Origin of the sequence: Mesorhizobium sp. B2-3-6, from assembly GCF_006442305.1 — a bacterium.
GTDB lineage: Bacteria > Pseudomonadota > Alphaproteobacteria > Rhizobiales > Rhizobiaceae > Mesorhizobium.
In genome coordinates this window covers 1-56196 of record NZ_VFVW01000007.1, presented here as the reverse complement: position 1 = coordinate 56196, position 56196 = coordinate 1, and the positions used below count along the sequence as shown (strand labels likewise).

General features: G+C 64.2%; 52 protein-coding genes (1 of these 52 only partly in view). 31 read left to right on the top strand and 21 right to left on the bottom strand.

Annotated features, from left to right (window positions below; genetic code table 11):
• Positions 1-586, top strand: the 3' portion of a protein-coding gene (locus FJ953_RS20355) for an aldo/keto reductase (RefSeq protein ID WP_140624948.1). The gene continues 449 nt to the left of window position 1, outside the view; 586 of the gene's 1035 nt are visible here — the last part of the coding sequence; its start codon lies off the left edge, out of view; its stop codon occupies positions 584-586.
• A 232-nt stretch (positions 587-818) separates the two neighbouring features.
• Here FJ953_RS20355 and FJ953_RS20350 read toward each other — a convergent pair whose 3' ends face one another.
• Entirely contained in the window at positions 819-1091 is a 273-nt protein-coding gene (locus FJ953_RS20350) for an usg protein (RefSeq protein ID WP_140492921.1), read from the bottom strand.
• Positions 1092-1395: 304 nt separating this feature from the next.
• On the opposite strand from FJ953_RS20350, the gene acs reads away from it, so the two are divergent.
• Positions 1396-3351, top strand: coding sequence for an acetate--CoA ligase (acs, locus tag FJ953_RS20345; protein ID WP_140624947.1), 1956 nt, complete (start codon positions 1396-1398; stop codon positions 3349-3351).
• A gap of 8 nt (positions 3352-3359) precedes the next feature.
• Entirely contained in the window at positions 3360-4100 is a 741-nt protein-coding gene (locus tag FJ953_RS20340; protein WP_140624946.1) for an MOSC domain-containing protein, read from the top strand.
• A gap of 1 nt (position 4101) precedes the next feature.
• On the opposite strand, the gene FJ953_RS20335 is transcribed toward FJ953_RS20340, so the two are convergent.
• The 3 genes from FJ953_RS20335 to FJ953_RS20325 form a co-directional block, all read right to left on the bottom strand.
• The gene (locus FJ953_RS20335; protein ID WP_140624945.1) at positions 4102-5364 is read right to left on the bottom strand and encodes a cyclopropane-fatty-acyl-phospholipid synthase family protein; all 1263 of its coding nucleotides are present in this window, start codon (positions 5362-5364) and stop codon (positions 4102-4104) included.
• Between the two features lie 365 nt (positions 5365-5729).
• Positions 5730-7208 (bottom strand): TadE/TadG family type IV pilus assembly protein, encoded by a 1479-nt coding sequence (locus FJ953_RS20330; RefSeq protein WP_140624944.1) that lies wholly within the window; start codon positions 7206-7208, stop codon positions 5730-5732.
• Positions 7209-7498: 290 nt separating this feature from the next.
• The gene (locus tag FJ953_RS20325) at positions 7499-8368 is read right to left on the bottom strand and encodes a transglutaminase family protein (protein ID WP_140524987.1); all 870 of its coding nucleotides are present in this window, start codon (positions 8366-8368) and stop codon (positions 7499-7501) included.
• Between the two features lie 181 nt (positions 8369-8549).
• Between FJ953_RS20325 and FJ953_RS20320 the strand changes: the two genes are divergently transcribed.
• Complete coding sequence (locus FJ953_RS20320; protein ID WP_140624943.1) at positions 8550-9224, top strand: HAD-IA family hydrolase; 675 nt, start codon at positions 8550-8552, stop codon at positions 9222-9224.
• Positions 9225-9284: 60 nt separating this feature from the next.
• Here FJ953_RS20320 and FJ953_RS20315 read toward each other — a convergent pair whose 3' ends face one another.
• The gene (locus FJ953_RS20315) at positions 9285-9503 is read right to left on the bottom strand and encodes a DUF1674 domain-containing protein (RefSeq protein ID WP_140518225.1); all 219 of its coding nucleotides are present in this window, start codon (positions 9501-9503) and stop codon (positions 9285-9287) included.
• Positions 9504-9621: 118 nt separating this feature from the next.
• Between FJ953_RS20315 and htpX the strand changes: the two genes are divergently transcribed.
• From htpX to purH, 4 genes are all read left to right on the top strand, one after another.
• Positions 9622-10635, top strand: a complete 1014-nt coding sequence (htpX, locus tag FJ953_RS20310) for a zinc metalloprotease HtpX (RefSeq protein WP_140518224.1) — start codon at positions 9622-9624, stop codon at positions 10633-10635.
• Positions 10632-12014 carry an RsmB/NOP family class I SAM-dependent RNA methyltransferase gene (locus tag FJ953_RS20305; RefSeq protein ID WP_246674859.1) on the top strand — a complete coding sequence of 461 codons (1383 nt, stop codon included), beginning with the start codon at positions 10632-10634 and terminating at the stop codon, positions 12012-12014. The genes htpX and FJ953_RS20305 overlap by 4 nt, the downstream gene beginning before the upstream one ends.
• Positions 12015-12263: 249 nt before the next feature.
• On the top strand, positions 12264-13988 hold the full coding sequence (locus tag FJ953_RS20300; RefSeq protein ID WP_140624941.1) for a heparinase II/III family protein: 1725 nt from the start codon (positions 12264-12266) through the stop codon (positions 13986-13988).
• Positions 13989-14078: 90 nt separating this feature from the next.
• Entirely contained in the window at positions 14079-15695 is a 1617-nt protein-coding gene (purH, locus tag FJ953_RS20295; RefSeq protein ID WP_140566713.1) for a bifunctional phosphoribosylaminoimidazolecarboxamide formyltransferase/IMP cyclohydrolase, read from the top strand.
• A gap of 139 nt (positions 15696-15834) precedes the next feature.
• Here purH and FJ953_RS20290 read toward each other — a convergent pair whose 3' ends face one another.
• Positions 15835-17211 carry an MFS transporter gene (locus tag FJ953_RS20290; protein WP_140624940.1) on the bottom strand — a complete coding sequence of 459 codons (1377 nt, stop codon included), beginning with the start codon at positions 17209-17211 and terminating at the stop codon, positions 15835-15837.
• 231 nt (positions 17212-17442) lie between these two features.
• On the bottom strand, positions 17443-22275 hold the full coding sequence (locus FJ953_RS20285) for an NAD-glutamate dehydrogenase (RefSeq protein WP_140624939.1): 4833 nt from the start codon (positions 22273-22275) through the stop codon (positions 17443-17445).
• A 135-nt stretch (positions 22276-22410) separates the two neighbouring features.
• Here FJ953_RS20285 and FJ953_RS20280 point away from each other — a divergent pair, with 135 nt between their 5' ends.
• Positions 22411-22974 (top strand): peroxidase-related enzyme, encoded by a 564-nt coding sequence (locus FJ953_RS20280; protein WP_140624938.1) that lies wholly within the window; start codon positions 22411-22413, stop codon positions 22972-22974.
• A 126-nt stretch (positions 22975-23100) separates the two neighbouring features.
• A complete protein-coding gene (locus FJ953_RS20275; protein ID WP_140518064.1) occupies positions 23101-23424 on the top strand; it encodes a YciI family protein in 324 nt (107 codons plus the stop codon).
• 3 nt (positions 23425-23427) lie between these two features.
• Here the strand turns inward: FJ953_RS20275 and FJ953_RS20270 are convergent, their stop codons facing one another.
• Positions 23428-24042, bottom strand: a complete 615-nt coding sequence (locus FJ953_RS20270; protein WP_140625051.1) for a LysE family translocator — start codon at positions 24040-24042, stop codon at positions 23428-23430.
• 399 nt (positions 24043-24441) lie between these two features.
• Between FJ953_RS20270 and FJ953_RS20265 the strand changes: the two genes are divergently transcribed.
• On the top strand, positions 24442-25068 hold the full coding sequence (locus tag FJ953_RS20265; protein ID WP_140624937.1) for a DUF1062 domain-containing protein: 627 nt from the start codon (positions 24442-24444) through the stop codon (positions 25066-25068).
• A 61-nt stretch (positions 25069-25129) separates the two neighbouring features.
• Here the strand turns inward: FJ953_RS20265 and typA are convergent, their stop codons facing one another.
• Positions 25130-26959, bottom strand: coding sequence for a translational GTPase TypA (gene typA / locus FJ953_RS20260; protein WP_140492867.1), 1830 nt, complete (start codon positions 26957-26959; stop codon positions 25130-25132).
• 199 nt (positions 26960-27158) lie between these two features.
• Between typA and FJ953_RS20255 the strand changes: the two genes are divergently transcribed.
• Positions 27159-27440: a hypothetical protein gene (locus FJ953_RS20255; RefSeq protein WP_140624936.1), complete on the top strand. Its 282-nt coding sequence runs from the start codon at positions 27159-27161 to the stop codon at positions 27438-27440.
• Between the two features lie 87 nt (positions 27441-27527).
• Here FJ953_RS20255 and FJ953_RS20250 read toward each other — a convergent pair whose 3' ends face one another.
• On the bottom strand, positions 27528-28811 hold the full coding sequence (locus tag FJ953_RS20250; protein ID WP_181171624.1) for an MFS transporter: 1284 nt from the start codon (positions 28809-28811) through the stop codon (positions 27528-27530).
• Between the two features lie 74 nt (positions 28812-28885).
• Between FJ953_RS20250 and FJ953_RS20245 the strand changes: the two genes are divergently transcribed.
• Positions 28886-29503 (top strand): TetR/AcrR family transcriptional regulator, encoded by a 618-nt coding sequence (locus tag FJ953_RS20245; RefSeq protein WP_140624934.1) that lies wholly within the window; start codon positions 28886-28888, stop codon positions 29501-29503.
• A 44-nt stretch (positions 29504-29547) separates the two neighbouring features.
• Entirely contained in the window at positions 29548-30141 is a 594-nt protein-coding gene (locus FJ953_RS20240; RefSeq protein ID WP_140624933.1) for a hypothetical protein, read from the top strand.
• Positions 30142-30256: 115 nt separating this feature from the next.
• On the opposite strand, the gene FJ953_RS20235 is transcribed toward FJ953_RS20240, so the two are convergent.
• Positions 30257-30424, bottom strand: coding sequence for a hypothetical protein (locus FJ953_RS20235; protein ID WP_140492852.1), 168 nt, complete (start codon positions 30422-30424; stop codon positions 30257-30259).
• A 308-nt stretch (positions 30425-30732) separates the two neighbouring features.
• On the opposite strand from FJ953_RS20235, the gene FJ953_RS20230 reads away from it, so the two are divergent.
• On the top strand, positions 30733-31650 hold the full coding sequence (locus tag FJ953_RS20230; protein WP_140518068.1) for an SMP-30/gluconolactonase/LRE family protein: 918 nt from the start codon (positions 30733-30735) through the stop codon (positions 31648-31650).
• Between the two features lie 23 nt (positions 31651-31673).
• Positions 31674-31880, top strand: coding sequence for a 4-oxalocrotonate tautomerase family protein (locus FJ953_RS20225; RefSeq protein WP_013892236.1), 207 nt, complete (start codon positions 31674-31676; stop codon positions 31878-31880).
• Between the two features lie 3 nt (positions 31881-31883).
• Here the strand turns inward: FJ953_RS20225 and FJ953_RS20220 are convergent, their stop codons facing one another.
• The 8 genes from FJ953_RS20220 to FJ953_RS20185 form a co-directional block, all read right to left on the bottom strand.
• Complete coding sequence (locus FJ953_RS20220; protein WP_281405130.1) at positions 31884-32393, bottom strand: NADPH-dependent FMN reductase; 510 nt, start codon at positions 32391-32393, stop codon at positions 31884-31886.
• A 43-nt stretch (positions 32394-32436) separates the two neighbouring features.
• Positions 32437-33057, bottom strand: a complete 621-nt coding sequence (locus FJ953_RS20215; protein ID WP_140518070.1) for a pyridoxamine 5'-phosphate oxidase family protein — start codon at positions 33055-33057, stop codon at positions 32437-32439.
• 24 nt (positions 33058-33081) lie between these two features.
• Positions 33082-33756 carry a septation protein A gene (locus FJ953_RS20210; RefSeq protein WP_140524974.1) on the bottom strand — a complete coding sequence of 225 codons (675 nt, stop codon included), beginning with the start codon at positions 33754-33756 and terminating at the stop codon, positions 33082-33084.
• A gap of 51 nt (positions 33757-33807) precedes the next feature.
• Positions 33808-35640, bottom strand: a complete 1833-nt coding sequence (gene ftsY, locus FJ953_RS20205; protein WP_140566685.1) for a signal recognition particle-docking protein FtsY — start codon at positions 35638-35640, stop codon at positions 33808-33810.
• Between the two features lie 12 nt (positions 35641-35652).
• Positions 35653-36978 (bottom strand): tRNA (N(6)-L-threonylcarbamoyladenosine(37)-C(2))-methylthiotransferase MtaB, encoded by a 1326-nt coding sequence (gene mtaB, locus FJ953_RS20200; protein WP_140524972.1) that lies wholly within the window; start codon positions 36976-36978, stop codon positions 35653-35655.
• On the bottom strand, positions 36978-37862 hold the full coding sequence (dapF, locus tag FJ953_RS20195; RefSeq protein ID WP_140624932.1) for a diaminopimelate epimerase: 885 nt from the start codon (positions 37860-37862) through the stop codon (positions 36978-36980). Before dapF ends, mtaB begins: the two co-directional genes overlap by 1 nt.
• Positions 37863-37934: 72 nt before the next feature.
• A complete protein-coding gene (locus tag FJ953_RS20190) occupies positions 37935-38096 on the bottom strand; it encodes a DUF1328 family protein (RefSeq protein WP_140492827.1) in 162 nt (53 codons plus the stop codon).
• 86 nt (positions 38097-38182) lie between these two features.
• The gene (locus FJ953_RS20185; protein ID WP_140624931.1) at positions 38183-39193 is read right to left on the bottom strand and encodes an MBL fold metallo-hydrolase; all 1011 of its coding nucleotides are present in this window, start codon (positions 39191-39193) and stop codon (positions 38183-38185) included.
• A 129-nt stretch (positions 39194-39322) separates the two neighbouring features.
• Between FJ953_RS20185 and FJ953_RS20180 the strand changes: the two genes are divergently transcribed.
• From FJ953_RS20180 to zapE, 3 genes are all read left to right on the top strand, one after another.
• Entirely contained in the window at positions 39323-39766 is a 444-nt protein-coding gene (locus FJ953_RS20180) for a hypothetical protein (protein WP_140518076.1), read from the top strand.
• 136 nt (positions 39767-39902) lie between these two features.
• Positions 39903-40442 (top strand): protease inhibitor Inh/omp19 family protein, encoded by a 540-nt coding sequence (locus FJ953_RS20175; protein WP_140492818.1) that lies wholly within the window; start codon positions 39903-39905, stop codon positions 40440-40442.
• Between the two features lie 27 nt (positions 40443-40469).
• On the top strand, positions 40470-41729 hold the full coding sequence (gene zapE, locus FJ953_RS20170; RefSeq protein ID WP_140624930.1) for a cell division protein ZapE: 1260 nt from the start codon (positions 40470-40472) through the stop codon (positions 41727-41729).
• A 21-nt stretch (positions 41730-41750) separates the two neighbouring features.
• On the opposite strand, the gene FJ953_RS20165 is transcribed toward zapE, so the two are convergent.
• Positions 41751-42179 carry a GNAT family N-acetyltransferase gene (locus tag FJ953_RS20165; RefSeq protein ID WP_140492811.1) on the bottom strand — a complete coding sequence of 143 codons (429 nt, stop codon included), beginning with the start codon at positions 42177-42179 and terminating at the stop codon, positions 41751-41753.
• A 236-nt stretch (positions 42180-42415) separates the two neighbouring features.
• On the opposite strand from FJ953_RS20165, the gene mdh reads away from it, so the two are divergent.
• The 12 genes from mdh to lpdA all read left to right on the top strand — a co-directional run bounded on the left by mdh (position 42416) and on the right by lpdA (position 54330).
• Positions 42416-43384 (top strand): malate dehydrogenase, encoded by a 969-nt coding sequence (gene mdh, locus FJ953_RS20160; RefSeq protein ID WP_140492808.1) that lies wholly within the window; start codon positions 42416-42418, stop codon positions 43382-43384.
• A 30-nt stretch (positions 43385-43414) separates the two neighbouring features.
• The gene (sucC, locus tag FJ953_RS20155) at positions 43415-44608 is read left to right on the top strand and encodes an ADP-forming succinate--CoA ligase subunit beta (protein ID WP_140492804.1); all 1194 of its coding nucleotides are present in this window, start codon (positions 43415-43417) and stop codon (positions 44606-44608) included.
• A 4-nt stretch (positions 44609-44612) separates the two neighbouring features.
• Positions 44613-44984 (top strand): cupin domain-containing protein, encoded by a 372-nt coding sequence (locus FJ953_RS20150; RefSeq protein ID WP_140624929.1) that lies wholly within the window; start codon positions 44613-44615, stop codon positions 44982-44984.
• A gap of 3 nt (positions 44985-44987) precedes the next feature.
• Complete coding sequence (locus FJ953_RS20145; protein ID WP_140624928.1) at positions 44988-45485, top strand: DUF1579 family protein; 498 nt, start codon at positions 44988-44990, stop codon at positions 45483-45485.
• An 83-nt stretch (positions 45486-45568) separates the two neighbouring features.
• Positions 45569-45874 carry a hypothetical protein gene (locus tag FJ953_RS20140; protein ID WP_140492797.1) on the top strand — a complete coding sequence of 102 codons (306 nt, stop codon included), beginning with the start codon at positions 45569-45571 and terminating at the stop codon, positions 45872-45874.
• The gene (locus FJ953_RS20135) at positions 45801-46217 is read left to right on the top strand and encodes a PIN domain-containing protein (protein ID WP_033838548.1); all 417 of its coding nucleotides are present in this window, start codon (positions 45801-45803) and stop codon (positions 46215-46217) included. The genes FJ953_RS20140 and FJ953_RS20135 overlap by 74 nt, the downstream gene beginning before the upstream one ends.
• Positions 46218-46243: 26 nt before the next feature.
• Positions 46244-47146: a succinate--CoA ligase subunit alpha gene (gene sucD / locus FJ953_RS20130; protein WP_140624927.1), complete on the top strand. Its 903-nt coding sequence runs from the start codon at positions 46244-46246 to the stop codon at positions 47144-47146.
• A 138-nt stretch (positions 47147-47284) separates the two neighbouring features.
• Entirely contained in the window at positions 47285-50269 is a 2985-nt protein-coding gene (locus FJ953_RS20125; protein WP_140624926.1) for a 2-oxoglutarate dehydrogenase E1 component, read from the top strand.
• A gap of 47 nt (positions 50270-50316) precedes the next feature.
• Positions 50317-51603: a 2-oxoglutarate dehydrogenase complex dihydrolipoyllysine-residue succinyltransferase gene (gene odhB / locus FJ953_RS20120; RefSeq protein WP_140624925.1), complete on the top strand. Its 1287-nt coding sequence runs from the start codon at positions 50317-50319 to the stop codon at positions 51601-51603.
• An 86-nt stretch (positions 51604-51689) separates the two neighbouring features.
• Entirely contained in the window at positions 51690-52148 is a 459-nt protein-coding gene (locus FJ953_RS20115) for a hypothetical protein (RefSeq protein WP_181171679.1), read from the top strand.
• Positions 52145-52900: an SDR family oxidoreductase gene (locus FJ953_RS20110; RefSeq protein WP_140554849.1), complete on the top strand. Its 756-nt coding sequence runs from the start codon at positions 52145-52147 to the stop codon at positions 52898-52900. Before FJ953_RS20115 ends, FJ953_RS20110 begins: the two co-directional genes overlap by 4 nt.
• Before the next feature lie 26 nt (positions 52901-52926).
• Positions 52927-54330, top strand: a complete 1404-nt coding sequence (lpdA, locus tag FJ953_RS20105; RefSeq protein WP_140554848.1) for a dihydrolipoyl dehydrogenase — start codon at positions 52927-52929, stop codon at positions 54328-54330.
• Positions 54331-54887: 557 nt separating this feature from the next.
• On the opposite strand, the gene FJ953_RS20095 is transcribed toward lpdA, so the two are convergent.
• Positions 54888-55955 (bottom strand): TraB/GumN family protein, encoded by a 1068-nt coding sequence (locus FJ953_RS20095; protein ID WP_140492766.1) that lies wholly within the window; start codon positions 55953-55955, stop codon positions 54888-54890.
• Between the last annotated feature and the right edge of the window lie 241 nt (positions 55956-56196).

Genomic DNA, 56196 nt, shown 5'->3' with positions numbered 1-56196 from the left:
CAAATTGCGCTATGTCGGCGTCTCCAATTTCTCCGGCTGGCAGGTGATGAAGTCGCTCGGGCTGGCCGACAGGCACGGCTATCCGCGCTATGTCGCGCATCAGGTCTACTATTCGCTGGTCGGCCGCGACTATGAATGGGAGTTGATGCCGCTCGGCCTCGACCAGGGCGTCGGCGCGCTGGTCTGGAGTCCGCTCGGCTGGGGCCGCCTGACCGGCAAGATCCGTCGCGGCCAGCCCGTGCCGGAAAAGAGCCGGCTGCACGACACCGCGAGCTTCGGACCGCCGGTCGAGGACGAGCATCTCTACCGGGTCATGGAGGCCCTCGATGCGGTGGCGCAGGAGACCGGCAGGACCGTGCCGCAGATCGCCATCAACTGGCTGTTGCAGCGCCCGACCGTGTCGTCCGTCATCATCGGCGCCCGCAACGAGGAGCAGTTGCGCCAGAACCTCGGCGCCGTCGGCTGGACGTTGACGCCGGAGCAGATCGGGAAGCTCGATGCGGCAAGCGAGGTCACCGCGCCCTACCCTTATTTTCCCTACCGCCGCCAGGAGGGCTTTGCCCGGCTGAGCCCGCCGGCGGTTTGAGCGTGTCCGACCGCTAGAGCCGAAGGTTAGCGGGGCAGCGCCCGCCTCTGTCCTGCCGGACATCTCCCCCACGGGGGGAGATTGGATGTCACCTCGGCTTTCGCCAATTTCCAACGTGAAGGGATGGCGCTGTTAGCAAAGCTGCCGATCTCCCCCCTCGTGGGGGAGATGTCCGGCAGGACAGAGGCGGGCGCCGTAGAGTGCCGACCTTACGGCCTCGAAGCAGCGGCCCCTAATGCAGCACGAATTCGCCGTCGACCTTGCGCCACTCGTTGGGCGCGATGAGCTTCTGGTGCGTGTAGCTGACCGAATGCAGCGGCCCCTCGAGCTTGGTCTTCCAGAACTCGATGAAGCGGATCAGCACCGGAAACTTCGGCGCGATGTCGTAGTCCTGCCATATGAAGCTCTGCAACAGATGCGGATGGTCTGGGAAATGATAAAGGATATTGGCCGTAGTCAGGCCATAGCCCCGCAGCATCAGGTCCATTTCAAGCTGGTCGCGCATTTTTGCTCCCCGGGTTGATTCTCCTTCCTCCCAACAATGGATTGTGTGCGCGGTTGCTTAACCGTCTATTGATTTTTTCTTGATCGAAACCGGCTTTAGCACGCGAAAACATGAAGTTAGCAGCGGTCCGGTGCAAGTGCTGACAGCAGCCGCGGACCCATGTGCGGCATCCCGCCGCGCAAACCCAACGTCTAATGTTGCCGTCATCGCGGAACTGTTAATAATGCGCGCGAATTCGCGGCCGCGTCGCCGCGATCCCGCTGGCGGTTCAAGCCGGCGTTAGTTTCGGGAGGAAAAGCAGGAAATGTCCGAGGTTCATGTCCACCGCGTTCAGCCGGCCTGGAAGAAGAATGCGCTGATCGACAACGACACCTATCTCAAATGGTACGCCGACAGCGTGAAGAATCCGGACAGGTTCTGGGGCAAGCACGGCAAGCGCATCGACTGGTTCAAACCCTTCTCCAAGGTCAGCAACGCCTCCTTCGACGGCAAGGTCTCAATCAAATGGTTCGAGGACGGCCAGACCAACGTCTCCTACAACTGCATCGACCGCCACCTGAAGAAGCGCGGCAACCAGACCGCCATCATCTGGGAAGGCGACAACCCCTACGACGACCGCAAGATCACCTACAATGAGCTCTATGCGCATGTCTGCCGCTTCGCCAACGTGCTGAAGAAGCACGGCGTCAAGAAGGGCGACCGCGTCACCCTCTATATGCCCATGATCCCGGAAGCGGCCTATGCGATGCTCGCCTGCACGCGTATCGGCGCCATCCACTCGGTCGTCTTCGGCGGCTTTTCGCCCGACGCGCTCGCCGGCCGCATCGACGATTGCAAGTCAACCATCGTCATCACCGCTGACGAGGGCCTGCGCGGCGGCAAGCCGATCCCGTTGAAGGAGAACACCGACAAGGCAATCGAGATCGCGGCAAAAGCCGGTACCAGGGTCGAAAAGGTAGTGGTGGTCCGCCGCACCGGCGGCAAGATCGGCTGGGCGCCGGGCCGCGACGTCTGGTACCACGAAGAGGCCGCGACCGTTAAGGCTGAGTGCAAGCCGGAGAAGATGAAGGCGGAGGATCCGCTGTTCATCCTCTATACATCGGGTTCGACCGGCAAGCCGAAAGGCGTGCTGCACACCACGGCGGGTTATCTCGTCTACGTCTCGATGACGCACCAATATGTCTTCGACTATCATGATGGCGACATCTACTGGTGCACCGCCGATGTCGGCTGGGTCACCGGCCACAGCTACATCGTCTACGGGCCGCTCGCCAACGGCGCCACCACGCTGATGTTCGAGGGCGTGCCCAACTACCCCTCGCAGTCGCGCTTCTGGGAAGTCATCGATAAGCACCAGGTCAACATCTTCTACACCGCGCCGACGGCGCTGCGCGCCCTGATGGGCGCCGGCGACAATCATGTGAAAAAGGCGTCGCGCAAATCGCTGCGCGTGCTGGGCTCGGTCGGCGAACCGATCAATCCGGAGGCATGGGAGTGGTATTTCAACGTCGTCGGCAACGCCAAGGTGCCGATCGTCGACACCTGGTGGCAGACCGAGACCGGCGGCATCATGATCACGCCGCTGCCGGGCGCCACCGACCTCAAGGCCGGCTCGGCCACGCGGCCCTTCTTCGGTGTCAAGCCGCAACTGGTCGACGGCGAGGGCCAGGTGCTTGAAGGAGCCGCCGACGGCAATCTGTGCATCACCGAGTCCTGGCCCGGCCAGATGCGCACCGTCTATGGCGATCACGACCGCTTCGTGCAGACCTATTTTTCGACCTACAAGGGCAAGTACTTCACCGGCGACGGCTGCCGCCGCGATGCCGACGGCTATTACTGGATCACCGGCCGCGTCGACGACGTCATCAACGTCTCCGGCCACCGCATGGGCACGGCCGAGGTCGAATCCGCATTGGTCAGCCACGACAAGGTTTCGGAAGCCGCCGTCGTCGGTTATCCCCACGACATCAAAGGCCAGGGCATCTACTGCTACGTCACGCTGATGGCCGGCGAGACGCCGAGCGAGGACTTGCGCAAGGAGCTCCTCGCCCATGTCCGCAAGGAGATCGGCGCCATTGCCACGCCCGACAAGATCCAGTTCGCACCCGGCCTGCCCAAGACCCGCTCGGGCAAGATCATGCGGCGCATCCTGCGCAAGATTGCCGAGGACGATTTCGGCGCCCTTGGCGATACCTCGACGCTCGCCGATCCGGCCGTCGTCGACGACCTCGTCGCCAACCGCCAGAACAAGAAAGGCTGACACCGGCCATGGCCGCGATAGGCAGCGTTGCCGAACTCTGGCGCTATCCGGCGAGTTCGCTCGCCGGCGAACGCCTGGAGACGATCGCGGTCGGCACCGAGAGCATCGAGGGCGACCGCATGTTCGGCCTGGTCGATGCCTCCGACAATGAGATCGCCCGTCCCGATCGCGAGCCGAAGTGGCACAAGGTGCCGCGCATCCGCACCCGGCTGACTGGCGACCGCAGGCTCGAGATCGCGATTCCCGGCGCAGATTGGCTGGCGGCGCCCGGCGCCGAAAGCGACCGTGCCGTTTCCGACTATCTAGGCTTTCCGGCCTCGATCCGTCCGTTCGGCCTGGAGAACGCCCCGCCGGCCTATGCCGGCCCGTTGACCGAGGCGCGCTACCGCAAGGCGCCGATCCATCTGTTGACCACCGCCTCCCTGGCGCGCCTGAAGGCGCTGCATCCGCAAGGCACTCCCGACCCGCGCCGCTTTCGTCCCAACATCGTCATCGACATGGCGTCGGTCGAAGGCACTTTCCCCGAAACCGAATGGATCGGCAGGAAGCTCGCCGTCGGCGACCTGCTGTTGACCATTTCCGAGCCGTGCCGCCGCTGCGGCTTCACCATCATCGCCCAGGACGGTTTCGACGACGACCCGGCGATCCTGCGCAATCTGGTGCGTCATAACGCGCACAATCTCGGCGTCTACTGCACCGTCGACCGCGCGGCCAGCGTCAAGGTCGGCGACGGGATGCGATTCGCCTGAATTACCGGTAAAGGTCCGCCCGCGTCGGCGGCAAGCCGCTCGGGCCCCGCGTCCGCTTGGTGGCGACCGTCTGGAAAATCTGCGCCGAGGCACGATCGAAGGCGATCGAACAGCCGGTCAGGTAAAGCAGCCACAGCCGCGCCTTGGCTTCTCCCACTTCGGCGATGGCCTCGTCGAAGCGCGCATGCAGGCGCTCTGCCCACAGCCGGCAGGTGCGGGCGTAGTGCTCGCGCAGATTCTCGACGTCGTGGACGAGGAAGCCGTGTGCTTCCAGATTGCCGCACGTCATGCCGATCGTGTCGATCTCGCCACCCGGGAAGATGTATTTGATCAGCGCCTTGTATTCCGAGCCCTTGCGCAAGGTCTTCTTCATGCTGCCCTTGCTGCGCCTGGTGATGGCATGATGCAGATAGATGCCGCCCGGCTTGAGCAGGCGATGGACGGTCGAGAAGTAGGCGGCGTGATTGGCCAGCCCCAGATGCTCGAACATGCCTATCGAGGATATCTTGTCGAAGCTTCCGGTGAGCTCGGCATAGGATTTTATCTCGATTGTGATCCGGTCCTCCAGCCCCTCGGCCCGAATGCGTTCGCGGGCGAGTCCGGTCTGGGCCTCCGACAACGAGACGCCATGGCCGACGACGCCATGGTGCTTCGCCGCATGGATCAGCATCGCGCCCCAGCCGCAGCCGATATCGAGCAGGCGGTCGCCAGGCTTCAGCCGGAGCTTGCGGCAGATATGCTCGAGCTTGTCGGCCTGGGCCTGGTCGATGTCATTGGCGAAATCCTTGAAATACCCGCAGCTGTAGACCATGCGCTCGTCGAGGAAGAGCCGGTAGAAGGCGTTCGATATGTCGTAATGATGCTGGATCGCCTGCTTGTTGGAGCCGCTGACAAAGGGATTTTGCCCGGCGAGGTCGGCGCGTTGCGTCATCTGCCTTCGCGAGAACAGCACGGCCGGCAGGTCGCGCATGATCGCGAGCTTCGGCAGCGCCTTGAACCGCAGCTTGCCTCGTGAAGGCAGCGCGTAGAGGTCAAACAGCGACCCCTCCTCCACGTCGACCGCCTTGGAAATCCACATCTCGACCAGCGTCGAGAAATTTGGCCGGCGGGCCAGTTGCCAGACGATGTCCTGGTCGTTGATGGCAAGCACCGGGCCGCCGGCCGGACCGATGCGCTCGCCGGTCCAAAGCCTGACGGCAAAGCCCGGCTTCAACGCCTCGACGACCGTGCGAACGATGCGTGCTGCTCTTTCGGTAGCGTCCATGCCGTCCCCCCTGCATTCGGTAGGCCGATCTTGTCCGCTTGAACCCCTGGCCGCAACCCGATTGCACGAAAGGACGCGGCCAAGCCGGAAAAACGTCTTTTTCCATCCGGCGTCTTGTCTTTTGCTGCAACGCACCCCATCATCAGTGCGTGTTCAACAAACTGAAAGGAGGTGATCCGATGTCGAGTGATTTCGTTTTCCAGAACGTGGCCTCAGCGGATTGCACTTTCGGGAAGCAGTCTTCCCGTTAAGGCGCGAGATGCGCGGCGGGCGACCCCTCGGGTTGCCGCCAGGAGCCGCGCCATGGACGGAAACACGGAAGGCCGCCGGCTTCGAAAGAAGCGGCGGCCTTTTCCTTGTACGGCTTACTGCGTCAGCGCGACCTTTTCGGTGTTGCGGATGATTTCCTGAAAGGCGGCGTCCAATTCCACCCCGGTCGACACCTCGAAATAGTGTTTTTGAGCGGTGGAGGCATCTTTCGACGAACAGTCCTTCAGCACCGCCTTTGCCTGATCCCGCTCGGTTGCCGACATGTCCTTGTTGTTCAGGTCGAAGCCGATGGTGAAAATTTCGATGCCGTCATTTTTCATGTTGCCGCACAGCGTTTCGGCGTTGCCGCGCGCAAGATTGCCCTGGCTGTTGTAGCGGCCCCCGGCACCGGCGAAGGCGGTATTGAACTGGCCATCGGTCATCAGGATCGCGACCTTGGCGATCTTCTTCGCGTTGACGTCCGAGGCGCCGTTGCCGAGGCCGGCATTCTTGATCGCTGCGCGCCATTGCGGCGACAGCATATAGTAGGTCCACTGAATGGCGATCGCGCCGGCGGTATAACCGTCAGCCTGAAAGTCGTCGATCGAACCAAGCAATGCGCCGGAATCGGCGGTCAGCGGAATCACTTCCGCATCGGGGCACTTGTTCATTCCGCCGCCATCGAGATGATCATCCCGGTTGACCAGGGCGTAGTACTTCTTACCGTTCTTGTCCGTGCGAACAGCATCTGGGCCGTCGGCGCTCAAATCCGCGTCGCCATTTTTGTCCTTGCGCTCCGTGGCGCAATTATCGGGGCGTGGCATCGCCGCGCCGACAATGGAAATGTAGTCGCTGAAGGACGGCAGCAAATTTTTGCCCGTCTCGGCGACAAGAAGCGAACTGCCGGCCACGGGTGGCAGCTCAGAGCTCGCCGGCTTCTCGGCATAGACGTTTTCGGCCAGCTTGCCGGCATTCACGCCGGATGCGTAAGGCACAATCGCGACGCGGATGCGGGGGTTCTTCGGATCCTGGTTCCGGAGCATCGTCCGGACGGCGTTTTTCGCTGCTGCTTTCAGATCGCCGATCTTGTCGACCTTGCCCCGCTTCGCCATCGAGCCCGTGATGTCGAGCATCATAGCCACCTCGATCTGCTTGTCCGAGTAGAGCGCCGTCGTCGAGGCGGGAACGCGCTGCATGTCGCGCGTGCCGAACAGCGGGAAATAGAAGGCGACGTCGACATGGGCGTCCGCCTGCACCGTCCTGGCGGTCCTGTCGACCGTCAGCCTGTCGAGCATGATCTGGTTGGCCTGCAGGATGCCGGCCGTACTGTTGGCGTCGAGGAAGGCCTGCACCGATTTGTTGGTGTCGGCCTCCTTGATCACGCCGGTCGTCAGGTCCCGCGCCGTCGACGTCACCGCGGCGTCGACCACGCTCTGCAGGCTCGATTTGGCGTTGTAGAGCTGGGTGATGTTGACGGCGAAGCCGACGCCCAGCGCCAAGACCGAGGCGGCGAATCCGAACAGGATGGCGAAATTCCCACCGCGATGCCTGGCAAAGTCGCCGGCCGCGTCCACAAGACCCCCGAAAATCCGCATCGTTCTCTCTCCGCTCGCCCCGGCCTCGTCGCCGGGCAAACGGATCGATGCAGGATTCCGGCCGGGCGCGGCCAGCGGCCGCGCACCAGGAACTAGATTATTGTTTTTGCTTCGCTTTCAAGAATGGAAAGGTGAATGACCGGTAAACGCCGATGCTGCGTTCGCGCGGCATTACCAAGCGCTTACCACGATCTTGCACGTCGCGGCACAGGGCGCGCGGCCGTGTCCCGCCACGGCACAGCGGCACCTGTGCCAGAGCGAGGCAGTATGGGGATACATGGAAACCCGGCTCAGGCCAGCATCTGCGCGGTGACCGTCCTGTCGATGGCGTGGTAGGGCGGGTTGAACAGATTGTTCTCCTGTTCGTAGGTCCATACCTTGAACAGGCTGAGCCGGTGCGGGCCGAAACTGTGCAGCAACGGCACGTCGGTGGCATCGCGTCCGCGCGCGATGACGATGCGGCCGATCCTCGGAACATTGTGGCGGGGGTCGAACGTGTACCACTTGCCGTCGAGAAACACTTCCATCCAGGCCGAGAAATCCATCGGCGCCGGATCGGCCGGCACGCCGATGTCGCCGAGATAGCCATTCACATAGCGTGCCGGAATGTTCATGCAGCGGCAGAGCGTGATCGCCAGATGGGCGAAGTCTCGGCAGACGCCGACCTGCTCCTCATGCGCCTGCGCCGCGGTGCGGGTCGAGCGGGCATAGCCATAGCCGAAGGACAGCCGGTTGTGGACGTAATCGACGATCGCCTGCACCCTCGCCCAGCCGGACGGCAAACGGCCGAAAAGCTCCCAGGCGAGCTGGCTCAGGTGATCGGTCTCGCAATAGCGGCTGCCCAGCAGATAAAACAGCACCTCGTCGGGCAGCTCGGCCACCGGCACCTCGCGTGCCAGCGTGTTGACCTCGTCCGTCTCGCCGCTGTCCTCGACCACGGCATCGTAGAGGATGCGAAAAGTGCCGGCGGGTGCGGTAAAGCGGCGGCACGAATTGCCATGCAAATCGCTGTAGAGCCTGGTCGGAACCGCGGGCGACGTCAGCATGCGCGTCTGCCGTTTGATGTCGGCCTGCCTGTCCCTGTGGATCTCGAGCATTGAAATCACCGGCGTGGCTCCAGCGCATTCAATGGCCATTTCGTAGCCGAGCCGAATCAGCATCGCGTCCCCCTTCGATGGTCGTGGAAAAGCAGCGAAGTTGAAACGCCGGAGGCGGATCGCGGTTCCCTGACTTGCGGAAAAGGGGACTGACCGAAAAGGTGGCCGCGCGGCTTCCAATGCCGGCGCCGGGACGTTACCATCGGCCCTCCCTCGAAAGACCTCCCCGAAATCAAGGAAAATCATGTACGCAGGCAGAAAATTCGCCGCCTTCCTCTTCGACATGGACGGCACGCTCATCAATTCCATTGCCTCGGCCGAACGGGTGTGGAGCGACTGGGCGCGGCGGCAAGGGCTCGACGTCGCCGCCTTCCTGCCGACGATCCATGGCGTGCGGGCGATCGAGACGATCGCCGGTCTGGCGCTCCCGGGCGTCGATCCGGCGCATGAGGCCGACCTCTTGCTCAAGGCCGAAGCCGCCGATCTGGAGGGCATTGTTCAGATCGCCAGCGCCGCCGCGTTTCTCAACGCGCTCCCGCCGGGGCGCTGGGCGATCGTAACCTCGGCACCGCGCGAACTGGCGCTCTTGCGCATGAAGGCCGCCGGCATCCCCGTCCCTGCCGTCCTGGTCGCGGCGGAAGATGTTTCACGCGGCAAGCCGGCGCCCGACTGCTTTCAGCTCGGCGCGACGCGGCTCGGTGTCGATGCGCGCGATTGCCTCGTGTTCGAGGATGCCCCGGCGGGCATCACGGCGGCCGAGGCGGCGGGCGCAGCGGTCATGGTCATAAACGCCACCCACCGGCATCCCCTGGCGACGCGGCATGCCGCGATCGCTGGCTACGACGCCATCGGCGTCACCGTCGACGAGCGCGGCTGGATCGCGCTCCAGCCGCAGCGAGCGGCGGCAGCGGCCTTCTAGGCTCTGGCGACAATCAAACACCCGATTGCCGGCAAATGAGCTGTTTGCTGGGCCGGCATATTAGAAATCGCTGGTCAGGCCCTTGATCTCCCAGTCGCCGTAGCGGCCGGGCTCCTTGCCGCCGCGGCCGCCGACTTCCTTCGGCACCGCGGCTTCCTTGCGGCGGTAGTCCTCGCGCCGCGCCGCGGCCTCTTCAAGCGCGCGGCGGGCGGCGGGCGTCAGCGTCTTCAGCCGCGCTTCGTCATCAGTGGCAGGTGTTTTACTGGTCTCGTCGTTCATGCGATATTCCGGCGGATTGAAACAGGCCGATTGAAACGGGTACCGGCGTTTCCCATCATATAGCGATGAGCCCACGAGGATCGACCCCCTTACATCACGACCAGGACGGGAGCAGACGATGAACACACTTCGCACCGCCATGCTTCTTGCCGCGATGACCGCGCTGTTCATGGGCGTCGGCTTCCTGATCGGCGGCACGGGCGGCATGATGATCGCCTTCCTGATCGCCGCCGCCACCAATCTGTTCAGCTATTGGAACGCCGACAAGATGGTGCTGTCGATGAACCGCGCCGTCGAGGTCGACGAGAAGAACGCGCCCGAATATTACGCCATCGTGCAGGCACTGGCCGAGCAGGCAGGCCTGCCGATGCCCAGGACCTACCTGATCGACAATCCGCAGCCCAACGCCTTCGCCACCGGCCGCAACCCGCAGAACGCGGCTGTCGCCGCTTCCACCGGCCTTTTGCAACGGCTGACGCATGAGGAAGTGGCCGCGGTGATGGCGCACGAGCTCGCCCACGTCCAGCACCGCGACACCTTGACCATGACGATCGTCGCGACCTTCGCCGGCGCCATCTCGATGCTTGGCAATTTCGCCTTCTTCCTCGGCGGCAACCGCGACAACAACAGCCCGTTCGGTTTTGTCGGCGTGCTGGCGGCGATGATCGTGGCGCCCTTTGCGGCGATGATCGTGCAGATGGCGGTCAGCCGCACCCGCGAATACGAGGCCGACCGGCGTGGCGCCGAAATCTGTGGACACCCGCTATGGTTGGCCTCGGCGCTTGACAAGATCGCCCGCGGCGCCGAACGCATACCTAATCCGGATGCCGAGCGTAACCCGGCGATGGCTCATCTCTTCATCATCAACCCGCTGCACGGCGAGCGCATGGACAGTCTGTTCTCCACCCACCCGAGCACCGAGAACCGCATCGCCGCGCTGCAAGCGATGGCGCAGCGCATGGACGGTGGTGTATCGCGGTCCCCGCAGCGCCAGGCGCCAGTGCCGCCGCAGGCCGACGAGCCGCAATCGGCAGGACCGTGGGGCAAGCCGGCCGCGCCGGAACCGCCGGCAGAGCCCAAATCCAATCCATGGGGTCGCAATCCGACCGGGCCCAAGGGCCCGTGGTCGTGAGCGTGGCGGGCAGAGCACCTCGACGCACAGGTGGTCAGGAAGACAAAAAGGACGGCGAGTTCGTTGCCGGCCTTGCCGCCCGCAAGGCGGCGGCGCGCCTGCTGGCCGCTGTCATCGATGCGAGGACGCCGCTCGACGGCCTGACCGACCATGAAAACGGCCATCCGCAATACAAGGCGCTAGACCTGCGCGATCGCGGTCTTGTGCGCGCCATTCTGGTCACCGCGCTGCGCTATCGCATGACCATTGCCGGGCTGCTGGCGCGGCGTCTGGAAAAACCGCTGCCGGCCAATGCCACCGCGCTGTCGCATATTTTGCATGTGGCGGCCGCGCAGATCCTGTTCCTCGACATTCCAGACAGCGCCGCGGTCGACCTCGCCGTCACCCATGCCAAGTCCGATCCCCGCACATTGCGCTTTGCCGGCCTGGTCAACGGTGTGCTGCGCACGCTCGCGCGGATCAAGGAGGCTGAACTTCCAGAGGCCCTTGCTACCACCGACGAAGCGCCGAAATGGTTTTCCGACCGTTTGAAGGCCGCCTATGGCGTGGACGAGGCCGGACGGATACTCGCCGCCCACCGCCAGGAGGCCCCGGTCGATTTCTCGATCAAGGCCGATCCGGAGCACTGGGCCGAAAGGCTCGGCGGCATTGCCCTGCCGACCGGCACGATTCGGGTGGAGAAGCTTGCCGGCCCGGTCACCGAACTGCCTGGCTTCGCCGAAGGCGCCTGGTGGGTCCAGGATGCCGCAGCCGGCCTGCCTGCCCGGTTGCTCGGTGATGTCGGCGGGCTTCGCGTCGCCGATCTCTGCGCCGCGCCCGGCGGCAAGACCGCCCAATTGATCGTGGCCGGCGCACGCGTCACCGCGATCGACACCTCGAAGAACCGGCTGGCGCGGCTGGCGCAGAATCTCGAACGCCTCCGCCTGTCGGCGGACGTCGTGCAGGCCGATCTCCTCCAGTACGAGCCGGACGAGCTGTTCGACGCCGTCCTCCTCGACGCGCCCTGCTCCTCGACCGGCACGGTGCGGCGGCATCCCGACGTGCCATGGACCAAGACTGTGGCTGATGTCGAGAAGCTCGCCGATCTCCAGCGCCGGCTGCTCGCGCGCGCCGTCACCCTGGTTAAGCCGGGCGGAAGGATCGTCTTTTCGAACTGTTCGCTCGACCCACTCGAAGGCGAGGAGCTTTATCGTGGCTTCCTCGCCGCGACGCCTGGCGTCGTTGCCGACCCGCTTCGCGCCGGCGAGATCATCGGCATCGATCCCTTCCTGACGCAGGAAGGCACGCTGCGCACCACACCTGCCGACCTCGATCTCGGCTCGCCGCAACGTTCCGGTCTCGACGGCTTTTTCGCCGCGCGCATGCGTCGCGCCAGCTAAGGCAAGTCCACGAAAGCTGCGTGACGATTCTCCGTCCGGAATTACGTGGAACAAGGATCTGGAGCGGAGTATGGATGCCCATCGGGCGCTGAACCGCTCAGGGGTTTAAGCATAGGAAGTTGCTGACTTTTTTGGGGAGCCTCCGCGGCAAAGCCAGGCGCAGCGTCACCGCTCGCGGGAATTCGCCTTCGCATGAATCGTTGAATCAGATAAGCTTGCCCTTGGGATAGAGGACGATCAGGAGGGGTTTTGGCACTTGCTGCCGGCAACACGACGCGTCTGTGGGCGCTTGTCGCGAAGGAGTTTTGGCGCAAAACGCGCCGGCGCCTGCGTGCCGGACCGGTTTATCGCTGGCGCTATTCCGGCCGCACGCCCGAACGGGTGCTGATCGCGCCGCCGGACCTGCGGCTGGCCGACCCGCAGATCGCGCTTGAGATCTACTATGGCCGCTATCCCTTGTCGGGACATATGGTCGAGACCGGCGGCAAGTCGCCCTTCCAGATCAGCGTTCCCAATTACGGCTGGCAGAAGACGCTGCATGGCTTTCGCTGGCTGCGTCACATGCGCGCCGCCGGCACCGAGCTTGCCGCCGCCAATGCGCGTGCGCTGGTGTCCGACTGGATCGCCACGCATGGAAACAACATTTCCGGCATTGCCTGGGAGCCCGGCACGGCTGCCAAGCGCATTATCGCCTGGCTGCAGCATTCCTCGATCGTGCTGCAAGGCGCTGAATTCCCGTTCTACCGCGCCTTCCTGAAATCGCTGGCCGTCCAGATCCGCTACCTCAGGTCGATGGCGCGCGAAATGCCTGACGGCAAGGACAGGCTGCGCGCCCGCATCGCCCTCGCCTTCGCCGCCCTGTCGCTGCCGGCGCCCGCATCGGCGCTGCGCGGCGCCACCCGCAACCTCGCCGAGGAACTCGACCGCCAGATCCTTCCCGATGGCGGCCACATCTCGCGCAACCCGATGGCGGTGCTGGAAATCCTCGCCGATCTTTTGCCGCTGCGGCAGACCTACGCCAACCAGGCGGAAGCGCCGCCACAGGCACTGATCGGCGCCATCGACAGGATGCTGCCGGCGCTGCGCTTCTTCCGCCACCAGGACGGCAGCCTCGCCCGCTTCAACGGCATGGGCGCCACCATCCATGACCGCATCGCCAGCATCCTGCGCCACGACGACACCGCCGGCTCGCCGCTGCTGCATGCACCGCATTCGGGCTATGAGCGGCTGTCCATGGGTGGCGTCACCGTCATCGCCGACACCGGCCCGCCGCCGCCCGTCCACGTCTCCAATGCCGCCCATGCCAGCTGCCTTGCGTTCGAGCTGTCGTCGAGCCGCCAGCATTACATCGTCAATGCCGGCATCGACACCTATGGCGCTGCCGAATTCCGGCCCCTGGCCCGCGCCACCGCCGCGCATTCGACCGCCACCATCAACGACACCTCGTCGGCGCGGTTCAGCCATTCGCTGCGCATCAACGATCTTCTGGGGTCGCCTTTGATCGGCGGCCCGCAGCATGTGCAGTGCAAGCGTATCGACCAGAAGGGCGTTCAAGGCTTCATCGCCCGCCATGACGGCTATATCCAGCGCTTCGGTTTCCTGCACGAGCGCGAGCTGAAACTGTCCTCGAACGGCAATGTGCTGACCGGCAGGGACCGCTTCCAGCGTCCTGGAGGTGCGGCGATCCGCAACAATGGCCGCGATTTCATCACCGTGCGCTTCCACGTCCATCCCGACATCAACCTTTTGCAGGACGAGCATGACCGCCTGGTGCTGACCGCCGAGCAGGCCGACAGCTGGGTGTTCACCTGCACCGAGATGGTGCCGGAGGTCGAGGAATCGATCTACTTCGCCGGTCTCGGCGGCCCGCGCCGAAGCCGGCAGATCGTGCTTGCCTTCAAGCCGTCCGACATCGCCGAAGTCCACTGGCAGCTCACCCGCACCTCTATCGCCGGCTATTCCGAAAACAACTGACCGCGCCTGCGCTGACCGAGCTTGCGCCTTGATTTCCTGATCTCATATGATACGGCGCGGGCCTGCCCCTCCAGCCGTGAAAGCACGCCCATGGCCGTCGCCGCCAAGAACATTCCCGCTCCCGACCTCGTTCCCGTGCGTCGCGCGCTGCTCTCCGTCTTCGACAAGACCGGCCTCATCGATCTCGCCAGGGCGCTCGCCGCTTCCGGCGTCGAGCTGGTGTCGACCGGCGGCACGGCAAAAGCGATCGCCGATGCGGGCCTGGCGGTCCGCGACGTCTCCGAGCTCACCGGCTTTCCCGAGATCATGGATGGCCGCGTCAAGACCCTGCACCCGTCGGTGCATGGCGCCCTGCTCGGCGTTCGCGATGATCCCGATCACGCCGCGGCGATGCACAAATATGGCATCGAGCCGATCGACCTGGTCGTCTGCAATCTCTATCCGTTCGAGGAAGTCCGCCGCTCCGGCGCCGACTACGCGGCGATCGTCGAGAACATCGACATTGGCGGCCCGGCGATGATCCGCGCCTCGGCCAAGAACCACGCCTATGTCGCCATCGTCACCGATCCCGGCGACTATGCCTCCGTGCTCAATGCGCTGGAGATGAATATCGGCTCGCTTTCGCTGGATTTCCGCAAGAAGCTCGCGGCCAAGGCTTTTGCCCGCACCGCCAGCTACGACGCGGTAATCTCGGGCTGGTTCGCCGAGGCGCTGGAGATCGAGCACCCGACCTGGCGCGCCTTCGGCGGCAGGCTGGAGACCGTGATGCGCTATGGCGAGAACCCGCACCAGGGCGCCGGCTTCTATGTCAATGGCGACAAGCGGCCGGGCGTGGCCACCGCGCGCCAGCTCCAGGGCAAGCAGCTTTCCTACAACAACATCAACGATACCGACGCCGCCTTCGAGCTGGCCGGCGAGTTCGACCCGGCGCGCTCGGCCGCCGTCGCCATCATCAAGCATGCCAACCCGTGCGGCGTCGCCGAGGGTTCGACGCTGAAGGCGGCCTACGCCAGGGCGCTGGCCTGCGACCCGGTCTCGGCCTATGGCGGCATTGTCGCTGTCAATCGCATCCTTGACGCCGAGGCGGCCGAAGAGATCGTGAAGACCTTCACCGAGGTCATTATCGCGCCCGGCGCCACCGACGAGGCGGCAGCGATCGTGGCCGCGAAGAAGAACCTGCGCCTGCTGGTCGCGGGCGGCCTGCCGGATCCGCGCGCGATCGGCACAACCGTCAAATCCGTCGCCGGCGGCCTGCTGGTGCAGGGCAGGGACAACGCCGTCGTCGACGACCTCGAACTGAAGGTGGTGACGAAACGGGCGCCGACGCCGGCCGAACTGGCCGACCTGAAATTCGCCTTCCGCGTCGCCAAGCACGTCAAATCGAACGCCATCGTCTACGCAAGGGACAGCGCCACGGTAGGCATCGGCGCCGGGCAGATGAGCCGCGTCGATTCCTCGCGCATCGCTGCCCGCAAGGCACTCGACGCTGCGGAAGCGGCGGGCTGGGCCGAGCCGCTGACCAAGGGCTCTGTCGTCGCCTCCGACGCCTTCTTCCCCTTCGCCGACGGCCTGCTGTCGGCCATCGAGGCTGGCGCCACGGCGGTGATCCAGCCCGGCGGCTCGATGCGCGACGACGATGTGGTTGCCGCCGCCGACGAGCATGGCATCGCCATGGTGTTCACGGGCGTGAGACACTTCAGACATTGAGCGCCTCACCCTCCCCCTTGTGGGAAGGGTCGGCGAGCGATGTTTGCGAAGCAAAGCTCGTGAGACGGGGTGGGGGCAGCGCCGTCCCCCACCCCGCTCCGCTTCGCGGATCGACCCTCCCCACAAGGGGGAGGGTAAATCACTCCGCCGCCCGGTCCGCCGGATACGGCGTCCTGATCAGGATCGCCATGCCTATGGCCAGGAACAGGATGATAACCGCCATGCCGAGCCGCGCCGAATCGCTCACCGCCGTGATGGTCGCCACCAGGAACGGGGCCAGGAAACTGGTCGCGCGCCCGGCCAGCGCATAGATGCCGAAATAGCGGCCGGATTCCGACGCCGTAACGCTGCGCGCCATATAGGACCGCGATGACGCCTGCACCGGCCCGAAGGCGAGTCCGATCAGCAATCCATAGAGGATGTAGGCGTTTTCCGCGGCGGTGCCGAACAGGCCCCCGGAATCGGTGGTCGAGAGCTGGATAAGCCCGAGCAGCGTGAAGCCGGGGCCGGTCGAGACGACGCCGATGGTGGCGACCGAAAGCATGACCAGCGCGATCATCACTACCGCCTTGGAGCCGAGCGCGGTGTCGAGCCGCGCAGCGATCCAGCAGCCGAAGATGGCGACGACGTTGAGGATGATGCCGAACATGCCGATCTCGGTGATCGACCACTGGAACATGCCGGCCGCGAAGGTGCCGCCGAGCGCCAGCAGCGCATTGACGCCGTCCTGATAGATCATGCGGGCGACGAGGAAGCGGAAGATGCCGCCGCGCCTGCGCACCTCGACCAAGGTCGACTTCAGCTCCGACAGGCCTTCGCGCACCGCAGGCTTGATCGGGATGCCTTTGATGGCATCGGGAGTGAAGAGGAACATCGGCAGGATGAACAGGAAATACCAGCCGGCCGACAGCGGCCCGGTGGCGCGGGCATCCTCGCCGAGCTTCGGGTCCAGCCCGAACAGCGGGTCGAGGCCGATGATGGTCTTGCCGGTCTCCTGCGATCCGGCCAGGAACAGCACGACGAAGATCAGCGCGATCATACCGCCGAGATAGCCAAGCCCCCAGGCCATGTTGGAGATGCGGCCGATCTCGCTCTTCGGCACCAGGCGCGGCATCATGGAATCGTTGAAGACGGTGGAGAATTCAGCCGCCACCGAGGCCAGCGAGAACAATGCCACGATCAGGAACAGGTTCGAGCCGGGCGCGGCGAGCCACAGCAGCGCCAGGCTGGCGATCTTGATCGCCGCGAAGAAGGCGATCCACGGCTTGCGCGGCCCGGTCTGGTCGGCGATCGAACCGAGGATCGGCGACAGCACGGCGATGACCAGTCCGGCCGCGGCGATGCCGTAGCCCCAGACGGCCTGGCCGGTGGTCGGATCGCTGGCCATGCGCGAAACGAAATAGGGGCCGAAGATGAAGGTGGTGACGACCGTGAAGAAGGGCTGCGCCGCCCAGTCGAACAACATCCACCCCCAGATGCCGCGCCCGGACGCCCGCTGCACTGCTACTTCGGCCATGTCCCCTCCGGTCGCCTTCGTTTCGTTGGCGGTTCACCCATGTCTGCATGTTTTCCGCGGGTCATGCAAACGAACACGCGCCGCGCCGCCGTTCTTTGGCCTACCCGCCTTCATTCAGATCAACGGAGCAAGGGCGCCACCCCTATGCCCCTTGTGCGACGGTCGGACCGAAGGTCCGGGTGAGGGCCGGCGCCGCCTCCCCGCCTAGGCGAGGGTAAGTCAGGCGATGGCTCACATCCCCGTCAGATCGCTCATCAGGCCCGATGCCACCGACAGCCGCGACACGGTGATGTCGCCGCCCTCGGTCAGCGCCTGCAGCCGTTCGCGGGTGCGGCCGATCCTCTCCCCGCCGGCCTCCAGCCACGCCGCCACCGGGTCGGCTGCCCCGGCGTGGTTCACGAGTGCCGCCACCGCGATGCCGCGCCGCGCGGTCCCGATCGTGTCGGTGGCGCGCGACAGGGCGAGCTGGTCGTAATAGTCCGCCGGTGTGATGGAGCGGGCCGCCTCCTCGACGCGCGGAATACGGAAGGCGTCGCTGACCGCGAAGAAGGCCTTCGCCGCGGCGACGATGTCGGCGCCTGCCGTTCGCGCCGTCAGCGCGATGTCGGGGATCAGCTCCGCCACATCGGCCAGCGCCAGTTGCGCTGCCAGCCTGTCCGGCGCCCCGGCCTTGACCAGTCCATGCCGCTTCTCGTCGATCCGTTCGCGCGAATAATCGGGGAGCAGCGAAACGAGTTTCGGCTCCAGCGCCTTGCGAGCCTCCTGCAATTCGGCGATGCGCTGGGCAAGCGGCGCCGTGCCGGCGTCGTTCTTCAAGTACCAGCCGCTGGTCACGTAGATCAGCCGGCTGACCGCCTGGTAGAGATCGAGCTGCATCTGGCCGTCGATCTGATTGTCGAGTGCGTCGATCTCGCGGTAAAGCGCCGGCAAGGCAAAGCCGTCGCGCACCACGGCGAAGGTGCGCACCACGTCGGCGGCGGTGCGCCCCGTTGCTTCCCGCAACCGGTTGACGAAGGAGGGACCGCCGCGGTTGACCAGCTCATTGGCGACGACGCGGGCGATGATCTCGCGGCGCAGGCGATGGCCGTGGATCTCAGCGGCATATTTCTTCGCCATCCGGTCGGGGAAATAACCCATCAGGTCGCGGTCGAAATGCGGCTCGTCAGGCACGTCGCTTGCGACGATGTCGGAAAACAGCACGATCTTGGCATAGGCGAGCAGCACGCCGAGCTCGGCCCTGGTCAGCGGCTCGCCGCGCGCCTCGCGCTCGGCAAGGGCCGCCGGCGAAGGCAACGTCTCGACCGTGCGGTCGAGCAGGCCGCGCGCTTCCAGCGCCGACATGAAGCGGGCCTGGTGGGCGATGTCGGCGAGGCCGCGCTTGCGGGCGATGGAGAGCGCCAGCGTCTGCTGGTAGTTGTTGGACAGGACCAGCTCGCCGACCTCGCCGGTCATCTCGGCGAGAAGCTTGTCGCGCGCAGGCCGGGTCAACGACCCTTTGCGCATGGCGGACGCCAGCGCGATCTTGATATTGACCTCGACGTCGGAACAGTTGACCCCGCCCGAATTGTCGATGGCGTCGGAATTGCAACGCCCGCCATTCATGCCGAATTCGATGCGCGCGCGCTGCGTCACCCCGAGATTGGCGCCCTCGCCGATCACCTTGGCGCGCACGTCGAGCGCGGTGATGCGGACGGCGTCGTTGGCGCGATCACCGACCTCGGCGTTGGTCTCGGTCGAGGCCCGCAAATACGTGCCGATGCCGCCGAACCACAAGAGGTCGACGGGCGCCTTGAGGATGGCGCTCATGATCTCGACCGGCGTGGCGGTCGTCTTGTTGAGGCCGATCGCAGCAGCAGCAGCGGCCGGCAAGGTGATCGATTTCTGGCCGCGTGAGACGATGACGCCGCCCTCGGAGAGCTTGCTCTTGTCGTAGTCCTGCCAGCTCGAACGGGGAAGAGCGAACATGCGCTGGCGCTCGGCCATCGATGCCGCCATGTCGGGATCGGGATCGATGAAGATGTCGCGGTGGTCGAAGGCTGCGATCAGCCTTGTCTTCGGTGACAACAGCATGCCGTTGCCGAACACGTCGCCCGACATGTCACCCACCCCGACGACGGAGAAGGGCGTGGTCTGGATGTCGCGGTTCATCTCGCGGAAATGCCGCTTGACCGCCTCCCACGCGCCCTTGGCGGTGATGCCCATCTTCTTGTGGTCGTACCCGGCCGAACCGCCGCTGGCGAAGGCATCGTCAAGCCAGAAGCCATGGCTTTCACTGATGGCGTTGGCGGTGTCCGAGAAAGTTGCCGTGCCCTTGTCGGCGGCAACGACGAAATAGGGATCGTCCTGGTCGCGCCTGACAACGCCGGCCGGCGGGATGACGCCGTCGAGGCCGATATTGTCGGTGATCGACAAAAGGCTGGAAACGAAGTTCTTGTAGGCCGATGTGCCGGCTTCGAAGATGGCGTCGCGGCCGGCGCTCATCGGCAGCTTCTTCGGATAGAACCCGCCCTTGGCGCCGACCGGCACGATGACCGCGTTCTTGACCTGCTGTGCCTTGACCAGGCCGAGCACCTCGGTGCGGTAATCCTGGGCGCGGTCCGACCAGCGCAGGCCGCCGCGCGCCACCGGACCGAAGCGCAGATGCACGCCCTCGACCTCAGAGCCGTAGACGAAGATTTCCCGCCACGGTCGCGGCTCGGGCAATCCGTCGACCGAACGCGAATCGAGTTTGATCGCCAGCGACTGGCCCTTGGCTTTCGTATCGGCAACGAAATGATTGGTGCGCAGCGAGGCTTCGATGAGATTGAGGTAGCGGCGGATGATGGCGTCGTCGTCGATGTTGGGAACGTCTTCCAGCGCGTCCCTGATCTTGGCCTTGAGATGCTTTGCCGCCACCACGCCTTCCGTCTCGGCTGTCGGGCCGAGCCGGGCGATGAACAGCGCGTGCAGGCCGCGTGCGATCTCGGGATAGCGGTTGAGGGCCGCGGCGATGAAATCCTGGCTCTGCGGAATTCCGGCCTGCTGCAAATACCGCCCATAGGCGCGCAGGATGGTGATTTCGCCCGACCACAGGCCGGCGGTCTGGGCAAGGCCGTTGTAGCCGTCATTGTCGACGTCGCCGCGCCACACCGACAGGAACGCGTCCTCGAACAGCGCGCCGCCATTGCTGAGGTCGATCGGCTTTCCGTAGCTGTTCTCCAGCTCCATGTCGTGGATGAAGACGGTGCCGGGCTGATCACTATTGATCATGCCGGGCTGATCCCTATTGCCGGCCTTGTCGTCGCCGACCTCGAAGGTGCGCTCGCTGATGACGCGGAAGCCGATGTTTTCCAGCACCGGCACGCGCCGCGACAGCGCCACCGGGCTGCCATGGTGATAGATTTTCAGCGCCGCCTGGTGCGGCTTCTGCTCGGCATGGCGATAGTAATCGATGGCGATCGGATTGCTGGCGCTGATCCTGGCGATACGCCCGGCATCGATTAGCGCCACACCGGCGCTGAAGGAGTCCCGGTAGCTTTCCGGAAATCGTGCCGCGATCCTCTTCAGCGCCGGGTCGCTGCCGCTGGTTTCCGCCGCCTCGGAAAGGGCGTCCTCCCAGGTGCGCACGATGTCGCGGATCGCCGCCTCGATCGTTGCCTGTTCGACCTTCGGCGTCTTGCCGCCGGAGCGGCCGATGATGAAATGCACGCGCGCCAGCCCGCCTTCCGGGAAGGCCGGGTAGTAGGCCGACAGTCGGCCTTCGAACACCGTCTTGAGGTAGGTGCCGACCTTCTCGCGCACGACGCTGTCGTAACGGTCGCGCGGCACGAAGACGAGGATGGAGACGAAGCGGTCGAACTGGTCGGCACGCACCAGTGCCCGCACGCGCGGCCTCTCGACGAGGCCCAGAATGGCCGCGGCATGCCTCCTCAGGATCGGCACCGGCACCTGGAACAGCTCGTCGCGCGGATAGCTCTCCAGCACGTTGATCAGCGCCTTGCCGGAATGGTCGTGCCGGTCGAAACCGGATTTGGCTATGACGGTTTCGGCCTTCGACCTGAGATAGGGGATCTTCATCACCGAGCGCGTGTAGGCGGTCGACGTGAACAGGCCGACAATGCGCAATTCGCCCGCCAGCGCGCCCTTGGCGGTGTAGGTCTTGATGCCGATATAGTCGAGATAGATGCGCCGGTGCACGGAGGACTTTGCATTGGCCTTGGTGACGATCAGCGGCTCCGGCCCATGCAGGAAGGCTCGGATCTCCGGCGTTGTCGTCACCGCTTCGGTGCCGCGCCGCAGCACCAGCACGTCCAGATCGGACAATATGCCCAGGCCAGGCTTGTCGGCACGCTCCAGCGTGCCGCTTTCCTCGCCGCCGATATATGTGAATTCGCGCATGCCGAGGAAAGTGAAATTGTCGTCGCGCAGCCACTCCAGGAAGGCGATCGCCTCGGCCACGCTCTTCTTATCCAGCGGCACCGCCGAATAGCGGAATTCCGAGATCGCCTGGTCGAGACGGGCCAGCATCGGCTTCCAGTCGCTGACGGCGGAATGGACCTGGCCGAGGATCTTGCGCAGCCGCTCTGCCAAGCCGTTCGCCTGCTCCGGGGTCAGCCGGGGAATATGGACGTGAATGACGCTCAGCCGGTCGTGGCTGCCGTCGTCCCTGGCGAAATTGCCGTCGCCGAGAATTTCCTCGACGCCGTCCTTGCCATGGCGGACGGTGATGACGGGGTGGGTGACCAGGGTCGGCTCGCCGGCACTCTCGGTGATCTCGCCGAGTATGGAATCGAACAGGAAAGGCATATTGTCGTTGACGACGGTGACGATCGTGACGGGTCGGCCCTCGCGAACGACGCCGGAATCGGTATCGACGGCGACGGCGCACGCGCCCTTCTTGTGACCGGCGACCGCGCGGCCGGCGAGATCCGCGGCGCGTTCGAGGTCCGCCACCTCATAGGCGGCAATGTCTTCCGCCGGCGCGCGGGCGAGCAGGTAGTCGGCAAGCCTGGCCGGCCTTTCCTGCGTCTTCGGCATCGCCGTGGCTTTCTTCTTCGACCTGCTCGCCGATTTCACGCTGGCCATGACGCTTCTTTCCTCCCGTCGTATGCTTTTGCGGACTATGTAGCAGATGACCGCTATTTGGCGACAAAGGTTTGACGGCGTGCCAAGAATTATCGCAATTCGGCGGCAGCCGGCGACAAACGAGGAGGAATGCCCATGACCGACAAGATCACCGCGCTCGATCTCGCCGCTGCTGAGCTGAGCGATGCGACCAGGACCTATTTCACCAAATGCGAGGAGAAGCTCGGCCTGGTCCCCAACGTGTTGCGCGCCCATGCCTTCGACGACAAGAAGCTGCGTGCCTTCACCGACATGTACAATGATCTGATGCTGGGTGATTCAGGCCTGTCGAAGCTGGAGCGCGAGATGATCGCGGTCGCTGTCTCATCCATCAACCATTGCTACTACTGCCTGACGGCGCATGGCGCCGCCGTGCGGCAGCTGTCGGGCGACCCTTCGCTCGGCGAGATGATGGTAATGAATTTCCGCGCCGCCGATCTTTCATCGAAGCAGGTCGCGATGCTGGAATTCGCGGTCAAGCTGACAGAGGAGCCGGCCAAGATCGTCGAAGCCGACCGCGCGGCCCTGCGTATGGCCGGCTTCACCGATCGCGACATCTGGGACATCGCCTCCACGGCCGCCTTCTTCAACATGTCGAACCGGGTGGCGGCGGCAATCGATATGCGCCCGAACTCCGAGTACCACGCCATGGCAAGGTGACGAGCAGGCTACCTGCTCATATATTAGCCACCTCTCATTCTCATTGCTTGTTTGCCGGTTTGGTCCGATGATCGCCGGGCGGCATGACCGCATGCCGGTTCGATGCCGCCGACAAGGGAGGAGAACATGGCGAAATTTCTCTATGTCTATCACGGCTCCGGCAAGATGCCGACCGAGGAGGCCGAACGCAAAGCCGCGATGGATGCCTGGAACGGCTGGTACGGCAAGCTCGGCTCGGCCGTGGTTGACGGCGGCAATCCGGTCGGCATGTCGAAGACGGTGCTGCCCGACGGCAAGGTCGAGAACAATGGCGGCAGCAACCCGACCGCCGGCTACACGATCGTGGAAGCCAGGGATATCGACGATGCCGTCGCCAAGGCCAGGGATTGCCCGATCCTGATGAACCCGGCCTTCAGCGTCGAGATCGCGCCGATCATCGAAATGATGTGACGGTCACGAGCGCGCCGCGATCGCCGCGGCTGCACCGGCCATGGTGGTGGCGCTGACGCGGTTGGCAATTCTCATGGCGCGCTTGCTCTTCAGGAGCTTGCGCGCCTGGGCGGCGGCCAGCACCCAGGCAAGGTCGATCACGATAAGCACCACCGCCATGGTCGCCGTCAGTTCGATCCAGCCAACCACCGTCACCGAAGCAAGGTCGATGATGGTCGGCAGCAGGGCCAGGTAGAACATCATGATCTTGGGGTTGCCGAGCGTCACGGACATGCCGGCGAAGAACAGTTTGCCGGGCGAGTCCTCGCGCGGCATCTCGCCTTCTTTCGCTTCGACAGGCGCGGTCCACATCTTCCAGGCGAGGTACGCGAGATAGGCGACGCCGACCCATTTGACGATGACGAAAGCGAAATGGAAAGTCTGCGCCACCACCGCCAGCCCGAACACGGCCAGCGACAGCCAGATGCCCTCGCCGATCCACATGGCGAGCAGGAACGGGAACACGTCGCGAAACCCCTTGGCGATGACGCGGGCGACGAGTGCCGCGATCGAAGGGCCCGGCGAACCGGCGGCCACGAAGAGCGCGGCGGCGAAGATCAGGAGCGAGGTGAGGTGCATGGCGAGGATCTCGGCTTGAAAACCTTCAATGCCAGACATTAGCAATGCCAGACATTAGCGCAAGCGATCGAGCTTCGGTAGCATCAACATGCTTGCCGGCCCGGCATCTCGCGGCTAGATAGATCGCCCCGAAACAATTTCGAGCTTCACTTTGCCTACGTAACCGCCGGTCTCGTCAACTCCCCCGACACAATGCATGGCGCCGCCACAACGGTGCCTTTTTCCATTTCATGTGTTCCTCTGGGCGGCGGTTCGAGACCGGTTTGGCACTGCTGAACCGCTGTCGCATGCGCCGCGACGCCTGATCCCAAGAACCGCAGCCTACCGCCACGCCGCGCCCGCCTGGGCATCTCGACATTGCCGACCTGATGAACTTCCCGACGGGAAGGGCATATCGGCATGTCTTCTATTCTGCGCATCCGCTGGACGGTCGCGCCTCAAACCGCACCACGTCCCCTGATCACCTGCAATCGCTGCGGCGGCGTCAAAGCCTATCGCAGCAGCGGAAAGTTCCGCGTCAACGCCAACGGGAAGCGCATTGACGCCTGGCTGATCTATCGTTGTATCAACTGCGACAATTCCTGGAATTTCGGCATTTTTGAGCGCCGCAACCGCCGCGACATCGAGCCGGCGCTGCTGCGGGCGCTGGAGAGCAACGATGCAGCACTTGCCCGGCGCCATGCATTCGATGTGACCGCACTGCGCGGCCAGGTGGGGCGTGTCGAGGAGTTTCCCGACGTCGACGTGCACAAGACGGCGCTTGGCGGGACAAGCGAAGCTGCAAGCGTGCTGGAGCTCCGGCTCGGGCTCGAAATGCCGATATCGCTGCGGCTCGATCGTTTGCTCGCCAACGAACTCGGCATCTCACGGTCGCGACTTCAAGCCCTGGAGGAGAAAGGCCTGTTGGTTGTCGATTGCGACGGGGCCAAGGCTTTGCGCAAGCCGGCACGCGACGGGACGACGGTCCGCGTCGATCTGGCCGGCGAACCCGACCGGCAGGCCATCATATCTGCCGCCAGGGGATGAACGGCAGAGGGGCGAAGCACCTGGTGCTCCGCCCCTCCCGGATACGATCAGAAAGCAGAAATTACGCGGCGCCGACGGCCTTGGACGATTTCTCGAAGCGCTTGCGCTCGTTGGGATCCAGATAAAGCTTGCGCAGGCGGATGGTCTTCGGTGTCACCTCGACCAGCTCGTCGTCCTGGATCCAGGCCAGCGCGCGCTCCAACGTCATGCGGATCGGCGGTGTCAGCTTGACCGCCTCGTCCTTGCCGGCGGCGCGGATGTTGGTCAGCTTCTTGCCCTTCAGCACGTTCACTTCCAGGTCGTTGTCGCGGGAGTGGATGCCGATGATCATGCCCTGATAGACCTTGACGCCCGGATCGATGACCATCGGGCCACGATCCTCCAGGTTCCACATGGCGTAGGCGACGGACTCGCCCTGCTCGTTGGAGATCAGCACGCCGTTGGTGCGACCGGGCAGTTCGCCCTTGTAGGGCTCATAGGCATGGAACAGCCGGTTCATCACGGCGGTGCCGCGCGTGTCGGTCAAGAGTTCCGACTGGTAGCCGATCAGGCCGCGCGTCGGCGCGTGGAAGACGAGGCGCTGGCGGTTGCCGCCGGAGGGGCGCAATTCGACCATCTCGGCCTTGCGCTCGGACATTTTCTGCACGACGACGCCGGCATGCTCCTCGTCGACGTCGATGACGACTTCCTCGACCGGCTCCAGCAATTCGCCGTTCTCGCCCTTCTGCATGACCACGCGCGGCCGCGACACGGCGATTTCAAAGCCCTCGCGGCGCATGGTCTCGATCAGCACGGCAAGCTGCAATTCGCCACGGCCCGACACGAAGAAGGAATCCTTGTCAGGCGATTCCTCGATCTTGAGCGCGACATTGCCCTCGGCTTCGCGCAGCAGGCGGTCGCGGATGACGCGGCTGGTCACCTTGTCGCCTTCCGTGCCGGCCAGCGGCGAATCGTTGACGAGGAAAGACATGGTCACGGTCGGCGGATCGATCGGCTGCGCGTGCAGCGGCTCGCTCACGCTTAGGTCGCAGAACGTGTCGGCGACGGTGCCTTTGGACAGGCCGGCAATGGCCACGATGTCGCCCGCCTGCGCTTCCTCGATCGGCTGGCGCTCGAGGCCGCGGAAGGCCAGTATCTTGGAAATGCGGCCGGTTTCGATCTGGGTGCCGTCATGATGCAGCACCTTGACCGCCTGGTTGGCCTTCAGCGTGCCGCTCTCGATGCGGCCGGTGATGATACGGCCGAGGAACGGATTGGCTTCCAGGATGGTGCCGATCATGCGGAACGGGCCGGGATGCACGGTCGGCGCGGGCACATGCTTGAGGACGAGGTCGAACAGCGGCGACAGGCCCTGGTCCTTGGGACCTTCCGGATTTTCCGAGACCCAGCCGTCGCGCCCCGAACCATAAAGGATCGGGAAGTCGAGCTGCTCGTCGGTGGCGTCGAGCGCGGCAAACAGGTCGAACACCTCGTTGACCACCTCGACATGGCGGGCGTCCGGCCGGTCGATCTTGTTGATGACGACGATGGGCTTCAAGCCGACCTTGAGCGCCTTGCCGACGACGAACTTGGTCTGCGGCATCGGGCCTTCGGCGGCGTCGACCAGCACGATCGCCGAATCCACCATCGACAGGATGCGCTCGACCTCACCGCCGAAATCGGCGTGGCCGGGGGTGTCGACGATGTTGACGCGGGTGCCCTTCCAGTCGACCGAGGTCGCCTTGGCCAGGATGGTGATGCCGCGTTCCTTTTCGAGGTCGTTGGAATCCATGGCGCGTTCGGCGACGCGCTGATTGTCGCGGAAGGCGCCGGATTGTTTCAGAAGCTGGTCGACAAGGGTGGTCTTTCCATGGTCGACGTGCGCGATGATCGCGATATTGCGGAGGTTCATGATCTGGTCTCGGGAGCGTTGCAGGCAGCAGGCCAAAAGGCGCCGCCTCTTTCGTGTTGCGCGGCTCATACAGGGTTTTTCGCATTTGCGAAAGAGGAAGCGCGACACCAAATAATCATCAAATCTTAAGCATCGCCATGTGAAATGGTTTTGTTAACCAAGGCGGGAACCTTTTGCGGGCCCGGGCAGTTCGAACACCATGACCAACGCAGTCGTCAAATTTCGGCCGATTCTCGCAACTGCGGCTCTCGCCGTGCTGCTGGCTGCCGGCGCCGCCCAATCCGCGGCGACGCTCAAGGAAGCGCGGCCCGCTCTGCCGAGCGATATCCCGAGCGCCGAACAGGTCTTTGCGGATGCGCCCGATGGCGTCGATCCGGTGGTGACGGGGCCGGTCAGCGCGGCCTTCAAGCAAAGGCAGCAAAGCGCCAACTGCGATAGCGCGGTTTGGCCCAACGTCCCGTTGGTCTGCTATCCCGACTGATCGGCTGCGCGCCGTCGGCGAACTGCCGATCTCCCCCTTATTGAAAGATCGCCAATCTGACCGACGGCACACTCGTTCGAAGGCGCACTATGCCGCTTGCGGCTCCGGGTCGAACGCCGGCCGGCTGGTGTTGATCAGGAGCGAGATACAGGCGGCGGCAATCGCGGTCATGCCGGCGATCAGGAAGGCCAGTTCGTAATTGCCCTGCAGTTCGCGCATGGTGCCGCCGAAGAAGGCGGCGGTTGCCGCGCCCACCTGGTGGCCGGCGACGATCCAGCCGAACACGATCGGGCCGCTGCGGTCGCCGAAGGCTTCATTGGCGAGCCGCAGCGTCGGCGGCACGGTGGCGATCCAGTCGAGGCCGTAAAGCACGGCGAAGATGATCAGACTGGTCGCCGAAAAGCCGGAATAGGGCAGATAGATCAGCGAAAGGCCGCGGATCGCATAATAGACACCGAGCAGCTTGCGCGGATCGAAACGGTCGGTGAGCCAGCCCGACAGCGTGGTGCCGATCAGGTCGAAAATGCCCATCATCGACAACAGGCCAGCCGCCTGAACCTCGTTGATGCCCATGTCGCCGCAAAATGCGATGAGATGTGTCCCGACCAGTCCGTTGGTCGTGAAACCGCAGACGAAGAAGGTGGCGAACAGGTACCAGAAGACGCGCGTGCCGGCGGCGCGGCGCAGCGTGGTTAGCGTATGGGTCAGGAAATTGCCTTGTGCCGCCGGCGGTACCGGCGGCACGTCGTCGGCTTCCGCGCCATAGCGCACCATGCCAATCGATGCCGGGCGTTCCGGCACCAGCAGCAGCACCAGCGGCACGAGACAGGCCGTCGCGACGGAGATGGCGATGACGACCGGCTTCCAGCCGCCTGACTGCGCCAGCGAGGCCAGCAGCGGCAGGAAGACCAGCAGACCGGTGGCGCTGGAGGCCGACATCAAGCCCATGACGAGGCCGCGGTTGGTCTTGAACCAGCGGTTGACGATGGTGGCGCCGAGCACGGTGGCGACCGCGCCGGAGCCGACGCCGGAAAACACGCCCCAGGTAATCAGCAGATGCCATGGCTTGGTCATCAGCAGGCTGAGCGCGGTGGAGGCCGACATCACGACAAGCGCGGCAAGCAGCGTGCGCCGCAGCCCGATCCGCTCCATCAGCGCGGCGGCAAACGGCCCGGTCAGGCCGTAGAGGAAGATGCCGACCGCGGCAGCCAGCGACACCACGTCGCGCCGCCAGCCGAAACTTTCCTCCAGCGGCAGCATCATGACGGCTGGCGCGGAGCGCAGGCCGGCCGCGATCAGCAGGCAGAGAAAGATGACGGCGACCACGACGAAAGCGTAGCGCTGGCCAAATGGACGGGATTGAGCTAGCATGTTACTGACCGGTACGTTGCAGGATGGAAACATGTATACGTACCGATCGGTAACAGTGTCAACCGAGACTGCGAATGCCACCAGACAATAAAATTGAACCGTCCATCAGCAGCGCTCACGCGTCGGCTCCGCCAAAGGCGGCGGAAAAGATACTCGGCGTGGCGCGCGATCTGTTTTACCGGCGAGGCATCAGGGCGATCGGCGTCGACGAGATCGTCAGGCGCGCCGGAGTCACCAAGCCCAGCCTCTATCGCAGCTTTCCCTCCAAGGACGAATTGGCCGCCTCTTATCTGCGCCGATACGATCTCGAATTCTGGGAACGCTTCGACGAGGCGGTGGACGCCCATCCCGGCGATCCGCGCGCGCAAATCCGAGCCTTCCTGACCCGCGTCGGCAAGCGCACGCAGAAGCCTGACTATCGCGGCTGCGGCATGACCAATGCGGCCGTAGAATATCCCGAGCGCGGCCATCCGGCGCGCGTGGTGAGCGAGGACAACAAGCAGGAACTGCGCCGCCGCCTGCGCGCCATGGCCGCCGCGATGAATGCCGCCGACGCCGACACGCTGGGCGACGGTCTGCTGCTTCTGATCGAAGGCGCCTATATCAGCGGCCAGTTGTTCGGCGCCGGTGGCCCGGCGGCGTCGGTGGCGATCAACGCCGATCTGCTGATTGAGGCGAGCTTGAAGAAATAGTGTTTGGCGATAGGCTGCTGCGACCTTCAACGGAGATGTCCGCGATGCGCAGCCTGGTTCTTCCACTCGTTCTCGCCAGCGTCTGCCGGGCAGCGCATGCCGGCGAGATATCGAGCGCCTACACCGATCTCGACTGGAAGAACGACTGCGTCACCTATGCGCAGGCCGGGGACGGTGATGGCGACTGGGCCGACCTCGCCTGTTCGGGCTATCGTGGCTATCCGGTGCTGATCGCCTATGACGATGCGCGCGAATCGCTGTTTTATGGTTTCCCGCCCGGCGGCGACATGACATCGGTCTGGGAAAGTTTCTCCGGCTTCAATTCCTCAGGCGCCAGGATCGAGTGGCGCATCGAGACCGACGGCGACAAGACGGTGCCGTTCGCGGTCATTCACCGCCGCTCGATCAGCAATCCGGAAGACGAGAAGAAACCCACCGACGTGCTGCTCGTCTCCAAGGTCGCGCAAATGGATGCGCGCGACGGCTGCACGGTCGCACTGGTGCTGGCTACAGGAAATCCTGCCGCCAACGACCAGGCGCGCAAGCTTGCCGACGAGAAAGCACGGTCCTTCGCCTGCGGCAAGGACCGGCGCACCGTCATCGGCGAGGTGCCGGCTTTCGGGCGCGTCGACAATTGAAGGACAAGCGTTCGCCGCTCGCCGACGTGTCAAATGCTCCTGTTTTCACGCGCCCTCGTCATCACCGCTGAGGAAGAGCAATGTCTCGGAGCGCGCGAATCTGCTTGTTGTGGGCTCAGCCGTAGATCTGCTTGTGGACCTGATAAAGCATTTCCGAGCGGTCGGCGCGCATGTCGGCCAGATCGCGGCTGGAGAAGCTGTCGATTTCAGCGACGAGGCGGTTGTAGTTCTTGCGCTTGGCGATGCTGCTGCGGGCGCGGGTCAAGAGGCTGTCGAGGATCATAGCGAGTTTCCTTCTGGGCCGCATTTGGCGGCCGGTTTCTTCCTCCCTTGATCGATACGGAGCATGACATAGGAATGGTGCATCGCAAAAAGAAGATGTTGCAATGCACCATTGCGCTATGTGCATAGCCGGTTAATGGCGCCTGAACGCCACCCCCGGCGCCGGCGCATTGCCCTTCCGTGATGGGAATGCCGGTTCCTGTCGTTTTGTCTTACAAATTGCGGAAATGTCATCGCCGCCGACCTTGCCATATCGATCTCCTGCTGGCTTGATCGCCGCCGGATTGCCAACGTTACCGGGAGGAAAGAATGGCCGCCGCCGACTACGAAATTCTCGATCCGCGTTTTGCGCGGCTGTTCAACGGCAATGCGCAAGTGGATAAGCTCTTCACCGGCTGCCGATGGGCGGAAGGGCCGGCCTGGTTCGCCGCCGGCCGCTATGTCGTCTGGTCCGACATCCCGAACAACCGCATGATGCGTTACGACGAGACCGACGGCAGCGTCAGCGTGTTTCGGCAGCCATGCGGCAATTCCAACGGCAACACCGTCGACCGGCAGGGCCGGCTGGTGACCTGCGAGCATTCGGGGCGCCGCGTCAGCCGCACCGAGTTCGACGGTTCGGTCACCACCATTGCCGCCAAATGGAAGGGCAAGCGGCTGAATTCGCCCAATGACGTGGTGGTCAAGTCGGACGGCTCGATCTGGTTCACCGATCCAACCTACGGCATCGACACCGATTACGAGGGCGACAGGGCCGAGAGCGAGATCGGCGCCTGCCATGTCTACCGGGTCGATCCCGGTACCGGCGATGTTGAGGCTGTCATCACCGACATGGTCAGGCCGAACGGGCTGGCTTTCTCGCTCGACGAGAGCAAGCTCTATGTCGTCGACACCGGCCGCACGCATGGCGCGCAGAACCCGGCGCATATGCGGGTATTCAATGTCGGCGAGGGCGGCAAGAAGGTCTCGGGTGAAAAAGTCTTCGCCGACTGCACCGCAGGCCTGTTCGACGGCTTCAGGCTCGACGATGCCGGGCGCATCTGGACCAGCGCCGCCGATGGCATCCATTGCTACGATCCGGACGGAACGCTGATCGGCAAGGTCAAGGTGCCCGAGGTGACGGCCAATTGCGTGTTCGGCGGCGCCAAGCTGAACTGTCTCTACATCGCCGGCACCACTTCGCTCTACATGGTCCGGCTGATGGTGAACGGCGCCAAGACCTACTGAGCTGAATTAAAGGGGAGGACGTCATGCCATTCGTCAACATCCGCATCGTCAAGGAAGTGATCGCCGCCGATCCGGCCGGCAAGAAAGCCGACATCGCCAAAAAAGTCACGGCGGCGATCATGGACGCCACCGGGCTCGGCAATGACGATGTCTGGGTGGTCTTCGAGGAGGTCAACGCCCGCGACTGGTATGTCGGCAAGACCGATGTCGAGACGCTGAGAAAAGGGTAGGCGCTAACGCGCGCGAATGAAATCCGCGAAAGCGGACAACGCATCGCGCATTGCCAACGCGTTCGCCTGCTCCCCCAGGACGGCCTCCACCTCAGCTGGCTTCTTGCCGAGCAGCCCGATCTCCAGCCCGCCGTCATGAAGCGCGAAGGACATGGTGCGCATGATCTCCGCCAATGCGGCGCGGGCATAGAGCGAGCGCGGCGAGGCGTGCACCAGCATGGCCGGCTTGTCGACGGCGGCATCGCGCGACACCAGCCAGTCGAGCGCATTCTTCAGGCCGCCCGGCACGCCATACGCATATTCCGGGCATGAGATGATGACGCCGTCGGCGGCGGTGACGGCATCGATCAGCCTGGACGCTTCGGACGGTGTCCGCTCACCCTCGTCGTCGGGGTTGAAGATCGGCAGCAGGCCGAGTCCTGGCGACGCGGCAGCCCTCTGGCGCGTTCCACGCCAGTGCCGCGACCAGGGCCGAGTTGGTGGAGGCTGCCCGCAGGCTGCCGGAAATGGCAAGGAGGTTCAGCAAGGCGACGCTCGGACGAATCTTCCGCGCACGCTACCACATCGTCTGCTTGTATTCGTCGTCCAGCCAGCGGTCGGTCGCCTCGGCCGAATCGGCGAGCGCCAGTTGGTCGCGCAGGATCTGACCGAGCGTCGGCAGCGTGGCGCGATCGTGCCAGCTCTCCGGCTTCCAAAGCTCGGAGCGCATGAAGGCCTTGGCGCAATGCATGTAGGCGGCCTTGACGGCGACCACGACGACGCTCTGCGGCTCCTTGCCGTCGACGGCCAGCCGTTCGCGCAAACCGGCGTCGACGGTGATGCGGGCGTCGCCATTGACGCGCAGCGTCTCGTTCATGCCGGGAATGAGGAACAGCAGCCCGACCGACGGGTTGAGCAGGATGTTCTCCAGCGTATCCAGCCGGTTGTTGCCGGGCCGGTCGGGGATGGCGATGGTCCTGTCGTCAAGCACGGCGGCGAATCCTGGCTTGTCGCCTTTGGGTGTCACATCGGCATTGCCTTCGCCGTCGGAGGAGCCGATCAGCACGAAGGGGCTCTTGCCGATGAAGGAGCGGCAATGGCCGTCCAGCGCCTTCAATTCTTTGCGGATCGAACCATCCGTCGGACGCGGCGTCTTGTAGATCGTCCGCAGCTCTTCGCGCGTGGTGACGAATTCCATGGCACTCCCCCCAATTTGCAGGCCTTATTTGCGGGCCTTCTCTTCGCCGCCGGTCTTGTCGTCCAGCGAATGGCGCAGGATCAGCGGCATCTGGCTGAAGGTGAACAGAAGCGTGATCGGCATGATGCCCCAGACCTTGAAGGTAACCCAGGCATCGGTCGAAAAATTCCGCCACACCACCTCGTTGACGAGGGCCAGGAACAGGAAGAACAGACCCCAGCGGAAGGTGAGTTTTCTCCAGCCCTCGGCATCGAGCCTGAAGGCGGAATCGAAGACGTAGCCAAGCAGAGATCTGCCGAAGAACAACCCTCCGAGCAGCACGCCGCCGAACAGCGTGTTGACGATGGTCGGCTTCATCTTGATGAAAATGTCGTCCTGCAGGTAGAGCGTCAACGCGCCGAAGATGAAGACGACGACGCCCGACACCATCGGCATGATCGGCAAGGTGCGCGTCAGCAGCCAGGACGCGACCAGCGCGATCGCGGTGGCGGCCATGAACAGGCCGGTGGCGACGAAGATCGGGCCGCCGAATTCCGCCAGCGCCGGGAATTTCTGCGTCAGCCATTCGCCTCGCGCATTGGCGAAAAAGAACACCAGCAGCGGCCCTAGCTCGAGAACGAGCTTGAGCAGCGGGTTGACGCCTTCCTTCTTCTCTTTCTGCGGGTCGGACGGATCGCGTTCGAGAATGGGTGGGTTCATATCTTCCTTCTTACGCACGATCCGGTTGAAGCAACTTCCGGGATCATGCCGTTACGCAACGCCAGCGATCGCCCTGGCGAATTCGCTTGCCGAGAACGGTTCGAGGTCGTCGACCTGTTCGCCGACGCCGATGAAATAGACCGGCAATCTGTGTTTTGCCGCGATCGCCACCAGAATACCGCCACGCGCCGTGCCGTCCAGCTTGGTCATCACCAGGCCGTTGACCCCGGCGACATTGCGGAAGATCTCGACCTGGTTGAGCGCGTTCTGGCCGGTGGTGGCGTCGACCGTCTGCAGCACGGTGTGCGGGGCTTCCGGATCAAGCTTGCCCAGCACGCGCACGATCTTTTCCAACTCGGCCATCAGCTCGGCCTTGTTTTGCAATCGGCCGGCGGTGTCGATGATCAGCACGTCGGAACCCGCTTCCTTCGCCTTCTCGAAGGCATCGTAGGCGAGGCCGGCGGCATCGGCGCCGAGCTTGGAGGCGATGACCGGCGATTTCGTCCGCTCGCCCCAGATCTTGAGCTGCTCGATGGCGGCGGCTCGGAAGGTGTCGCCGGCGGCCAGCATCACCGACAGGCCGCCATCGGTCAGTTTGGCCGCCAGCTTGCCGATGGTCGTGGTCTTGCCGGTGCCGTTGACGCCGACCACCAGGATGACATGCGGTTTGTGGCTGAGGTCGAGTTCCAGCGGCAGGGCGACGGGGGTCAGCACCTTCTCGACCTCCTGCGCCATCACGGTGCGGACCTCGGCGTCGGAGACATCCTTGCCGTAGCGGCTGGCGGCCAGCGAATCGGTGACGCGCAAGGCGGTCTCCAGCCCGAGATCGGCGCGGATCAGCACGTCCTCCAGGTCCTGCAGCGTGTCGTCGTCGAGCTTGCGCTTGGTGAAGACGCCGGCAATGTTGCCCGACAATTCGCGCGAGGAACGGGCAAGCCCGTCCCGCATGCGCTGGAACCAGGAGCGCCGCGGCGCCGGCTCCGGCGCCTTCTGCGGCTCGGCCTTCTGCTCCACTTTTTTGGCGACCGTCACCTTGACGGGAGCGGGCGTGGGCTTCGGCGGCGCGGGAACTGCCTCAGGTTCCGGCGCGATCTCGGCGCGCACAGGCTGCGGCTCGATCGGCGCAGGCTGGCGAATTGGCGGCGAGATTTCGGCGGCAGTTTCGGCACTGGGTGCCAGGTTCTCGACAGGCTGGCGCCCCTCACCCTTACCCTCTCCCCATGAAGGACGGAGAGAGGGAGGCGTTGGCGATGGAACTTCTTCCTTCTCCCCGTCACTATACGGGGAGAAGGCGCCGGCAGGCGGATGAGGGGGGGCGCCGGCCTGTGACGGCTGCGCCGAAGACGGTGTCGTAGGAATCTCGATTGGCGCCGGTGTCTCGACCGGAACTTCGGCGGGCGTCGGTACTTCGGCGGGTGCCGGTTCCGGCAGCTGCTCCGGGCGCGACGGGACAATTTCCGGCTCGGCGGGCGCTGGCGGCGGTACCTCCTGCGGCCGCGGTTCGGGCGCAGGCTCCGGAATGGCCGGAGGTGTCGGAACTTCCTCAGGTGCCGGCGGCTCCGGGCGCTCGGGCGTCGGTGCCGGTTCCTCCTCCGGCCGCGGCTCCGGCAGCGGTTCCGGCTCGGGCGGAACAGTCGGCTCCGGCACCGGCGGAATGGCCGGGGCAGGCTCGGGTGTCGGCTCCTCGGGCGGCGCGGGCTCGACGGGAGGCTGAGCCTGGGTCTCCTCCCGCTTCAGGAATTCCGGAACGGCCTGCTCGGCCGCCGGCTTCAGCGTGTCGAGCTGATCCCATTTGATCGGCGGCAGCGGGGCGGTCTCGTCGACGCGCTCCTCGACGACCTCCTTCTTGCCGAACGAAAATATCTTCTTGAAGAACCCGGCCATCTCTTGCGTTTCTCAGGCGGCGCGGGCGGCAAGCGGAGCCGCGATCAGCCGGGCGCCGTCATGACCGGTGACTGTTGCTTCGACGATCTCGCCCGGCGCGCCGGTGGCGAGCGCGGCGAGCGTAAACCCTTCGGTGCGGCCGAGCCCGTCGCGCTCGATCAGGATCGACTGGCGCGTTCCGGAGAGCGACGACAGATGGCGGCGATATGCCGTCTCGCCGGCGGCGCGCAGGCGGGCTGCCCTCTGCTTGATCACTTCGCGGCGGACCTGCGGCATGCGCGCGGCGGGCGTGCCTTCGCGCGGCGAAAACGGAAAGACGTGCAGGTGGGTCAGCCCGCATTCCTCGACGATCTTTGCCGAATTTTCGAACATCGCCTCCGTCTCGGTCGGGAAGCCGGCGATGATGTCGGCGCCGAAGACGACGTCGGGGCGCAGCTTGCGCACGTCTTCGCAGAAGCGGATCGACTGATCGCGCAGATGCCGACGCTTCATGCGCTTCAAAATCATGTCATCGCCCGATTGCAGCGACAGATGCAGATGCGGCATCAGCCGCGGCTCGGTGGCGATGGCGTCGAGCAAATCGTCGTCGGCCTCGATGGAATCGATGGAGGAGAGGCGCAGGCGCTTCACGTCCGGCACCTGGCGCAGGATCGTCTTCACCAGCCTGCCGAGTTTCGGCGCACCCGGCAGGTCGGCGCCGAAACTGGTCATGTCGACGCCGGTCAGCACGATCTCGGCATAGCCGTTGCCGGTGAGCCGCTTGACCTGTTCGACCACGGCGCCCATCGGCACCGAGCGTGAATTGCCGCGGCCATAGGGGATGATGCAGAAGGTGCAGCGGTGGTCGCAGCCATTCTGCACCTGCACGAAGGCGCGTGCCCTGCCCTCGATGGCATCGACCATATGGCCGGCGGTCTCGCGTACGGAGAAGATGTCGTTGACGCGCGCCTTCTCGCTGTCGTTGACGCCGAAATCCGGCAGCGCGCGATAGGAATTGGCCTTCAGCTTCTCCTCATTGCCAAGGACGAGATCGACCTCGTCCATGGCCGCGAAATTCTGCGGCTCGGTCTGCGCCGCGCAGCCGGTGACGATGATGCGAGCTTCGGGGTTGTCGCGGCGCGCCTTGCGGATCGCCTGTTTGGCCTGGCGGACCGCTTCGCCGGTGACGGCGCAGGTGTTGAAGATGACGGCGCCGCCAGCCAGCCCACCGAGGCCCGCAGTTTCGGCCTCGCGCCGCATCACCTCGGATTCATAAGTGTTCAGCCGGCAGCCGAAGGTCACCAGTTCGATGCGATTGGGGCCCTTCCCCACATCGCCATCCTTGAAAGGAGCGGGCATCAGGCCGCGCTTTCGGTGTCGCGCGCCCAGGCGCCGCTCGAGGGATCGAAGCTGCCGGAAAACTCCCATTCGGCCGCACCGGTCAGGATGACATGGTCGTTTTCAAGCCATTCGACGTGCAGCGAGCCGCCGCCGGGGGTCAGTAGATTGACGCTGCGCCCGGTGCGCCGGGTGCGGGCCGCAGCCACGACGGCGGCGCAGGATGCCGTGCCGCAAGCCTTGGTCAGGCCGGCGCCGCGTTCCCAGGTGCGGATGATCATGCTGTCGGGCGAGGTCACCTGCGCGATGGTGATGTTGGCGCGCTCGGGGAAGATCGGATGGTTTTCGAGCAGCGGTCCGAAGCGGTCGAGTTCGTAGGACCAGACGTCGCGGTCGACCCAGAAGATGGCATGCGGATTGCCCATGGAGACGACCGAGGGCGAATGCAGCACCGGGGCGTCGATCGGGCCGACCTGCAATTCGATCATGCGGGTATCGCGAAACTCCTCAGCGAGCGGAATGTCCCGCCAGCCGAAGTGCGGCGTGCCCATGTCGACCGAGATCGAGCCGTCGGCATGTTCCTGCGCGTTGAGGATTCCGGCGACGGTCTCGAAGGTGAATGTCTTTTGTCCGGTCTCGGCCGCCAGCGCCTGGACGACGCAGCGCATGCCGTTGCCGCAGGCCTGCGCGCCCGAGCCGTCCGAATTCAATATGTCGATGAAATAGGCCGTACCCGGCGTCCGCGCCTCATGGATCGCCATGATCTGGTCGAACCGCGTCGAGGCCTCGGCGTTGAGCGCGATCGCAGCTGTCGGCGTCACCCGGTCGGCACGGCCGCGCATGTCGGCAACGATGATCTCGTTGCCGATGCCGTTCATCTTGGCGAAAGGGGCGGTGCCTGCCATTTCTTCCGGTCATTCCGTACTGTTTGCCGCTATATGGCGGAAAAGGGCGGGAATTACCAGTGCATCGCGCCTTCAGGTGACGGCGAAGACGCCGAGCACGATCAGCAGGAATATGATCAGCACGATACCGATCAGGATGCGCGCGCCGGTGGCGGCCGCACCTGCTAATGCCGGCATGCCGAGCAGGCTCGCAGCGGCGGCGATAATCAGGAGAATGATGATCCATCTGAGCATGGAAATGCCTCGCGGAGCGATAGAATTTGACCCCATCTACAAACGCGCCGGTGGCGCTTGGGTTCCGTGGCCGCAACCAGTCCCGGTCAGATCTGCGGCACATCCCAGACCTCGCCCGGCCGCAAGGCGCGAAAACGCTCCGGCGGCAGGCCCTCGGCCTCCAGCGCCTCGTCGAGCTTGCGTGCGGGCTCGTCGATCGGCTCGTCGGTGAGCTGGAACGTGCCCCAATGGCAACCGGCCGCATAGGCGGCGTTGCACAATGTCATGCCTTGCACCGCCTCCTCCGGGTTCTGATGCTGCGAGGCCATGAACCAGCGCGGCTCATAGGCGCCGATCGGCAGGATGGCGAAGCGGAAGCCGCCGTGCTTGTGAGCTATGAGCCGGTAGTTGATGCCATCATGGAAGCCGGTATCGCCCGCGAAATAGATCCGGCCGGCCGGCGTCTCGATGACGAAGCCGGCCCACAGCGCCATGCGCCGGTCGCGTGTGCCGCGCGCCGACCAGTGATGCGCCGGCTCGACATGGACGGCCACGCCATCGCCGATGTCGACCCTGTCGCCCCAGTCATGCGCCGAGAGCCGCATGCCGGGAACCGCCCCGCCAATCAGGACGTCATTGCCGAACGGGGTCACCACCAGCGGGTCGTGCCTGGCCTTGAGCTGCTTCAGCGTCGGGATGTCGAGATGGTCGTAGTGATTGTGACTGATCAGCACGAGATCGATCGGCGGCAGGTCGGCCAGGGCGATGCCCGGCGCGTTGACGCGTTTCGGCCCGACGAAGGAGAACGGCGAGGCCCGCAGCGACCATACCGGATCGGTGAGGATGTTCAGGCCCGCGGTCTGGACCAGCAGCGTGGAATGACCGACCATGGTCACGGTCAGGCCGGCGCCCTCGACACGTGCGGACGGCTTTGCCTGCAAAAAGGGACTCGGATTGGTGGCCGGCCATTTCGAGCGTTGGCCGTTGAACTGCCATTTCAGCAGATCGGCGAAACGCGCCGGCGGCTGGCCGCCGGGATTGAAGAACAAGGTTCCGTCGAAATGATCGCTGGGCGGGCCGTTATAGTAGCGATTGGCGGCTTTCGGTCTCGCAGCCAATTTGCGGCTCCAGCGAATTTCGTCTTGATAGACATAGCCCTTGTGCCGGCTGGCGCAAGCGTTTGCCGGCCGAATGCCAACGGCCCGGGCGGCCGGCTTGAGTAGGATTGGATTGGGGAGGACGATGCCATGGCGATGAAGCGGACCAGGACACCATGGATGAAGGCCGGGGATTTCGGCCGCTCGCTGGCGCGCGGCATCGGCGTCAACCTGCTGGTGAGCGACATGGCGGCCATGGAAGCCTTCTGCCGCGACGTGCTCGGCGCCGATATCATCTATGCCGACGAGGATTTCGCGGCGATCGAGCTGCTGGGCTCGGTGTTCATGCTGCACGCCGACCATTCCTATCTCGACAATGCCATGACAGGGACGATCGCCGGCGCCGAGACACGCGGCGCCGGCGTCGAGCTGCGCCTTTACGGCGCCAATCCGGATGCGGTCGAGGCCGCCGCGCGCGATCACGGCCACATCGTGCTGGCCGGAGCGATCGACAAGCCGCACGGCCTGCGCGAGAGCTATGTCGTCGGACCGGACGGCTATATATTCGTGCCGAGCGCTCCGCTGGCCGGATGATAGCGACAAATTTGCAACAATTCTTGGCGCAAACCCTATTTTAACCATATCGGGTTGAAATTTCGCCACCTTCTCCATCTTGGTGGAGGGCGACATTGTGCGGACGGCAGCCCCGCCGGATCCGACGGAGGTTGGAATGACTTTTTCGAAAACAGCCCTGGTGGCCGTATCGCTGGCGGCGCTCGTTGCGAGCGGCTGCTCAACGTCACGGTTTTCCTCGATGGACGACCAGCAGCCGGCGCCGCTGCAGCCAGCACCGTCCGGGCAAGTGACGGCCAACCAGTTGCCGCCTCCGGCCTCTCCCGGCACCACCGATCCCTCGCAATTCCCGACCGCGCCGCAGAACAGCCAGGTCGCCTCCTTGCCGCCGGACGGTTCGGCGCCGGCGGGTGCGCCGGACCTGACCGCGGCCAGTGTCGCCGGCGTATGGAACGCCAGCGTTTCCGGTCAGAGCTGCAAGGTGGCGACGCCGCAGACCAAATTCGGCGCCGGTTTCCGCGCCGGACCGCTGCATTGCCCGGCGCCGATCGACGGCATCAAGTCGTGGAACGTCGCCGGCAAGCAGTTGACGCTTTACGATGAGAATGGCGGCACGCTGGCACGGCTATATTCCTCGGGCGGCTCGAAATTCGACGGCCAGACTTCCAATGGCCTGCCGATCTCGCTTACAAGGTAAGCCAATCCCTCGACAACGACGTGACCTATGCATCTGCGTGACGGCCTCCAGACCCATGTGACCGTCAGGCAGCGTTACGACCATCTGGTCGACGCCGGTGCCATCGAGCGCGATCCGGCGCAGGAGCGGATCGTCACCGCTCTCGACCGGCTGGTATCAGAGATTTCGGTGAAGCGGCTGGCGCACAAATCGAGCGCGCTTGGCTGGCTCTTCGCCCGCAGGCGCGAGACGCACGAGGCGGTCAAGGGCCTCTACATCCATGGCGGCGTCGGCCGCGGCAAGACCATGTTGATGGACTTGTTCTTCGAGCTGCTGCCGGTACGGCGCAAGCGCCGCGTGCATTTCAACGACTTCATGGCCGAGGTGCAGGACCGCATCCAGAAGCACCGGCAGGAGCGCAAGGACGGCACGGTGAGGGAAGACGATCCGATTCCGCCGGTGGCGCGGGCGCTTGCCGAACAGGCCTGGGTACTGTGTTTCGACGAGTTCTCGGTCACCGACATCGCCGATGCGATGATCCTGTCCCGGCTGTTTTCGGCGCTGTTCGCCAGCGGCGTGGTGCTGGTGGCGACGTCGAACGTGGCACCGGAAAATCTCTATCGCGACGGGCTGAACCGTCAGCTTTTCCTGCCCTTCATCGGCATATTGGAACGGCACGCGCAGGTGCTCTCGCTCGATGCCGACAAGGACTATCGGCTGGAAAAGCTTGCCCGTACGCCGGTCTATGTCACGCCCACCGATGCGGCGGCCGATGAGGCGATGGACGCGGCTTGGCAAACGATGACGCGCGGCGCGCCGACGGCCGAGACGTTGCTTGCCGTCAAAGGCCGGCAGCTGGCCGTTCCGCGCGCCGCCGGCGACGCGGCGCGTTTTTCCTTCGCCGATCTGTGCGAGAAGCCACTCGGCGCGCGCGACTATCTGGCCCTTGCCGACCGCTTCTCGACCATCTTTATCGACCACATTCCGGTGCTGGGTGAAGGCCGGCGCAACGAGGCCAAGCGCTTCATCCTGCTGGTCGACACGCTCTACGACCATCACATCAGGCTGGTGGTAAGCGCGGAAGCGCCGCCGCAGCAACTCTATGTGGCCAAGCGCGGCGTCGAGGTGTTCGAGTTCGAACGCACGGCTTCGCGGCTGATCGAGATGCAGAGCCGCGACTGGCTGGAGGATTGGGCGGAGCGGCGGAAGGCGAAGACGACGCCGGAGGCGCGGCAGGCGCCGGCTACGCCGCCTTTGTCCCAGGGCGGAGCGACGCAAAGCGAAGCGCGCACCCTAGGACGAAGATAGGCCGAACTCCTGTCAGCCTCGCTACAGTTGATAAACATACATGAGGAAGCTCTCTGCTGACTCGTGCGTCTCCTCGCGCGACTCGTAAAGCGCGCGGGCGGCACGGTTGTCCGGCTCGGTGCCGACCCAGGCTTCTTCGCAGCCATTCTCCCTGCCGATCGCAAACATCGCGTCGAGCATCTTTCGCGCGATGCCCTGGCGCTGGAAGGCCGGCGATACGCCGACCTCGTCGATGTAGAGCTCCGTCGCCTTGTCGGGATGACGGTGAATGATGGCGGCGCATTGACCGACGGTCACGCCGTCGGCGAGCGCCACGACCATGAAGTGGCCGGGTTCCCTGAGATAGACTGCCAATCGATCTGGCCTGACCGGTTCGTCGAACACATCCTCGGCGACCCGCATCACAAGGGCGTCATTGCCGGCATCAAGTCTTACGATCTCCATCTTCATCGTGTAGATTTTCCCCAGTCGAGTTTTCAAACTTTTACGTTTACGTAATTCCCGGTCACTCTAACCGATTGAAAACGCTCGCTCCAAAATAATCGTTTGAATTTACGCGGCGCCGGGGCTATTGGGTGCGGCGAAATCTCGCGGGATCCCCGCAGCATTCCGGTCTCTTCCTCGACGCCGTCATCAGATCGTCAGCGATTTGAGCGACATCACGAACAAAGGGAAACTATCCTGACATGGCACGCAACAAGATAGCGCTTATCGGCTCTGGCATGATCGGCGGCACGCTCGCTCACATGATCGGCCTCAAGGACCTCGGCGACGTGGTTCTGTTCGATATTGCCGAAGGCATCCCGCAGGGCAAGGGGCTCGATATTGCGCAATCGTCGCCGGTCGACGGGTTCGATTCCAGGCTGACCGGCGTCAACGACTATGCCGGGATCGAAGGGGCGGACGTCTGCATCGTCACCGCCGGCGTGCCGCGCAAGCCGGGCATGAGCCGCGACGATCTGCTCGGCATCAACCTCAAGGTCATGGAACAGGTCGGCGCCGGCCTGAAGAAGTACGCGCCGAAGGCCTTCGTCATCTGCATCACCAATCCGCTGGATGCGATGGTCTGGGCGCTGCAGAAGTTTTCCGGCCTGCCCAACACCCATGTCGTGGGCATGGCCGGCGTGCTTGACAGCGCTCGCTTCCGCTATTTCCTGGCCGAGGAGTTCAAGGTCTCGGTCGAGGACGTCACCGCCTTCGTGCTCGGCGGCCATGGCGATTCCATGGTGCCGATGATCCGCTATTCGACGGTTGCAGGCATTCCTCTGCCCGATCTCGTCAAGATGGGCTGGACCTCGAAGGAGAAGCTCGACCAAATCGTGCAGCGCACCCGCGACGGCGGCGCCGAGATCGTCGGCCTGTTGAAGACCGGCTCGGCCTATTATGCGCCGGCCGCATCGGCGATCTCGATGGCCGAAGCCTATCTCAAGGACAAGAAGCGTGTGCTGCCTTGCGCGGCCCACCTTTCCGGCCAGTATGGCGTGAAGAACACCTATGTCGGCGTTCCCGTGGTGATCGGCGCCGGTGGCGTCGAGCGCGTCATCGAGATCGAGCTTTCCAAGCCAGAGCAGAAGATGTTCGATAGCTCGGTAGCGGCGGTGCAAGGCCTGACCGAGGCCTGCGTCAAGATCGCGCCGCAACTCGCCTCGAAGTGAACCCCAGCAGCTGATCCGGAGACGATCCAGATGAACATCCATGAATATCAGGGCAAGGCGCTGCTGAAGGGCTTTGGCGCGCCGGTGGCCCAAGGCGTGCCGGTGTTCAAGGCCGATGAGGCGGAAGCCGCCGCCAAGGCGCTGCCCGGCCCGCTCTATGTGGTGAAGAGCCAGATCCATGCCGGCGGCCGCGGCAAGGGCAAGTTCAAGGAGCTCGGGCCTGACGCCAAGGGCGGCGTGCGGCTGGCCAAGTCGGTCGCCGACGTCGTCGCCAACGCCAACGAGATGCTCGGCCACACGCTGGTGACCAAGCAAACCGGCCCGGCCGGCAAGCAGGTCAACCGGCTCTATATCGAGGATGGCGCCGATATCGAGCGCGAGCTCTATCTGTCTGTTCTGGTCGACCGTTCGGTCGGCCGCATCGCCTTCGTCGTCTCGACCGAAGGCGGCATGGACATCGAGGCGGTCGCCCACGACACGCCGGAAAAGATCATCACCGTCGCCATCGATCCGGAAAAGGGCGTTACCGCGGATGACGTGAAGAAACTCAATGGCGCGCTGAAGCTCGACGGCGATGCTGCCAGGGACGGCGGCACGCTGTTCCCGATCCTCTACAAGGCCTTCGTCGAGAAGGACATGAGCCTGCTCGAGGTCAATCCCCTGATCGTCATGAAGAACGGCCGGCTGCGCGTCCTCGACGCCAAGGTGTCGTTCGACAACAACGCGCTGTTTCGCCATCCGGATGTGCTCGAGCTGCGCGACACCACCGAAGAGGACGAGAAGGAGATCGAGGCGTCGAAATACGACCTCGCCTATGTCGCGCTCGACGGCAATATCGGCTGCATGGTCAATGGCGCCGGCCTCGCCATGGCGACGATGGACATCATCAAGCTCTACGGCGCCGAGCCGGCCAACTTTCTCGATGTCGGCGGCGGCGCGTCGAAAGAAAAGGTGACGGCGGCCTTCAAGATCATCACCAGGGATCCGGCGGTCAAGGGCATCCTGATCAACATCTTCGGCGGCATCATGAAATGCGACATCATCGCCGAGGGCGTCATCGCCGCGGTCAAGGAAGTCGGCCTGAAAGTGCCGCTGGTCGTGCGCCTGGAAGGCACCAATGCCGAACTCGGCAAGAAGATCATCAACGACAGCGGCCTCAACGTCGTGTCGGCCGACGATCTCGACGACGCCGCCAAGAAGATCGTGGCGGCGGTGAAGGGCTGATCAAGTGCCTCCGCGCAAGATAAATCTCGTCGAGGCGGCGGATGCGAAGATCGCGGAGGTCTTCGATCCGCATGTCGCCGGCGACGTCAATGACAGCCAGGCGAAGGTCGCCAAGTTCGGCGCGGTTTTCGACTGGCACGCCCATGACAGCGAAGACGAAGCCTTCCTCGTGCTGCGCGGCCGCATCGCCATCGATTTCCGCGACGGTCCGGTCGAGCTCGGCGAAGGCGATTTCATCGTCGTGCCGCGCGGCGTCGAGCACCGGCCGCGTTCGCTGACACCGGAACCGGTGGTGCTGATGTTCGAGCCGGCGACGACGCTCAACACCGGCAACGCCAAGAGCGCTCTCACCGTCACCGACCTGAAGCGGCTCTGAGCCATGAACGCGGCCTCCTTCTCCTCGCTCTCGGCCGATCACCAGCGCCTGCAGGCGCTGGTCGGCGCGTGGCGCGGCGAGGAAGAGGTCGCGGACACACAATGGGCCGATGGCGGCTCAGCGACTTCGGAAGTACTGGCAGAAGCACAGTTCGGCGGCCTGTTCGTAGTGCAACGCTATCGCCAGCGCCGCGACGGGACGATTTCGTTCGGCGCGCACAGCGTGTTCGGCTTCGACCGGCAAAACAGCCTTGTCACCATGCATCAGTTCGATTCGATGGGCTTTGTGCCGGCCTCGCCGGCCTCCGGCACGTGGGAGGGCAACACACTGACGCTGTTGCGCTCGTCGCCGCGCGGGGCCGCACGCGTGACCTACGCTTTCGACGGCAGCGACAGCTATCGCATGCGACTGCAATTCCAGCCCGTCGGCAGCGACGGCTGGCAAGACATGATGAGCGGCCTTTACCGGCGCGTCCCGCCTTCCGTTTTGGGGGATGGCTGAGCGATGGAAATCCTGGGCAAAGCGGTTGAAGAAAGACACATAATCACACATATATTGGCTGTGCGTTTATGTGGAGACGAGCGATGAAGAACGTCACCCTGGCCATGGACGAGGCACTGCTTGAGAAGGCGCGAGGCCTTGCCGGACGTCGCAAGACGACGCTCAACGCCCTCATTCGTTCACTGCTTGCGCATGAAGTCGAGCAGGAAGATCGGATTGCCTGGGCCAAGGCGGGAATGAAGCGGCTTATGGACGAGGCTGCGAAACGGAGCGACAGCGCCGACACCCCCTACAAGTGGGATCGAAGGGACGCCTATGCCGACCGGGAAGATCGACTGCTTTCTCGACACGAACGTCCTGATCTACGCGGCTTCGGAGAAGAATCGTGACCCACGTCGCGCGCCAATCGCAGAAGACCTGGTATCGAGCACTGTCTTTGGCGTGTCGGGGCAAACCTTGGCCGAATTCACAGCGGTGGCGCGAGGAAAATCCCTTCTGGGGGATGATCTGCTCGACCAATGGCTGGTTCTCCTCGGCACTTGTCCGCTGGTGCCTGTCGACGAAAGCTATGTTCGCGCAGGACTGGACCTCGCACGCCGCTACGGAATTCACTACTACGACGCCGCGCTTCTTGCCGCAGCCGGATATCTCGGCGCGCCGATTTTCTACACCGAAGATCTCAACCACAACCAGGTTTATGGCTCGGTGCGAGCCGTCAATCCTTTCTTGTAATCGCTGAATTCAGAGGCGTTCTCACCATGTCCATTCTCGTCGACAAGAACACCAAGGTGCTCGTGCAGGGCCTGACCGGCAAGACCGGCACCTTCCACACCGAACAGGCGCTGGCCTATCACGGGACCAAGATGGTCGGCGGCATCCATCCCAAGAAGGGCGGCGAGACCTGGACCGGCGCCAAGGGCGAGAACCTGCCGATCTTCGCCACCGTCGCCGAGGGCAAGGCCAGGACCGGCGCCAACGCTTCCGTCGTCTATGTGCCGCCGGCGGGTGCTGCCGAAGCCATCATCGAGGCCATCGAGGCCGAAATCCCGCTCATCGTCTGCATCACCGAAGGCATTCCCGTCATGGACATGATCAAGGTCAAGGCGCGGCTCGACCGTTCGACGTCGCGGCTGATCGGCCCGAACTGTCCCGGCGTGCTCACCCCCGACGAATGCAAGATCGGCATCATGCCCGGGAACATCTTCCGCAAGGGTTCGGTCGGTGTTGTTTCGCGCTCGGGAACGCTTACCTATGAAGCCGTGTTCCAGACCACCAATGTCGGCCTCGGCCAGACCACCGCCGTCGGCATCGGTGGCGATCCCGTCAAAGGCACCGAATTCATCGACGTGCTCGAAATGTTCCTCGCCGACGACGAGACCAGGTCGATCATCATGATCGGCGAGATCGGCGGCTCGGCCGAGGAAGACGCCGCGCAGTTTCTCAAGGACGAGGCCAAACGCGGCCGCCGCAAGCCGATGGCGGGCTTCATCGCCGGACGCACGGCGCCGGCCGGCCGCACCATGGGCCATGCGGGCGCGGTCATCTCGGGCGGCAAGGGCGGCGCCGAAGACAAGATCGCGGCAATGGAATCGGCCGGGATAAAAGTTTCGCCATCGCCGGCCCGGCTGGGCACGACGTTGGTCGAGGCAATTAAGGGCTAGTGAGTAGTCAATAGTGAGTAGTGAAAAGGGAAGAACGGGTGAGTAGCAGCTGAACGGGAAAGTCTTCATTTTTCCTACTCCTTACTGACTACTCACTATTCCCCTCGAAAGGAGACGGAGCCAGGCTCCGCAGACAAAATGGCACGACAAGATCAGGCCAACGACCAATTTTCGCTCACCTCTTTCCTCTATGGCGGCAATGCCGATTATATCGACGCGCTCTATGCGGCGTATGAGGACGATCCAGCCTCGGTCAATCTCGAATGGCAGGAGTTCTTCGCCGGCCTGAAGGACGATGCCGGGGATGTCCGCAAGAACGCCAAGGGCGCCTCGTGGGCCAAGCCCTCCTGGCCTCTGCAGGCCAATGGCGAGCTGGTATCGGCGCTCGACGGCAATTGGGGCCTGGTCGAAAAGCACATCGAAAAGAAGGTCAAGGAGAAGGCTGCCGCCAACGGTGCCGCCCCTTCCGACGCCGACGTGCACCAGGCGACGCGCGATTCCGTGCGCGCCATCATGATGATCCGCGCCTATCGCATGCGCGGCCATCTGCACGCCAATCTCGACCCGCTCGGCATCGCCACGCTCGAGGATTACAACGAGCTGTCGCCAGAGAATTACGGCTTCACCGAAGCCGACTACGACCGGCCGATCTTCCTCGACAATGTGCTCGGGCTCGAATTCGGCACCATCCGCCAGATGCTCGACATCCTGACCCGCACCTATTGCTCGACGCTGGGCGTCGAGTTCATGCATATCTCCGATCCGGAAGAGAAAGCGTGGATCCAGGCGCGCATCGAGGGCGCCGACAAGGAGATTTCCTTCACCGCGACCGGCAAGAAGGCGATCCTGCAGAAACTGATCGAGGCCGAGGGCTTCGAGCAGTTCGCCGACGTCAAGTTCAAAGGCACCAAGCGCTTCGGCCTCGACGGCGGCGAAGCGCTGATCCCGGCGCTGGAGCAGATCGTCAAGCGCGGCGGTCAGCTCGGGCTGAAGGAGATCGTGCTCGGCATGGCGCATCGCGGCCGCCTCAACGTACTCTCCCAGGTGATGGCCAAGCCGCATCGCGCCATCTTCCACGAATTCAAGGGCGGCTCGGCCGCACCCGACGAGGTCGAGGGCTCGGGCGACGTCAAATACCATCTTGGCGCCTCGTCGGACCGCGAGTTCGACGGCAACAAGGTGCATCTGTCGCTGACCGCCAATCCCTCGCATCTTGAAATCGTCGACCCGGTGGTGATGGGCAAGGCGCGCGCCAAACAGGATTATCTGTTCGGCCGTGGCCGCGAGGAGATCGTGCCGCTGGAAGAGCGGGCCAAGGTGCTGCCGCTTTTGCTGCATGGCGACGCCGCCTTTGCCGGCCAGGGCGTCATTGCCGAAATCCTCGGCCTGTCCGGCCTGCGCGGCCACCGCGTTGCCGGCACGCTGCATTTCATCATCAACAACCAGATCGGTTTCACCACCAATCCGCGCTTCTCGCGCTCGTCGCCCTACCCGTCCGACGTCGCCAAGATGATCGAGGCGCCGATCTTCCACGTCAACGGCGACGATCCGGAGGCCGTGGTGCACGCCGCCAAGGTGGCGATCGAATTCCGCATGAAATTCCACAAGCCTGTCGTGGTCGACATGTTCTGCTACCGCCGCTTCGGCCACAATGAGGGCGACGAGCCGGCCTTCACGCAGCCGATCATGTACCGCAACATCCGCAACCATAAGACAACGGTGCAGATCTATGCCGACCGGCTGATCGCCGAAGGCCACTTGACGCAGGCCGAGTTCGACAAGCTCAAGGCCGACTGGCGGGAGCATCTGGAATCCGAGTGGGAAGTCGGCCAGCATTACAAGCCCAACAAGGCCGATTGGTTGGATGGCGCCTGGTCGGGCCTGCGTACGGCCGACAACCAGGATGAACAGCGGCGCGGCAAGACCGCGGTGCCGGCCAAGACACTGAAGGAGATCGGCAAGAAGCTGACCGAGGTGCCGAAGAATTTCGAGGCGCACAAGACGATCATCCGCTTCCTCGAAAACCGCCGCCAGGCCATCGAATCCGGCGAAGGCATCGACTGGTCGACGGCCGAGGCGCTGGCTTTTGGCGCCATCCTGCTCGACGGCAACCCGATCCGCCTCTCCGGGCAGGATTCGGAGCGGGGTACCTTCTCGCAGCGCCATTCCGTGCTCTACGACCAGCGCGACGAGACCCGCTACATCCCGCTCAACAATCTGTCGGCGGCGCAGGCCGGCTATGAGGTCATCAACTCAATGCTGTCCGAAGAAGCCGTGCTCGGCTTCGAATATGGCTACAGCCTGGCCGAGCCTAAGGCGCTGACGTTGTGGGAAGCTCAGTTCGGCGACTTCGCCAACGGCGCCCAGGTGGTGTTCGACCAGTTCATATCCAGCGGAGAGCGCAAGTGGCTCCGGATGTCGGGCCTCGTCTGCCTGCTGCCGCATGGTTATGAAGGCCAGGGACCGGAACATTCGTCTGCCCGGCTCGAGCGTTTCCTGCAGCTCTGCGCCGAGGACAACATGCAAGTGGCCAACTGCACGACGCCGGCCAACTACTTCCATATATTGCGCCGGCAGTTGAAGCGCGACTTCCGCAAGCCGCTGATCCTGATGACGCCGAAGTCGCTGCTGCGCCACAAGCGGGCGGTGTCGACGCTGCCGGAAATGTCGGGCGAAAGCTCGTTCCACCGGCTGCTGTGGGACGATGCCCAGCTCTTGCCCAACCAGGCCATCAAGCTGACCAAGGATTCCAAGATCCGCCGTGTCGTGCTGTGCTCGGGCAAGGTCTATTACGACCTCTACGAGGAGCGCGAGAAACGCGGCATCAACGACATCTATCTGCTGCGTGTCGAACAACTCTACCCGTTCCCGGCCAAGGCGCTGATCACCGAACTGTCGCGCTTCCGCAATGCCGAAATGGTGTGGTGCCAGGAGGAACCCAAGAACATGGGCGCCTGGTCGTTCATCGACCCGTATCTGGAATGGGTGCTGGCGCATATCGACGCCAAGCACCAGCGGGTGCGCTACACCGGCCGGCCGGCATCCGCCTCGCCGGCGACCGGGCTTATGTCCAAGCATCTCGCCCAGCTCGCCGCCTTGCTCGAAGACGCGCTCGGCGAGTAGGCAGAGTTGAGCGAATAGAACAGACAGACAACAAACGGACAGGCACAATGGCTACCGAAATCCGCGTTCCCACTCTCGGCGAATCCGTCACCGAGGCAACCATCGGCAAATGGTTCAAGAAGGTGGGCGATGCCATTGCCGCCGACGAGCCGCTGGTCGAGCTCGAAACCGACAAGGTGACGGTCGAGGTTCCCTCGCCAGGCGCCGGAACCTTGGGCGAGATCGCCGCCAAGGAGGGCGAGACGGTCGGGGTCGGCGCGCTTCTGGGCTCCATTTCGGCCGGCGGCGCCGCCGCACCGGTCACCAAGCCGCAAGCCGTGGCGCAGGCATCCAGCCCCGATGCGGCGCAGACCACCAAGCAGGCTGCCGCCGAGACCGCCAAGGTCGCCGGCGACGCCGGTCCGGTCGAGCCGCGCACCATGCCGCCGGCGCCCTCAGCGGCGAAACTGATCGCCGAGAACAATCTGTCGGTCGACCAATTGTCCGGCTCCGGCAAGCGCGGCCAGGTGCTGAAGGGCGACGTGCTCGACGCCGTCTCCAAGGGTGCGCCGTCGCAGCCGGCCGAAACGCCGAAGGCGGCTCCGGTCTCGGCGGCGCCTGTCTCTGCCCATGCGCCGTCCTCAGGCGACGATGCGGCGCGCGAGGAGCGCGTGCGCATGACCAAGCTGCGCCAGACCATCGCGCGCCGGCTCAAGGAAGCGCAGTCGACCGCCGCCATGCTCACCACCTTCAACGAGGTGGACATGTCAGCGGTGATGGCGCTCAGGACCAAGTACAAGGACGTGTTCGAGAAGAAGCACGGCGTGAAGCTCGGCTTCATGGGCTTCTTCACCAAGGCCGTCACCCATGCCTTGAAGGAAATCCCCTCGGTCAACGCCGAGATCGATGCCACCGATATCATCTTCAAGAACTACGCCCATATCGGCGTCGCCGTCGGCACCGAGAAGGGTCTGGTCGTTCCGGTGGTGCGCGATGCCGACCAGATGTCTATCGCCGAGATCGAGAAGGAGATCGGCCGGCTCGGCATCGCCGCGCGGGACGGCAAGCTGTCGGTTGCGGACATGCAGGGCGGCACGTTCACGATTTCCAATGGTGGCGTCTACGGGTCGCTGATGTCGACGCCGATCCTCAACGCGCCGCAGTCGGGCATTCTGGGCATGCACAAGATCCAGGATCGGCCCGTCGTGGTCGGCGGCCAGATCGTGATCCGGCCGATGATGTATCTGGCGCTGAGCTACGATCACCGCATCGTCGACGGCAAGGAAGCGGTGACTTTCCTGGTGCGCGTCAAGGAAAGCCTGGAGGATCCGGAACGGCTGGTGCTTGATCTGTGAGGCGGTCGGATGGCGGCTCGCGGTCGGAGTAGCCAATAATGGCCCTGTTCCCTGGGCCTGCCGGACCGATAGCGCTGGCGGCCGGTATGGCATTCGCCGCTGTCCACGCTAATGCCGCATGCCCGACCGAACTCGCCGTCTACGGCGATGCCCAGAGCGGCAGTGAGATCAATTTTACGCCGACCGGCACGTCGGCGACCGTCACCAACACGTTCCGCTTGATCCTCGACAACGATGTGGTGCTGAACGGCATCGTCCAATGGAACGAAGGTGTTTCGCGACCGAACGGGGCGCTGATGTACAAATGCCCGGGAGGCGACGTTACCGGCACCGAGCTTGCCGCCTGCACCTTGTGGAACGGCGTCATCTATACGTCGGATGAAAAGGGCAGCATCGGCCTGTTGCCGGCCGAAGGCGTCGAAGCACCGAAGACGCTGATCCTGCCCGATCTCGGTCCGGTGTTGCATCAATCCACCGCCTATGGCGGCGCCGGGTTTTCGAAAGTGCCGTCGGACGTGTTTGCCTTGAAGGGATGCCAGGAATGAGCGGGACGCAAAAGGTGCTGCTGGTCACCGGTGGCAGCCGCGGCATCGGCGCCGCGATCTGCCGGCTCGGGTCGAAGGCTGGCTATCGCGTAGCGGTCAACTACACCTCCCACCAGACCGCCGCCGAGGCACTGGTCGGCGAAATCAAGGCCGCAGGCGGCGAGGCCTTTGCGGTCAGGGGCGATGTCGGCGTCGAATCCGATATCGTTGCCATGTTTGAAGCCGTCGACCGCGGCTATGGCCGGCTCGATGCTTTCGTCAACAATGCCGGCATCGTCGACGTCAAGGCGCGGGTCGATGAGATGGATGTTTCACGGCTGGAGCGCATGATGCGCATCAATGTCGTGGGGTCGTTCCTCTGCGCCCGCGAAGCGGTGAAGCGGATGTCGAGCCGTCACGGTGGGTCGGGTGGATCCATCGTCAACATCTCGTCGGCTGCGGCAGTTCTGGGCTCGCCGGGCGAATATGTCGACTACGCCGCGTCCAAGGGCGCGATCGACACCTTCACCATGGGGCTCGCCCGAGAGGTGGCGCTGGAAGGCATCCGCGTCAATGCGGTGCGGCCGGGCATCATCGATACCGAAATCCATGCCTCGGGTGGACAGCCGGACCGGATAGAACGCTTCCGCGATCTTCTGCCGATGAAAAGAGCCGGCACCGCGGATGAAGTCGCGGGCGCGGTTCTCTACCTGTTGTCCGATGCCGCGTCCTATACGACCGGCGCGATCCTGAACGTCAGCGGCGGCCGCTGAGCGCCCCAAGAAAAAGGGAAACAAACATGGCTTATGACGTCGTAATCATCGGCTCGGGACCGGGCGGCTATGTCTGCGCCATCAAGGCGGCGCAGCTCGGGCTGAAGGTCGCGGTGGTCGAGAAGAACCCGACCTTCGGCGGCACCTGCCTCAACATCGGCTGCATTCCGTCCAAGGCGTTGCTGCATGCCTCCGAGATGTTCGCCGAAGCCGGCCACTCCTTCGACACACTGGGTGTCGAAGTGACACCGAAGCTCAATTTGAAGAAGATGATGGCGCACAAGGACGCCACGGTGACGGCGAACGTCAACGGCGTCGCCTTCCTGTTCAAGAAGAACAAGATCGATAGTTTTCGCGGCATCGGCACGGTGGTCGCGGCGGGCAAGGTGTCGGTGACGAGCGAGGACGGCAAGGTCGAGGAAATCGAGACGAAGAACATCGTCATCGCCACCGGCTCGGATGTCGCCGGCATTCCTGGCGTCACGGTCGACTTCGACGAAAAAGTCATCGTGTCCTCGACCGGCGCGCTGTCGCTGGACAAGGTGCCCGGCCATCTCGTCGTGGTCGGCGGCGGCGTCATCGGGCTCGAGCTCGGCTCGGTCTGGGCGCGGCTCGGCGCCAAGGTCACCGTGGTCGAATTCCTCGACACCATCCTCGGCGGTATGGACGGTGAGGTCTGCAAGCAATTCCAGCGGCTGCTCTCCAAACAGGGCTTCGAATTCAGGCTCGGCGCCAAGGTCACCGGCGTCGCCAAGGCCAAGAAGGGCGCCAGCGTCACTTTCGAGCCTGTGAAAGGCGGCGCGGCCGAGACGATCGAGGCCGACATGGTGCTGATCGCCACCGGCCGCCGCGCTTTCGCCGACAGCCTGGGCCTGAAGGAAGCGGGCGTCGAGGTCGATGAGCGCGGCCGGGTCAAAACCGACGCGCACCTCAGGACCAACGTACCAGGCATCTATGCCATCGGCGATGTCATCGCCGGGCCGATGCTGGCGCACAAGGCCGAGGATGAGGGCGTGGCAGTGGCCGAGACCATTGCCGGCCAGGCCGGCCATGTGAACTATGACGTCATTCCGAGCGTCGTCTACACCAGCCCGGAGATCGCTTCGGTCGGCAAGACCGAGGAAGAATTGAAGAAGGCCGGCATCGACTACAAGGTCGGGAAATTCCCGTTCACCGCCAATGGCCGGGCGCGCGCCATGCTGCACACCGACGGCTTCGTCAAGATCCTGGCCGACAAGGCCACCGACCGCGTGCTCGGCGTTCACATCGTCGGCTTCGGCGCCGGCGAGATGATCCACGAGGCGGCGGTGCTGATGGAATTCGGCGGCTCGTCGGAAGATCTCGCCCGCACCTGTCATGCCCATCCGACCATGTCGGAAGCAGTGAAGGAAGCGGCATTGGCGACGTTCTTCAAGCCGATCCATATTTAGAACGATCCAGGAAAACCGTGACACGGTTTTCCCGGGAAAAGCGCGTAGCGCTTTCCCTGAGGGAATTGCCTCCTTGCCTGCCCAAACAGAACGGCCCACCGGAAGGCGGGCCGTTCTTCGTTGAAAGCCGTGGCCCGGATTACTGGGCCGGTGCGGGAGCTGGGGCCGGGGCAGGAGCCGGTGTCGCCGGTGCAGGAGCAGGCGCGGGTGCCGGGGCAGGCGCGGGTGCCGGTTCGGCGGGCTTCATCGGTTCCGCGGGCGCTGGGGCCGGGGCCGGTGTGCTCGCGGCCGGCGGTTCGGTCGCCGGATGCTCACCACTTCTTCCGAAAACATAATACGCGACAATCGCCAGAATAACGACGACCAATGCAATCAGCCAAGGGCTGCCGCCGCCACCTGATCTGGGCGTGTCGTTTGATGGATTCGCCATAAAAGTGTCCTCCGTGGATGAAAATGATCAATCAACAGCCATCAACGCGCAACCGTTGATGGGGTTTCACGCTAGGGAAGGAAAGCGCCGAAAACGCGGCGCACGGTTCCTCCGCTGCCCACGCGACTCAATCGACAGCGGTGACAGTATAGCCGGCTTTGCGGAAATCCTCGACCAGGCCCTCGGGACCGGGCAGATGCAGCGCGCCGACGGCGATGAAGGCACTGCCTTTGGCGAGGAATGGTCCGGCATGATCGACCATCGCCTTGTTGCGGCTGGTGATCATGGTCTGCTCGAACGCCGCGTAGCCTGTCGCGTCGCCCGTCTCGCCGGGCAGCACGGCGCGAAACAGCGGCCAGAACATGCCGGTCTCGCCGCGCTGGTAGAGCACGATCATGGTTTCGTTGACGTCGTTCATCTTGTCGCCGAGCTTCAGCGTGTCGACCAGTCCCTTCATGTGGAACGCCATCGGCAGCGAAGCCATGGCGCGCAGCTGGTCGACGACGGTTTCCAGCCCTTCGACGGATTTGCCGGAGGCCTTGGCATCCTCGGCAAGCTTGACGTCGAGCACCGGCGCGCCGCCCGCCTTGCGGGCGAGCTCGCAGGCTGGAAGCGCCACCATGGCCGACAGCATCCACGGCTTCATCTTGGCGACGGTTGCCGGCGGGATGCCGCGTTCGTCGAGCGCCTTGTCGACCGCCGCGGCGTCGTCGGGCGACAGCAGCGACGACAGCGTGGTGCTGTCGGTGAACATCATCAGCTCCGGCTGCTTGAGCAGGGCCGCCATCATCTTCTGCTGGTCGAGCACTTCGGTGGTCTCGATGACGATGGTGCCGGCGCCGTCATAGGCCTTCTGCGCCGCCGGCGGCAGCGCTGTGACGCGCGGGTCGGTCATATGCATGGTGCCGAACAGGAAGGACGGCTGTTCGCCCGTCTTCTCCAGCTTCCACAGCAGGCCCTTGCCGTTCGGCGTTGCGGCGGCTTCCGCCTCGATCTTGCGGTAGGTGGACGGGTCACTTTTCTGCAACGCCGACAGCATGTCGGCGCCGGTGCAGGACGGGATTTCGGCATGCGCCTTGCCCGCCGCAAACAACAGGACGGCGAGCAGAGACAGGAAGAACAGCACATGGAACGCCAGGAGCAGCTTCAGCGAGAAGAGCGCAGCGCGGTCGGCGATGACGATGACCCGTTTCATGGTCCTTTCCTAAGCTGGAAAAACGGCAAAACGGTTAACCCGGAGAACGAAATTGTCTTCGGTTCAATCAGTTTTGACTATCGCTCGAATTACTGAACGGCTTGCGGTTGGTTGAGCCGCCCACCCCTCATCATCCCGTGGCGAAGTCCGGAAGCCTCGCGCAACCCCAATACTTCACGCCCTCGGGTGAGCCGATTCATAGATCTCCAACAGCCTCGACGTATCGACGCCGGTGTAGATC

What these genes read in the sequence shown, in the direction of transcription:
- FJ953_RS20340 (WP_140624946.1), top strand. Translation starts at nt 3,360, where the DNA reads ATGGCCGCGATAGGCAGCGTTGCCGAACTCTGGCGCTATCCGGCGAGT.
- FJ953_RS20110 (WP_140554849.1), top strand. Translation starts at nt 52,145, where the DNA reads ATGAGCGGGACGCAAAAGGTGCTGCTGGTCACCGGTGGCAGCCGCGGC.
- mdh (WP_140492808.1), top strand. Translation starts at nt 42,416, where the DNA reads ATGGCACGCAACAAGATAGCGCTTATCGGCTCTGGCATGATCGGCGGC.
- sucC (WP_140492804.1), top strand. Translation starts at nt 43,415, where the DNA reads ATGAACATCCATGAATATCAGGGCAAGGCGCTGCTGAAGGGCTTTGGC.
- sucD (WP_140624927.1), top strand. Translation starts at nt 46,244, where the DNA reads ATGTCCATTCTCGTCGACAAGAACACCAAGGTGCTCGTGCAGGGCCTG.
- odhB (WP_140624925.1), top strand. Translation starts at nt 50,317, where the DNA reads ATGGCTACCGAAATCCGCGTTCCCACTCTCGGCGAATCCGTCACCGAG.
- FJ953_RS20115 (WP_181171679.1), top strand. Translation starts at nt 51,690, where the DNA reads ATGGCATTCGCCGCTGTCCACGCTAATGCCGCATGCCCGACCGAACTC.
- FJ953_RS20095 (WP_140492766.1), bottom strand. Translation starts at nt 55,955, where the DNA reads ATGAAACGGGTCATCGTCATCGCCGACCGCGCTGCGCTCTTCTCGCTG.
- dapF (WP_140624932.1), bottom strand. Translation starts at nt 37,862, where the DNA reads ATGGCAGGCACCGCCCCTTTCGCCAAGATGAACGGCATCGGCAACGAG.
- FJ953_RS20215 (WP_140518070.1), bottom strand. Translation starts at nt 33,057, where the DNA reads ATGGAATTCGTCACCACGCGCGAAGAGCTGCGGACGATCTACAAGACG.
- FJ953_RS20350 (WP_140492921.1), bottom strand. Translation starts at nt 1,091, where the DNA reads ATGCGCGACCAGCTTGAAATGGACCTGATGCTGCGGGGCTATGGCCTG.
- FJ953_RS20320 (WP_140624943.1), top strand. Translation starts at nt 8,550, where the DNA reads ATGTACGCAGGCAGAAAATTCGCCGCCTTCCTCTTCGACATGGACGGC.
- FJ953_RS20175 (WP_140492818.1), top strand. Translation starts at nt 39,903, where the DNA reads ATGACTTTTTCGAAAACAGCCCTGGTGGCCGTATCGCTGGCGGCGCTC.
- FJ953_RS20135 (WP_033838548.1), top strand. Translation starts at nt 45,801, where the DNA reads ATGCCGACCGGGAAGATCGACTGCTTTCTCGACACGAACGTCCTGATC.
- acs (WP_140624947.1), top strand. Translation starts at nt 1,396, where the DNA reads ATGTCCGAGGTTCATGTCCACCGCGTTCAGCCGGCCTGGAAGAAGAAT.
- FJ953_RS20190 (WP_140492827.1), bottom strand. Translation starts at nt 38,096, where the DNA reads ATGCTCAGATGGATCATCATTCTCCTGATTATCGCCGCCGCTGCGAGC.
- FJ953_RS20140 (WP_140492797.1), top strand. Translation starts at nt 45,569, where the DNA reads ATGAAGAACGTCACCCTGGCCATGGACGAGGCACTGCTTGAGAAGGCG.
- FJ953_RS20230 (WP_140518068.1), top strand. Translation starts at nt 30,733, where the DNA reads ATGGCCGCCGCCGACTACGAAATTCTCGATCCGCGTTTTGCGCGGCTG.
- FJ953_RS20165 (WP_140492811.1), bottom strand. Translation starts at nt 42,179, where the DNA reads ATGAAGATGGAGATCGTAAGACTTGATGCCGGCAATGACGCCCTTGTG.
- FJ953_RS20315 (WP_140518225.1), bottom strand. Translation starts at nt 9,503, where the DNA reads ATGAACGACGAGACCAGTAAAACACCTGCCACTGATGACGAAGCGCGG.
- FJ953_RS20225 (WP_013892236.1), top strand. Translation starts at nt 31,674, where the DNA reads ATGCCATTCGTCAACATCCGCATCGTCAAGGAAGTGATCGCCGCCGAT.
- FJ953_RS20180 (WP_140518076.1), top strand. Translation starts at nt 39,323, where the DNA reads ATGGCGATGAAGCGGACCAGGACACCATGGATGAAGGCCGGGGATTTC.
- FJ953_RS20265 (WP_140624937.1), top strand. Translation starts at nt 24,442, where the DNA reads ATGTCTTCTATTCTGCGCATCCGCTGGACGGTCGCGCCTCAAACCGCA.
- FJ953_RS20330 (WP_140624944.1), bottom strand. Translation starts at nt 7,208, where the DNA reads ATGCGGATTTTCGGGGGTCTTGTGGACGCGGCCGGCGACTTTGCCAGG.
- FJ953_RS20290 (WP_140624940.1), bottom strand. Translation starts at nt 17,211, where the DNA reads ATGGCCGAAGTAGCAGTGCAGCGGGCGTCCGGGCGCGGCATCTGGGGG.
- FJ953_RS20280 (WP_140624938.1), top strand. Translation starts at nt 22,411, where the DNA reads ATGACCGACAAGATCACCGCGCTCGATCTCGCCGCTGCTGAGCTGAGC.
- purH (WP_140566713.1), top strand. Translation starts at nt 14,079, where the DNA reads ATGGCCGTCGCCGCCAAGAACATTCCCGCTCCCGACCTCGTTCCCGTG.
- mtaB (WP_140524972.1), bottom strand. Translation starts at nt 36,978, where the DNA reads ATGCCCGCTCCTTTCAAGGATGGCGATGTGGGGAAGGGCCCCAATCGC.
- FJ953_RS20255 (WP_140624936.1), top strand. Translation starts at nt 27,159, where the DNA reads ATGACCAACGCAGTCGTCAAATTTCGGCCGATTCTCGCAACTGCGGCT.
- FJ953_RS20245 (WP_140624934.1), top strand. Translation starts at nt 28,886, where the DNA reads ATGCCACCAGACAATAAAATTGAACCGTCCATCAGCAGCGCTCACGCG.
- FJ953_RS20250 (WP_181171624.1), bottom strand. Translation starts at nt 28,811, where the DNA reads ATGCTAGCTCAATCCCGTCCATTTGGCCAGCGCTACGCTTTCGTCGTG.
- FJ953_RS20125 (WP_140624926.1), top strand. Translation starts at nt 47,285, where the DNA reads ATGGCACGACAAGATCAGGCCAACGACCAATTTTCGCTCACCTCTTTC.
- lpdA (WP_140554848.1), top strand. Translation starts at nt 52,927, where the DNA reads ATGGCTTATGACGTCGTAATCATCGGCTCGGGACCGGGCGGCTATGTC.
- FJ953_RS20235 (WP_140492852.1), bottom strand. Translation starts at nt 30,424, where the DNA reads ATGATCCTCGACAGCCTCTTGACCCGCGCCCGCAGCAGCATCGCCAAG.
- ftsY (WP_140566685.1), bottom strand. Translation starts at nt 35,640, where the DNA reads ATGGCCGGGTTCTTCAAGAAGATATTTTCGTTCGGCAAGAAGGAGGTC.
- FJ953_RS20275 (WP_140518064.1), top strand. Translation starts at nt 23,101, where the DNA reads ATGGCGAAATTTCTCTATGTCTATCACGGCTCCGGCAAGATGCCGACC.
- FJ953_RS20240 (WP_140624933.1), top strand. Translation starts at nt 29,548, where the DNA reads ATGCGCAGCCTGGTTCTTCCACTCGTTCTCGCCAGCGTCTGCCGGGCA.
- FJ953_RS20285 (WP_140624939.1), bottom strand. Translation starts at nt 22,275, where the DNA reads ATGGCCAGCGTGAAATCGGCGAGCAGGTCGAAGAAGAAAGCCACGGCG.
- FJ953_RS20335 (WP_140624945.1), bottom strand. Translation starts at nt 5,364, where the DNA reads ATGGACGCTACCGAAAGAGCAGCACGCATCGTTCGCACGGTCGTCGAG.
- FJ953_RS20145 (WP_140624928.1), top strand. Translation starts at nt 44,988, where the DNA reads ATGAACGCGGCCTCCTTCTCCTCGCTCTCGGCCGATCACCAGCGCCTG.
- FJ953_RS20325 (WP_140524987.1), bottom strand. Translation starts at nt 8,368, where the DNA reads ATGCTGATTCGGCTCGGCTACGAAATGGCCATTGAATGCGCTGGAGCC.
- FJ953_RS20210 (WP_140524974.1), bottom strand. Translation starts at nt 33,756, where the DNA reads ATGAACCCACCCATTCTCGAACGCGATCCGTCCGACCCGCAGAAAGAG.
- zapE (WP_140624930.1), top strand. Translation starts at nt 40,470, where the DNA reads ATGCATCTGCGTGACGGCCTCCAGACCCATGTGACCGTCAGGCAGCGT.
- FJ953_RS20270 (WP_140625051.1), bottom strand. Translation starts at nt 24,042, where the DNA reads ATGCACCTCACCTCGCTCCTGATCTTCGCCGCCGCGCTCTTCGTGGCC.
- htpX (WP_140518224.1), top strand. Translation starts at nt 9,622, where the DNA reads ATGAACACACTTCGCACCGCCATGCTTCTTGCCGCGATGACCGCGCTG.
- typA (WP_140492867.1), bottom strand. Translation starts at nt 26,959, where the DNA reads ATGAACCTCCGCAATATCGCGATCATCGCGCACGTCGACCATGGAAAG.